Annotated in this window: 54 protein-coding genes, 1 riboswitch and 1 other annotated feature (1 of these 56 only partly in view); of the genes, 44 read left to right on the top strand and 10 right to left on the bottom strand. The window is 28.3% G+C overall.

The genetic code is table 11. The features are described 5' to 3' along the window. A protein-coding gene (locus B2W91_RS19485) for a DUF4269 domain-containing protein (RefSeq protein ID WP_291583953.1) crosses the window boundary here: on the top strand, positions 1-316 show its 3' portion. Its footprint begins 239 nt before the window's first position; 316 of the gene's 555 nt are visible here — the last part of the coding sequence; its start codon lies beyond the left edge, outside the window; its stop codon occupies positions 314-316. A 128-nt stretch (positions 317-444) separates the two neighbouring features. Here B2W91_RS19485 and B2W91_RS19480 read toward each other — a convergent pair whose 3' ends face one another. Further along, positions 445-1,335: a polysaccharide deacetylase family protein gene (locus B2W91_RS19480; RefSeq protein WP_291583951.1), complete on the bottom strand. Its 891-nt coding sequence runs from the start codon at positions 1,333-1,335 to the stop codon at positions 445-447. Positions 1,336-1,578: 243 nt separating this feature from the next. Continuing rightward, on the bottom strand, positions 1,579-2,052 hold the full coding sequence (locus B2W91_RS19475) for a hypothetical protein (RefSeq protein WP_291583949.1): 474 nt from the start codon (positions 2,050-2,052) through the stop codon (positions 1,579-1,581). Positions 2,053-2,793: 741 nt separating this feature from the next. On the opposite strand from B2W91_RS19475, the gene B2W91_RS19470 reads away from it, so the two are divergent. The 3 genes from B2W91_RS19470 (at position 2,794) to B2W91_RS19460 (ending at position 6,046) form a co-directional block, all read left to right on the top strand. After that, complete coding sequence (locus tag B2W91_RS19470) at positions 2,794-3,576, top strand: ABC transporter ATP-binding protein (RefSeq protein ID WP_291583948.1); 783 nt, start codon at positions 2,794-2,796, stop codon at positions 3,574-3,576. Between the two features lie 3 nt (positions 3,577-3,579). Then, positions 3,580-5,253, top strand: coding sequence for a hypothetical protein (locus B2W91_RS19465; RefSeq protein WP_291583946.1), 1,674 nt, complete (start codon positions 3,580-3,582; stop codon positions 5,251-5,253). Positions 5,254-5,503: 250 nt separating this feature from the next. After that, positions 5,504-6,046 (top strand): hypothetical protein, encoded by a 543-nt coding sequence (locus B2W91_RS19460; RefSeq protein WP_291583944.1) that lies wholly within the window; start codon positions 5,504-5,506, stop codon positions 6,044-6,046. A gap of 141 nt (positions 6,047-6,187) precedes the next feature. Here B2W91_RS19460 and B2W91_RS19455 read toward each other — a convergent pair whose 3' ends face one another. Both B2W91_RS19455 and B2W91_RS19450 read right to left on the bottom strand, forming a co-directional pair. Then, positions 6,188-6,802, bottom strand: a complete 615-nt coding sequence (locus B2W91_RS19455; protein WP_291583942.1) for a DedA family protein — start codon at positions 6,800-6,802, stop codon at positions 6,188-6,190. 29 nt (positions 6,803-6,831) lie between these two features. After that, the gene (locus B2W91_RS19450) at positions 6,832-9,483 is read right to left on the bottom strand and encodes a cation-translocating P-type ATPase (protein WP_291583940.1); all 2,652 of its coding nucleotides are present in this window, start codon (positions 9,481-9,483) and stop codon (positions 6,832-6,834) included. Positions 9,484-10,158: 675 nt separating this feature from the next. Between B2W91_RS19450 and B2W91_RS19445 the strand changes: the two genes are divergently transcribed. From B2W91_RS19445 to B2W91_RS19430, 4 genes are all read left to right on the top strand, one after another. After that, on the top strand, positions 10,159-12,423 hold the full coding sequence (locus B2W91_RS19445; protein ID WP_291583938.1) for an alpha/beta hydrolase family protein: 2,265 nt from the start codon (positions 10,159-10,161) through the stop codon (positions 12,421-12,423). A 399-nt stretch (positions 12,424-12,822) separates the two neighbouring features. Continuing rightward, a complete protein-coding gene (locus B2W91_RS19440; RefSeq protein ID WP_291583936.1) occupies positions 12,823-14,280 on the top strand; it encodes a methyl-accepting chemotaxis protein in 1,458 nt (485 codons plus the stop codon). Between the two features lie 274 nt (positions 14,281-14,554). Further along, complete coding sequence (locus tag B2W91_RS19435; RefSeq protein WP_291583933.1) at positions 14,555-15,883, top strand: MATE family efflux transporter; 1,329 nt, start codon at positions 14,555-14,557, stop codon at positions 15,881-15,883. Positions 15,884-15,916: 33 nt separating this feature from the next. Next, on the top strand, positions 15,917-16,204 hold the full coding sequence (locus B2W91_RS19430; protein ID WP_291583931.1) for a metal-sensing transcriptional repressor: 288 nt from the start codon (positions 15,917-15,919) through the stop codon (positions 16,202-16,204). Positions 16,205-16,927: 723 nt separating this feature from the next. Here the strand turns inward: B2W91_RS19430 and B2W91_RS19425 are convergent. Continuing rightward, the gene (locus B2W91_RS19425; RefSeq protein ID WP_291583929.1) at positions 16,928-17,800 is read right to left on the bottom strand and encodes a 50S ribosomal protein L11 methyltransferase; all 873 of its coding nucleotides are present in this window, start codon (positions 17,798-17,800) and stop codon (positions 16,928-16,930) included. A gap of 240 nt (positions 17,801-18,040) precedes the next feature. Beyond that, positions 18,041-18,323, top strand: a binding site (T-box leader). A gap of 95 nt (positions 18,324-18,418) precedes the next feature. Here B2W91_RS19425 and metG point away from each other — a divergent pair. The 4 genes from metG (at position 18,419) to B2W91_RS19405 (ending at position 22,965) form a co-directional block, all read left to right on the top strand. Next, positions 18,419-20,047 (top strand): methionine--tRNA ligase, encoded by a 1,629-nt coding sequence (metG, locus tag B2W91_RS19420; protein ID WP_291583927.1) that lies wholly within the window; start codon positions 18,419-18,421, stop codon positions 20,045-20,047. Positions 20,048-20,186: 139 nt separating this feature from the next. Further along, positions 20,187-21,434 (top strand): metal-dependent hydrolase family protein, encoded by a 1,248-nt coding sequence (locus B2W91_RS19415; protein WP_291583925.1) that lies wholly within the window; start codon positions 20,187-20,189, stop codon positions 21,432-21,434. A 169-nt stretch (positions 21,435-21,603) separates the two neighbouring features. Further along, positions 21,604-22,437, top strand: a complete 834-nt coding sequence (locus tag B2W91_RS19410; protein WP_291583923.1) for an Mrp/NBP35 family ATP-binding protein — start codon at positions 21,604-21,606, stop codon at positions 22,435-22,437. An 81-nt stretch (positions 22,438-22,518) separates the two neighbouring features. Then, the gene (locus B2W91_RS19405; protein ID WP_291583921.1) at positions 22,519-22,965 is read left to right on the top strand and encodes a DUF134 domain-containing protein; all 447 of its coding nucleotides are present in this window, start codon (positions 22,519-22,521) and stop codon (positions 22,963-22,965) included. A 185-nt stretch (positions 22,966-23,150) separates the two neighbouring features. Here the strand turns inward: B2W91_RS19405 and B2W91_RS19400 are convergent, their stop codons facing one another. Then, positions 23,151-24,278, bottom strand: coding sequence for a DUF3298 and DUF4163 domain-containing protein (locus B2W91_RS19400; RefSeq protein ID WP_291583919.1), 1,128 nt, complete (start codon positions 24,276-24,278; stop codon positions 23,151-23,153). A 270-nt stretch (positions 24,279-24,548) separates the two neighbouring features. Between B2W91_RS19400 and B2W91_RS19395 the strand changes: the two genes are divergently transcribed. The 3 genes from B2W91_RS19395 to B2W91_RS19385 all read left to right on the top strand — a co-directional run bounded on the left by B2W91_RS19395 (position 24,549) and on the right by B2W91_RS19385 (position 26,866). Next, positions 24,549-26,153, top strand: a complete 1,605-nt coding sequence (locus tag B2W91_RS19395) for a DUF4830 domain-containing protein (RefSeq protein WP_291583916.1) — start codon at positions 24,549-24,551, stop codon at positions 26,151-26,153. A gap of 101 nt (positions 26,154-26,254) precedes the next feature. Next, positions 26,255-26,392 carry a hypothetical protein gene (locus B2W91_RS19390; protein WP_291583913.1) on the top strand — a complete coding sequence of 46 codons (138 nt, stop codon included), beginning with the start codon at positions 26,255-26,257 and terminating at the stop codon, positions 26,390-26,392. A gap of 189 nt (positions 26,393-26,581) precedes the next feature. Beyond that, a complete protein-coding gene (locus tag B2W91_RS19385; RefSeq protein ID WP_291583911.1) occupies positions 26,582-26,866 on the top strand; it encodes a DUF4491 family protein in 285 nt (94 codons plus the stop codon). A 93-nt stretch (positions 26,867-26,959) separates the two neighbouring features. On the opposite strand, the gene B2W91_RS19380 is transcribed toward B2W91_RS19385, so the two are convergent. The 3 genes from B2W91_RS19380 to B2W91_RS19370 are packed head-to-tail and all read right to left on the bottom strand — an operon-like array spanning position 26,960 to position 29,821. Then, positions 26,960-27,748, bottom strand: a complete 789-nt coding sequence (locus B2W91_RS19380; protein WP_291583909.1) for an ABC transporter ATP-binding protein — start codon at positions 27,746-27,748, stop codon at positions 26,960-26,962. A gap of 1 nt (position 27,749) precedes the next feature. Then, entirely contained in the window at positions 27,750-28,796 is a 1,047-nt protein-coding gene (locus B2W91_RS19375) for a FecCD family ABC transporter permease (RefSeq protein ID WP_291583907.1), read from the bottom strand. A gap of 17 nt (positions 28,797-28,813) precedes the next feature. Beyond that, positions 28,814-29,821, bottom strand: a complete 1,008-nt coding sequence (locus B2W91_RS19370) for an ABC transporter substrate-binding protein (RefSeq protein ID WP_291583905.1) — start codon at positions 29,819-29,821, stop codon at positions 28,814-28,816. 278 nt (positions 29,822-30,099) lie between these two features. Beyond that, positions 30,100-30,282: riboswitch (cobalamin riboswitch) on the bottom strand. 303 nt (positions 30,283-30,585) lie between these two features. Between B2W91_RS19370 and B2W91_RS19365 the strand changes: the two genes are divergently transcribed. The 14 genes from B2W91_RS19365 (at position 30,586) to B2W91_RS19305 (ending at position 42,039) form a co-directional block, all read left to right on the top strand. Beyond that, complete coding sequence (locus tag B2W91_RS19365) at positions 30,586-31,140, top strand: histidine phosphatase family protein (RefSeq protein WP_291583903.1); 555 nt, start codon at positions 30,586-30,588, stop codon at positions 31,138-31,140. A 619-nt stretch (positions 31,141-31,759) separates the two neighbouring features. Continuing rightward, entirely contained in the window at positions 31,760-33,148 is a 1,389-nt protein-coding gene (locus tag B2W91_RS19360; RefSeq protein ID WP_422653281.1) for an ABC transporter ATP-binding protein, read from the top strand. 29 nt (positions 33,149-33,177) lie between these two features. Then, positions 33,178-33,426, top strand: coding sequence for a hypothetical protein (locus B2W91_RS20955; protein ID WP_349680820.1), 249 nt, complete (start codon positions 33,178-33,180; stop codon positions 33,424-33,426). Between the two features lies 1 nt (position 33,427). Then, positions 33,428-35,215 (top strand): ABC transporter ATP-binding protein, encoded by a 1,788-nt coding sequence (locus B2W91_RS19355; protein WP_291583901.1) that lies wholly within the window; start codon positions 33,428-33,430, stop codon positions 35,213-35,215. A gap of 235 nt (positions 35,216-35,450) precedes the next feature. Then, positions 35,451-35,882 carry a GNAT family N-acetyltransferase gene (locus B2W91_RS19350; protein WP_291583899.1) on the top strand — a complete coding sequence of 144 codons (432 nt, stop codon included), beginning with the start codon at positions 35,451-35,453 and terminating at the stop codon, positions 35,880-35,882. Positions 35,883-36,191: 309 nt separating this feature from the next. Then, positions 36,192-37,220: a serine hydrolase domain-containing protein gene (locus tag B2W91_RS19345; RefSeq protein WP_291583897.1), complete on the top strand. Its 1,029-nt coding sequence runs from the start codon at positions 36,192-36,194 to the stop codon at positions 37,218-37,220. Between the two features lie 304 nt (positions 37,221-37,524). Further along, complete coding sequence (locus B2W91_RS19340; RefSeq protein ID WP_291583895.1) at positions 37,525-38,079, top strand: GNAT family N-acetyltransferase; 555 nt, start codon at positions 37,525-37,527, stop codon at positions 38,077-38,079. A 71-nt stretch (positions 38,080-38,150) separates the two neighbouring features. Then, on the top strand, positions 38,151-38,930 hold the full coding sequence (locus B2W91_RS19335; protein ID WP_291583893.1) for a class I SAM-dependent methyltransferase: 780 nt from the start codon (positions 38,151-38,153) through the stop codon (positions 38,928-38,930). A 38-nt stretch (positions 38,931-38,968) separates the two neighbouring features. Continuing rightward, on the top strand, positions 38,969-39,487 hold the full coding sequence (locus B2W91_RS19330) for a hypothetical protein (protein ID WP_291583891.1): 519 nt from the start codon (positions 38,969-38,971) through the stop codon (positions 39,485-39,487). 322 nt (positions 39,488-39,809) lie between these two features. Then, positions 39,810-40,307, top strand: a complete 498-nt coding sequence (locus B2W91_RS19325; protein ID WP_291583889.1) for a GNAT family N-acetyltransferase — start codon at positions 39,810-39,812, stop codon at positions 40,305-40,307. Between the two features lie 45 nt (positions 40,308-40,352). Beyond that, entirely contained in the window at positions 40,353-40,757 is a 405-nt protein-coding gene (locus B2W91_RS19320; protein WP_291583888.1) for a GNAT family N-acetyltransferase, read from the top strand. 32 nt (positions 40,758-40,789) lie between these two features. Then, positions 40,790-41,119 (top strand): hypothetical protein, encoded by a 330-nt coding sequence (locus B2W91_RS19315; protein ID WP_291583887.1) that lies wholly within the window; start codon positions 40,790-40,792, stop codon positions 41,117-41,119. Between the two features lie 38 nt (positions 41,120-41,157). Continuing rightward, complete coding sequence (locus tag B2W91_RS19310) at positions 41,158-41,508, top strand: hypothetical protein (protein ID WP_291583885.1); 351 nt, start codon at positions 41,158-41,160, stop codon at positions 41,506-41,508. 15 nt (positions 41,509-41,523) lie between these two features. After that, entirely contained in the window at positions 41,524-42,039 is a 516-nt protein-coding gene (locus B2W91_RS19305; protein ID WP_291583884.1) for a DUF6886 family protein, read from the top strand. 86 nt (positions 42,040-42,125) lie between these two features. Here the strand turns inward: B2W91_RS19305 and B2W91_RS19300 are convergent, their stop codons facing one another. Further along, positions 42,126-43,307, bottom strand: a complete 1,182-nt coding sequence (locus B2W91_RS19300; protein WP_291583882.1) for a dicarboxylate/amino acid:cation symporter — start codon at positions 43,305-43,307, stop codon at positions 42,126-42,128. A gap of 611 nt (positions 43,308-43,918) precedes the next feature. On the opposite strand from B2W91_RS19300, the gene B2W91_RS19295 reads away from it, so the two are divergent. The 15 genes from B2W91_RS19295 to B2W91_RS19225 form a co-directional block, all read left to right on the top strand. Beyond that, the gene (locus B2W91_RS19295; protein ID WP_291583880.1) at positions 43,919-44,581 is read left to right on the top strand and encodes an AIM24 family protein; all 663 of its coding nucleotides are present in this window, start codon (positions 43,919-43,921) and stop codon (positions 44,579-44,581) included. 197 nt (positions 44,582-44,778) lie between these two features. After that, entirely contained in the window at positions 44,779-45,252 is a 474-nt protein-coding gene (locus B2W91_RS19290) for a GNAT family N-acetyltransferase (RefSeq protein ID WP_291583878.1), read from the top strand. Between the two features lie 50 nt (positions 45,253-45,302). Beyond that, positions 45,303-45,830 carry a GrpB family protein gene (locus tag B2W91_RS19285; protein ID WP_291583876.1) on the top strand — a complete coding sequence of 176 codons (528 nt, stop codon included), beginning with the start codon at positions 45,303-45,305 and terminating at the stop codon, positions 45,828-45,830. A gap of 183 nt (positions 45,831-46,013) precedes the next feature. Continuing rightward, positions 46,014-46,259 (top strand): (2Fe-2S) ferredoxin domain-containing protein, encoded by a 246-nt coding sequence (locus tag B2W91_RS19280; protein WP_291583874.1) that lies wholly within the window; start codon positions 46,014-46,016, stop codon positions 46,257-46,259. After that, positions 46,259-47,959, top strand: a complete 1,701-nt coding sequence (locus B2W91_RS19275) for a [Fe-Fe] hydrogenase large subunit C-terminal domain-containing protein (protein ID WP_291583872.1) — start codon at positions 46,259-46,261, stop codon at positions 47,957-47,959. Before B2W91_RS19280 ends, B2W91_RS19275 begins: the two co-directional genes overlap by 1 nt. Then, on the top strand, positions 47,956-49,131 hold the full coding sequence (locus B2W91_RS19270) for a SpoIIE family protein phosphatase (RefSeq protein WP_349680819.1): 1,176 nt from the start codon (positions 47,956-47,958) through the stop codon (positions 49,129-49,131). Before B2W91_RS19275 ends, B2W91_RS19270 begins: the two co-directional genes overlap by 4 nt. Positions 49,132-49,186: 55 nt before the next feature. Further along, the gene (locus B2W91_RS19265) at positions 49,187-49,561 is read left to right on the top strand and encodes a MazG nucleotide pyrophosphohydrolase domain-containing protein (RefSeq protein WP_291583870.1); all 375 of its coding nucleotides are present in this window, start codon (positions 49,187-49,189) and stop codon (positions 49,559-49,561) included. A 211-nt stretch (positions 49,562-49,772) separates the two neighbouring features. Beyond that, positions 49,773-50,771 (top strand): ABC transporter ATP-binding protein, encoded by a 999-nt coding sequence (locus B2W91_RS19260; protein ID WP_291583868.1) that lies wholly within the window; start codon positions 49,773-49,775, stop codon positions 50,769-50,771. 8 nt (positions 50,772-50,779) lie between these two features. After that, positions 50,780-51,604, top strand: a complete 825-nt coding sequence (locus B2W91_RS19255) for an ABC transporter permease (RefSeq protein ID WP_291583866.1) — start codon at positions 50,780-50,782, stop codon at positions 51,602-51,604. 15 nt (positions 51,605-51,619) lie between these two features. Continuing rightward, the gene (locus tag B2W91_RS19250) at positions 51,620-52,450 is read left to right on the top strand and encodes an ABC transporter permease (protein ID WP_291583864.1); all 831 of its coding nucleotides are present in this window, start codon (positions 51,620-51,622) and stop codon (positions 52,448-52,450) included. Positions 52,451-52,609: 159 nt separating this feature from the next. Then, positions 52,610-53,533: a transposase gene (locus tag B2W91_RS19245; RefSeq protein ID WP_291583862.1), complete on the top strand. Its 924-nt coding sequence runs from the start codon at positions 52,610-52,612 to the stop codon at positions 53,531-53,533. Positions 53,534-54,037: 504 nt separating this feature from the next. Next, positions 54,038-54,658 (top strand): HD domain-containing protein, encoded by a 621-nt coding sequence (locus tag B2W91_RS19240; RefSeq protein WP_291583860.1) that lies wholly within the window; start codon positions 54,038-54,040, stop codon positions 54,656-54,658. 371 nt (positions 54,659-55,029) lie between these two features. After that, the gene (gene galU / locus B2W91_RS19235; RefSeq protein ID WP_291583858.1) at positions 55,030-55,908 is read left to right on the top strand and encodes a UTP--glucose-1-phosphate uridylyltransferase GalU; all 879 of its coding nucleotides are present in this window, start codon (positions 55,030-55,032) and stop codon (positions 55,906-55,908) included. 24 nt (positions 55,909-55,932) lie between these two features. After that, on the top strand, positions 55,933-57,405 hold the full coding sequence (locus B2W91_RS19230; protein WP_291583856.1) for a UDP-N-acetylmuramoyl-L-alanyl-D-glutamate--2,6-diaminopimelate ligase: 1,473 nt from the start codon (positions 55,933-55,935) through the stop codon (positions 57,403-57,405). 74 nt (positions 57,406-57,479) lie between these two features. Further along, on the top strand, positions 57,480-57,671 hold a 192-nt coding region (locus tag B2W91_RS19225; RefSeq protein WP_291583854.1), incomplete at its 3' end, for a hypothetical protein.

Here is a 57,671-nt window from a genome sequence, read left to right as displayed (position 1 = left end):
GAATTTTAATATTAATAAGAACAACGAAAATCAAGCTATAGTAGCAAATTTTTTTATTAAAGAGTTTGAAATAGAGATATATGGACAAGCTATACCAACAAAAGAACAATATGGATATAGGCACATGATTATAGAAGATAAAATTTTAAAGCTTGGTGGAAATAAGTTAAAGAAAGAAATTATAAATTTAAAGAGAAATGGCATGAAGACAGAACCTGCCTTTGGTAAATATCTAAATTTAAATGGAAATCCATATGAAGAATTATTAAAACTAGAAAATATGAGTAATAGAGATATAGAGCTACTTTTACCATAGTAATATGTATTAATATATAAAAAACATAGTTTTAAATAAAATATACCCTATAGAATAGACAATTTAAAAAAGTCTACCCTATAGGGCTTTTATACTTTTGGATTATAATAAAAATTCAATTCTTAATATTAGTAATATTTTGGAGTTGTTACTCTTCTAATAAATTCATCCAAGTCATAGAAATCACTCAGATATACTCTAGGAATTGAAAACAAATCAGCATCTCCAGAGGCCCATCCACTATTAGTGGAAAATCCCATTTTGTAACCTATTTCTCTTGTAACATTTTTCGTATCATCATTATAAGAACCATATGGATAAGCTACGTAATCAACTTTTTTATTTAATAAATCCTCTAAATGGTTTTTAGATTGTTGTAACTCTTCTCTTTGTTTTTCTTTTGGCAGCTTAGCTAACTCTAAATGATTCACAGTATGGCTTTCTATAGTGATTTTATTTTTTTCCAACTCTTTTAATTGTGGCTCTGTTAAAAAATTTGGATTACCAATAAAATCTGAAACCATAAATATTGTTGCATCAAAGCCAAATTCATTAATTATTGGCATAGCATTTGTATAATTATCTATATACCCATCATCAAAAGTTATAACTACAGATTTTTCAGGGACTGGGGTATTATATTTTATATAATTATATAATTCTTCCATTGTTAAGGAGGTGTAACCATTATCTTTTAACCATTGTAAGTGACTTCTAAAAAGTTTTGGATCCATCATAAGTTCATTTTCGCCACTTTTTTGTATGGAATGGTAATAGAGGACAGGAACTCCTACTGAATTATCTTTAAGAGGCAATCCATCAAATTTATTGCTCTTGCTATCTTCTTTAATTTGAACTTCTATATTTTCATTTTCTGATTGTGTTATCTTCTCATCTTCATTACTTGAAATTATTTCACTTTTTTTAATAGCTTTTTCATTAAGATAAAATCCTGTTCCTGCTAAAAAAGCTATAATAGCAACAATTAATAAGGTGAAAAGTTTTCTTCTAGTATTCATTTATACCTCCATATTTATATTAAGTACCATGAACATCCCACGACTAAAGTCGCGAGGTTTTTATGTATATTAAGCTTCCCTTATACTCTCATTCATAGGTACTATATTTCTTCTATATCTTACATTTTAGTCCTATATTATTCCTCTTTGGAACTTATATAGTGTTAATTTAAAATTCTGATCAATACCCCTAAGATCATACATATAAGGAAGTGCATTATTTAGCTTCCTCCTAGCCATTAGCTAAATTCTACTCAAAATTTTTGCGTAATAGATATCTATAGGTGTTTTTTCTAAAAACTTATAGAATACATCGTCTAATTCAATATCTAGTTCCTCATTTAGCTCTTCACCATCTTCATCATATAGATTGAAGTTCGTATACTTCCACTCATTAAATTTTTCTTCAATTAAATCTTTATAATTTAGCCAATGCTTTCCGAAATTAGATTGATGAGTAGCTATCCATTGATTAATATGAACTTCGGATAATAACGATTCTAATTCCGAAGAGTAAAACATGGAAGCAGGTGAATTCTTAACAATTTCCTTTAAATCATTAGCAACCATTTTTTCTACTTTTCCACTATAGTCATAACTAATTTTACCATTATATTGATTTATGAAAGGTTCTTCTTCAGAAATCCAAATATATGGTACATTTTCTTCGATAATCCTAAATATAAAATTAGATATAATTAGATTTATTTCACTCAAAGAAATATTTTCATTTGATTTTAAGGTAAATATTATAACTTCTCACCCTCCTTTTAATATTAATATCAACATGTGAAGCTCATATGACTAAAGCCACGTGCTTCTAAGATTACTCTTAGATTTTCTAGCATCATCCACCTCGTAACCTACTATGTCTATGGGTGTCAGTTCGGATACACCCTACCCTACTTTATTTATACAATTCAAAAAATAATTAGTTAGTATGCTAGATTATTTTATATGATACTTTGAACATAGAACTTGCAAATATAATTTATATTAGGAATATCTATTTTGCATCTAGTAAAAAAAATTTTACTTATCTTTGACTAATTATCTTAATGTATATATTTTAGTATAGGTAAACAAATTGTAATTATTCTTAATTTCCTTAGTTTTTACACTTTTAGAAAAAAGTTTAAATATGATATGAATATTAATCTATATACTCATTAAATTTTGAAAAGCTATTCTAAATGATTTTCATAATATGATTATTTTATTTGGAACTTCAATAATAAAAATATTATAACATATTCTTTCGTAATATAGATTAATTATGTGTAGCATAAAATATGGAAAATTTTTATTATATGAAGGATTAAAATAAGTCATTAACGAATTCTAGTTAAGAATAGATATTAAGGTATTTTTGGGAAAAAGCAACAGGGTAGCGTGTTATTTTTTTCAAGTGCCTTACATAGTTATAAAATTAAAACTACAATTTTAGGGGGAAGGGCAATGTGTGTAGAACCTATAATATCCGTTAAGGATTTAAAAAAACATTATGGAAGTAAAGAGGTCTTAAAAGGAATTAGTTTAGACATTTACCCTGGACAACTCATTGGATACATTGGTCCTAATGGTGCAGGTAAAAGTACCACCATTAAAACTTTTCTTGGAATTATAGAAGATTATGAGGGTGAAGTAAAAATATTTGGTGAGAATATTTCATCTGATAATAAAGAATATAAAAGAAGAATAGGATATGTACCAGAAGTTGGAGAAATTTATGATAATCTCACTGCTAGAGAATATTTAACTTTTATTGGAGAGCTATATGGATTAGATTATGAAATAGCAGATAAAAGATCAAACAAGCTTATGAAGATTTTTGGTATAGGTGATAATTATGATAATAGAATTGCCTCTTTTTCAAAAGGAATGAGGCAAAAAGTTATGATAATAAGCAGTCTTTTACATGATCCAGATATTTTATTTTTAGATGAGCCATTAAGTGGACTTGATGCTAATAGCGTTATTGTGATGAAGGAAATATTAGCACAGTTAATAAGGGAAGGAAAAACCATATTTTATTCATCTCATATAATGGATGTAGTTGAAAAAATAAGTAATAGAATTATTGTGATTAATAATGGTGAGGTAGTAGCTGATGGCTCCTTTGAGGAATTAAAAAAACAAAGTGAAGAAGGATCTCTAGAAAAAATATTTAATGATTTAACTGGATTTGATTCTCAAGAACAATTAGCGAAAGACTTCATTGCTACACTTAAGGAGGTGTAGTAAATGAATGAACCTTTTCAATTAAAAATAATAGATAAGTTTGGTGGACTATTTGAAAAATTAGGATATGATTATAATGTTGTTAGAAAAATACTTAAAATAAAGCTTATTATGGATAAGAGAAATGTTCCAACTATAATGCAAAATCAAAATAAGAAAGAAAAAAAAGATGGTAATAATTTTAAATCACAAATGCTAATGTATTTATTATTTGGACTTTTTACAGGATTGATTTTAATTGCAGATATACCATTGTATATATCTATGAATATGATTTTAGGAATAACTATATTTATAATTGCATTAAGTATGATGAGTGACTTTTCATCAGTTCTATTAGATATAAAAGATAAGAACATACTTTTACCAAAGCCAATTAAAGGCAAAGATTTAAATTTAGCAAAAGTGCTGCATATAACTATTTATTTAATTACTTTAAGCATTTGTTTTACAGGAGTAACTATGGTTATAGGAACAATTAAGCATGGAATATTATTTTTATTAATTTTTCTTTTAATCATGCCACTTTTAGTTGGATTTATAATCTTTCTTACATCTTTGATGTATCTATTAATTCTACATTTTTATGATGGAGAAAAACTAAAGGACATAATTAATTATTGCCAAATAATATTAACCACTGTTATGGTTATTTTTTATCAATTATCTGGAAGAGTTTTCAGCTTTGTAGAAGTAATTAATTTAGATTATACTCCAAAACTTTGGCACTATATTCTACCATCAATGTGGTTCTCTGCTCCATTTGAACTTTTCCTGGGCAAAAATAGCAATTCAAGTTTTACTATTTTTACTATATTATTAATAGTTATATCTATTTTATCACTAATTTTGTATTTAAAAGTTATTTCCCCATATTTTGAGAAGAATCTTCAAAAACTAAATAATAACTCCTCAAAAAAAGCATCTTTAAGAAAAGGGAGAAGACAAAGAGCTTTAGTAAATATATTATGTAGAAATAAAATTGAAAGAGCATTTTTAAAATTTGATTTAAATATGCTAAATAGTGAGAGAAAAATAAAACTTACAGTTTATCCAAACATAGCTTTAGGGTTGATATTGCCAATTTCACTAGCAGCAGCTCAAATTTTAAATAAAAAATCATTTAATGAAGTTATGGTAGATGGAAGCAATAACAAAATGTATTTATATGTATATATTACTATTGCACTACTTAGCACTCTAATTTCATTAATGTATTTTAGTGAAAAGTATGAAGGAGCATGGATTTATAAGGTAGCTCCAATAGATTCACCAAAGCCAATAATTAAGGGAATATTTAAAGCTGTAATCTTAAAATATATATTGCCATTATTTATAGTTATTACAATAGTCTTTACAGCAATACTTGATGTTAAAGTTATACTGCATATGATTATAGCATTTATAAACTATATTTTAATCATGATTATAATATATAAAATCAACAAAAATCTTCAAATGCCATTCAGTAAAAAAAGTCAAACAGTTAATAACGGTGCAGGATTTTTAACTTCAATTACTATGATGGCAATTACAGGATTATTGGCATTTATTCATTATAAATCACTTTCAATAGATTATGGTCCAATCATATATGCCGTGATAGTTATTGTAATAACATATTTTGTTGGAAAAAGTACTGTCAATGTGAAATGGGATTATGAGAAAAATAATTAGAAAAATAGTTGATAGCATAATGAAAAGCATCAGATATATTCTGATGCTTAGGCTGTCGATATTCATATGCCGATAGCCTTTTTGTATGAATCGTATTGTAATGTAGATAACATTTGTCGGATAATATGCAAACTGATTAAATTAATATCATATTTAAACTGTAGAAAAGAAATGTTTGGTATGACATACGATGTAACGAACAAATTTTATATTATCTTGTGATGGATATTAAAGAGGAGGGTCTATGCAAATGAAAACTATGCTGAAAAGTATGCGAATGCATAAAAACGAAATTCCTGATGATATATTGCCTTTGTTTGAGCACATTGTTCAAACATATAAAGGAGACGAATGCGAAGAAAAATTTATGAAAGCGATGGAAGAACAGCTCACCAAGGAACAACGCTTCCGACTATACGAGCAAAACGGAAGCTGTAGAGGTACTGGGTACGATAAAGAACGCAAAGCCTTCGCACTTGAACACGCTGACAAGCCCCTTGCCGAAAGACTGGAACTATTTACAAATACCTTTGGCAGAACAGCCGTTTTGAATGATGATAATACAATCACAGTCACTTTTGCCTGTAACCATGGATATTACAAGCATGCGCCAAAAGGAATGTTTCGATTTCCGGCATCAATTGAAACATATTTTGAAAGATGCGCAGGTGGGCGTTTGCATGAATACCAAAAAGCATTGGGAATAAAACTGAAGATTAAGTCAGTTGATGTGTCTCCACTTAGCGAAAATATTGTAAACCCCGTCGTATTTACGTTTGGGATAGTGGATTAATAACACACTTACCGAATAAGCATAATACCGTTTAGAGCCACTAAAGGCTTTGCTTCTTGGTTATGTAGTTTTTCTACGTTTGCGTGTTATATCATAAATATTCAGCACATACATAAGAAAAAAGTATGTGCTGTTTTTTTATTAAGATTTTTTTAAATTAAATTTTTCCTTAAAGATTATTACTACAATTATAATTAATGCAATAACAGCACAGGTAGCACTATATTGTTTCATTAAAGATTCAATAATTGTCCAATTCTCACCGAGCAGATAGCCGAGTGTTATTAGTACTGTATTCCAAAGTGTTATTCCAACTAATGAATATAAAATGAAAATTGTAGAATTAAACTTTGCTGCTCCTGCAATAAAAGAAACATAGGTGCGAGTTAAAGGAAATAATCTTGCAAATAAAACAGCAAGTTTTCCATGTTTTTCAAACCATTTATTTAATGCAATTGTACTTTTTTTAGTTTTTGGGAATCTTTTTGTTAATGATAATATCAGTGGATTGCCACCATAATATCCTATCAAATAGCAAATAATTGATCCGAAAATTCCAGCTACAACACTAACTAATATCACTCCTAAATAGCTAAAGGAGTTTTGAGAAGCAAGTATTCCTATAAAAGGTAATATAACTTCACTAGGAATGGGAATACAGGCATATTCTAAAGTTACAGCTAGAGCTATTCCTAGATATCCCCATTGCTCTATTAAATCTATTAGTTTAGATACAAGAGTACTTAAGAACTCCACCTTTATTTATACCTCCTAAGTAAAAAATGCTACATTTTATCTGTTAGATTTTTATTGAAAGAATAAGAACTTGTTGTAGATTTTCCAGCAATAAATAACTTTGATAGTTGAACTAGTAAAAGAGGGATAAATGCAAGAATATAAACTAGTATATATTCATTAAATCCAAGTTTACTTACTTCAAAGATTCTTCTTAATGGTTCAAATGCTAGTATTATATTAAGTAAGATTAATCCAGATAAAAAGGCAAACCAACTATATTTATTGGTAAATACTCCAACTTTGAATATAGAGTTCTTAGATCTACAATTAAAGCCATGAAATAATCTTGCAATACATAAAGTTAAAAATGCCATAGTACTTGCTAGCTGTTGATTTCCACGACTTAATCCAATATGGAAAGCAATCATGGTACAGATTGCAATTATTAACCCTTCAGTTAAAACTTCTTTTAGAAAGGCTTTAGATAAAATTGGAGCATTTGCATCTCTAGGTTTTTCATTTAATACATTATTATTTTGTGGTTCAAGACCTAATGCTATAGCAGGTAAACTATCCGTTAAAAGATTTATAAATAATAGATGAACTGCAGCAAAAGGCATTGGCAGAGCAGCTAGTGAAGCATATAAAACTGAAAGAATTCCAGCTGTATTTCCTGAAATTAAAAATTTTATAGAATTTTTAATATTGGTATATATATTTCTACCATTTGAAATAGCTTTTACAATAGTAGAAAAATTATCGTCAGTTAATACCATAGATGCAGCATCTTTAGCTACTTCAGTCCCAGTAATACCCATTGCAACACCTATATCTGCCTGTTTTAAAGCAGGAGCATCATTAACTCCATCACCAGTCATAGCTACAACATTACCTTTTTCTTGCCAAGCTCTTACAATTCTAATCTTATGCTCTGGAGATACCCTAGCATAAACAGAAATTTTATCAACTTTTTCTTTCAGTTCTTCATCACTTAATTTATCTAATTCAACACCTTCAATAGCTTCACAATCTTTTTGCAAAATTCCTATCTTCTTAGCAATTGAAGATGCAGTTATTTTATGATCGCCTGTAATCATTACTGGTTTTATGCCAGCTAGAATACAGTCTTCTACAGCTTTTTTTGATTCCTCTCTAGGTGGGTCAATCATTGAAATTAATCCAAGGAAAGTAAGATTATTTTCATCATCTAAACTAATACTATTTGAGTTATCAATTTCCTTATAGCAAAATGCTAAAACTCTAAGACCCTCATTAGAGAAATCTTTATTTACTTTTTCTATTTTAAGTTTATCGTGAGTTGTTAATTTTTTAATGCCATCTTTTGTTTCTATATTTATTGTGCGGTTTAAAAGTACATCTAAAGCTCCCTTTGTAAGCATAAAGGCTTTACCATTAACTTTATGTACTGTACTCATCAATTTTCTTTCAGAGTCAAAAGGAATTTCAGAGAGTCTAGGATAATCAGTTCTAACATCTAATTCCTTTAGTGAGTAAGCTTTACCTAAATCTGTTAAAGCAATTTCTGTTGGATCACCTATACCATTTTCATCATTCGAAATTGCATCATTACACAACAAGCTTGATAATAATAACTTATTATGGAGTTTTTCTTTTAAGTCCATATTTTTAGATGATACTATTTCTTCATTTGTATAAATTTTGCTAACTGTCATCTTATTTTGTGTAAGGGTACCAGTTTTGTCAGAACAAATTATGGATACACACCCTAAGCTCTCTACTGCTTGAAGTTTTCTAATTATAGCATTTTCACTAGCCATTTTTTGAGTTCCAAGAGCAAGTACTATCGTTACTATAGAACTTAGTGCTTCAGGAATTGCTGCCACAGCTAAAGAAACTGCAAACATTAGAGAATCAACAATTTCATAACCTCTATACATATTTAATAAAAAAACAATAGCACAGATAACTAATATGCAACTTGCTAATTTTTTACCAAAATTATCGAGACTTATTTGAAGAGGTGTTCTTTTTTCTTTCGTATTATCTAAAAGTGTAGCAATTTTTCCAAGTTCAGTAGACATACCTATGGATGTTACTAATACCATTGCTCTACCATAGGTTACTAAGCTACCAGCAAAGACCATGTTTTTTTGATCACCAATTGGTATATTATCTTCAGTTATAATATCTATATTTTTAATAACACTCTCTGATTCACCAGTTAATGAACTTTCATTAATTTGAATACTGTAATTTTCAATAATACGCCCATCGGCACTTATATAATCTCCGGCTTCTAAGAATAAAATATCTCCAGGAACAACTTCACGAGAAGGAATCTCCATTTTTTTACCTTTTCTTAGCACTCTTGCCATTGGAGCAGATAATGCCTTTAAACTATTTAAAGATTGTTCAGCTTTTATATATTGAACTGTACCTAAAATTGCATTAATTGTTATTACAGCAAAAATAACAATTGTACTTTCAACATTTCCTATAGACATTGAGATCAGGGCAGCTGCAACTAATATTAGAACTAATAAATCTTTAAACTGTTCAAAAAATATTTGTAGAACTGATTTTTTCTTACCTTCAGTTAGTTCATTATAGCCATATTCAGACCGCTTTTTTTCTACTTCCTCCTTGATAAGTCCTTTGGAATTAGAATTAAACATATTGAATAATTCTTCTGGTACTTTTTTGTAATAATCTTTCATAAATTTTACTCCTCCTTATAAAAATAAAAAAAGACTTTTAATATAATTCTTAACAAAATAAGAATTATATTAAAAGTCTTGTAACCAAATTATTGGTATATAATACCAGAATAGGAAAGCCTAATCGGGTATGTTGGTATTATATTTACTACTACTCCCTCTTAATATAGAGAATTGTATATTCAATTTAAATTAATGATATAGCATGTACAAAAACATGTCAAGTAGGCCTTAAATATTTAACAAAAGAATATAAGATTGGAAAATTATATTTAGAGATTAATCTTTTATAAAATAAGAAATCTTTTTTATTCTTAGCATATTAAACTTAAGATTATCTTAAGGCTATCTTTAGTCATCCTAAAGATTATCGATATATTATTAGTAATAGGAATGAGGAAAGTCATATATTTTTAAGTATTATAATATCTATTTTATAGAATACATTTATTTTTACAATGTATACCTGAGAATATTAAAAATAGAATTTTTGATGCCTTTGCTAGAGGAGAAGAATGAAGAAAGGATGATGGAGGAACTGGTCTTGGACTAGCAATATTAAAAATGATAATTGAAAGACATGGAGGAGAATTGATACTTAAAAATCAGATTACAGAAGAAAAGAGTGTTTTTTCAATAATTTTAAATAAATAGAAATGTAAATTGGAGGTTATGATGAATAAAATAAAGAATAAATTTATAGGTTTATTTAAAAAGGTAAGGTATAAAATAAAGAATATTAAACCACTGAGTGATGGATGGAAAGGTGCATCCATTAGCTTAATTATTATAACCTTATTTTTGTATATAATGCAGAGCTATTATGTATTCGCATCACATGGTTTTTTTGATTTTATTAAAGGGGCATTTGTACTTCTATTAGTAATATTATTAATAGGAAGTATAATATCCATTTTAATCCACTATATGAGAAAGATTCCTAGTGGTTATATTCTAGTTTTTATTAGTTCATTCATTTTGATTTTAATAAGTTTTCTTGCACCTATACAGGCTACTATTGTAGCTACAATGTTCACAATAATAAGTTTTTCTTTATTAGGATCTTTAATATATAAATTTACAAAAGGGAGTTATAAAAACGTAAATAGTCTAAAAAAGATTACAACTATAACTTTATCAGTAGTTGTAATAGTATCTATAGGCTTAGGAGGATACTGGATAGTTAATGATGGGAATAACAGAGATTTAAATGCTATAAAGGAAAATATAAAAGAAAATAAAAGAGAAAGAAAATATAGTACAAGTATTCAAAATCCTTCATTAGAAGGACCTTATAAAGTAAAAAAGTTATCTTATGGTAGTGAAAAAAGTTATCGTAAAGAATTCAATGAAAAGAATTCTATAATCACTAATCCTGTTGATGGGTCAGCATTCTTTGAAAAGTCCTTATCAAAATGGTCGTCTTCAAGAAGAAAATTTTTAGGCTTTGGGCCAGAGAACATGCCTCTTAATGGATTAGTTTGGTACCCCGAGGGGGAAGGGCACTTTCCCCTAGTTGTAATTGCACACGGAAATCATATAATGACTGACTACTCAGACCCAGGATATGAATATTTAGGGCAACTTTTAGCAAGTCATGGATACATTGTAGCTTCAATAGATGCAAATTTTTTAAATTCTTCTCCATATGATGATAAATTTATTCTAAGTGCTTTAGAAGGTGAAAATCCCGCAAGAGGATTTTTAATGTTAGAACATATTAAGGTTTGGAAGCAATGGAATAAAGATGTAGGAAATGATTTTTATAATAAAGTGGATATGAATAATATTGCACTTATAGGTCATTCAAGAGGTGGAGAAGCAATAACTATTGCTACAGCTTTTAATAAATTGAAGTCTTATCCTGATAATGGTAATGTGAAGTTTGATTATAATTTTAATATACGTTCAATTATTGCTATTGCAGCAACTGATAAACAATATAAACCTTCAGGAAGTTCTCTTCCATTAGAAGATGTTAATTATCTAGCTTTACATGGAGCACATGATATGGATGTAAGTTCTTTCAGTAGTTCAGACCAATATAATAGAATAGATTTTACTGATGGCAGTGATTATTTTAAGTCTTCTATTTATATATATGGAGCAAATCATGGCCAGTTCAATAGTAGCTGGGGAAGAGAAGATAGTGCTGGTTTAGGGAACAGATTTTATAATACCAAGCAGCTTATAAGTGAAGAAGAGCAACAGAAAATATCAAAGGTATTGATAACATCATTTTTAGAAACCACCCTAAAGAATAATACGGAGTATAGACAAGTGTTTAAGGATATAGAATATGCTAGGGAATGGCTTCCAGACACTTTATATGTAAATAACTACTTTGATTCAAATACTAAAATAATTTGTTCTTATAATGATGATATAGATGTGAATAGCACCACCATTGATGGAGGGAAAATAACTGGAGAGAATCTAAGTCAATGGAAAGAAGAGAAAGTTAAATTGAAATACGCTGAAGGGGAGTATAGCGCAGTTCGCTTAGGATGGGACATAAATAAGAATCCTAATGTTGCTATGTATAATATAATATTACCTAATAAAGATTTAAATATTAAAGAAAATAGTAAAATAGTGTTTTCTTTAGCTGATAGTGATGAGGAAAAAAGTGATGATAATAAAAATTTATTAATAGATTTAACAATAAAAGTTGAAGATATGAATGGAAATAAATCGAGTCTTCCACTAAGTCATTTTTCTTATTTGCAACCAATGATCCAAAGCAAAATATTAAAGGCACCATTTAGCAATTTTTTACCAATAAAAGAACCTGTTTTTAAAAGCTTTGAGTTTAATTTAGAAGATTTTAAAAAGGCTAATACAAATTTTAATCCAGAGCAATTAGCTAAAATAAGTTTTCAATTTGATAAAACCGAAAGAGGTACTATATTATTAAATGATGTAGGAATTAGATATTAGTAACCACATAAATAATTTGTATTAAAAATAACTAGTAAGGATGATAATGTATTTTTAATCACAATCCGTCGTTAGAGCTATATGATAACTTATTATCATGAGATACTATTGACCGGTATGATATAAATACAGCACTCAGCTTTCACTAGTTATTTTTTACCTTAAAGTATATTATATAGCTTAAAAATAATCATAAAAAAATAGCATTGTAAGTACAAAAATATAGTTAATCAAATGGCAAGATAAATATTTACAATTTATCTAAAATTTATTTAAAAAAGTAATATATATACCATAATGTATTGTGGCTATTATACGATAATAATTAATGATATTATCTTAGTATGAATAAAAATAATGTTAAATATAAAATCAAAGAAAGTAAATGGAGGGGATGAAATGTTTTTTGATAAATCAAACAAATTAAAAGAAATAATAAACTGTATTGAAAATGGGGATTGTGAAAAAGTAGTCGATAAAAAATGTTCAATAAAGAAAGAATTAAAAGATAAAATAGACTATTTATGTGTAAGATTAAATAAAGGCAAAGACGTTTTTGGAGAAATAGTCAATAATACATTAAATGCAGTTATGCAAGTAAGTAACTTTGATTTAAGGTTAAAGTTTTATGGAGAAAAAGTAAATAGAGTAAGTGAAGAAATTAATGGTATGATTAAAGAGCTTCATGTAGCGTCACAAGCTACAGTAGCGTCAACAGAAGAAATAACTTCTGCTAATGCAGAATTAGTGAATTTAATGGAAGAGATCTCAAATAAGGCTGACTTCATGAGTGAAAATTTTAAAAACAGTGAAAATATGGCTAATCAAATTGAGTCATCAATGGAAAATGCCATTAATTTTTCAGAAAATATGAAGGGTGATATAAATAATTTGCTTGAAACATTAAATAGAATTAAAGAAATAGTTAGCTCAATCAATAGTATATCCGATCAAACAAATCTATTAGCACTTAATGCTTCTATTGAGGCTGCTAGAGCTGGAGAGATGGGAAAAGGGTTTTCAGTTGTAGCAGAAGAAATTAGAAAACTTTCAAGTAATACAAAAGGACTTATGGGAAATATGGAAAGCTTGCTACTTGAAATTGGAGAAGCATCTCAAAAAAGTAGTAATAGTGTAAATAACACAGTGAATTCTCTACATGAAATTGATTCAGCAGTAAAGGGTATTGTAGAATCTACAACTTCAAATAATGAGGCAATTCAAGAAATGGCTTTAAATTTATTTGATATAAAATCTACTACTGAAGAAATAAATGCTACTATGGAGGAAGAAGCTTCATCAGTAAGTATCATTGGGAATAAAATAGAAGATTTACATCACTATTCAGAAGAGCTAAAGGAATCTAGTAATGATATACAGGGATTGTCTGGGGGATTACAAATGGTAGAAGAGGTCTTAGACAAAACAGCTAAAATAGGTGGAGAGCTTACTTTAGATAACTTTTATACAATTCCCAACGAAATTTTTATAGAGTTAATGGATAATGCCATCGATAAACATAAAGCTTGGGTTAATAGCCTAAAATATATAGTAGAGAATATGGAAATATTACCTCTTCAAACTGATCACCACAAATGTGGGTTTGGACATTTTTATTACTCTTTAAAGCCTAAACATGAAAAAATTACTGGATTATGGAGCCAAGTTGAAGAATATCATGCTAGATTTCATAATATAGGAGATAATGTTTTTGAAAGAATAGATAATGGAGAAAAGAGAGAAGCAGAACTACTTTTAAGAGAAGCAGAAGAGCTTTCATCAACACTTATAGAAACATTTAGCAATATGATTTCTATAAGCAAAAACTTAAGTGAAAAAGGTGGGACTGTCTTTTAAAAATAAATACTAAATTTATTAATGAAATAAAAGGGTAGATTAAATCATAAATTTAAAAAATTATGATTTTTAGGAACTGTAGATAAATCTAAGTAGAAATAGATTTATTTACAGTTTTATTTTAAATATATAGATATGTTCTTTGAAAAGTGAATGCTAGATCATCAAATATTTGTTAGAATATTAATATTTTTAATAAATATCTTGAACATTAAAAGTATAGATGATATTCTTTTAATATCCCCATATGGGGGATATTAGAGGGGATGATATAGTGACTTATTTAAAAAAAAATAGAGAAAATATTATTGCTATTTTTACTTTAGCAGTACCTGTAATAATTGAAAATATTCTTCAAACATTTTTGGGAACTGTAGATACTTACTTTGCAGGAAAGATAAATGATAATGCAATTGCTGCAATTAGTGTTACTAACTTAATAATTAATTTATTCATTGCTTTTTTTGCTGCTATAAGTATAGGAACAAGTGCAATTGTTTCAAGAAATTTTGGAAAAGGTGATTTTAGCAAGACCAACTTAGCTATAAAACAATCTACTATATTGGGAATACTTGTAGGATTAATAGTTGGGATAATTAATCTAATATTATACAAACCAATATTAATGATTTCAGGAGCATCAGAGCAAATATTAAGCTATGCAGTACCATATTATATTGTTGTTGCAGTACCATCAATATTTCTTTGTATATCTCTTATCTTATCAAGTTGTTTAAGAGCAACCAGTAATACTAAAATTCCAATGATAGCAACTGGAGCTGCAAATATAATAAATATAATTTTAAATTTAGCATTTATAAATTTAGGATTAGGTATTATTGGATTAGGATTAGCAACAACAATTTCTCGTATAGTAAATGTTATAATACTTTTAGCAGCAATTAAAAGAAATGAAAGTGGTATTAGACTTGATTTGAGAAATTTACAAATTGAAAAAAATACACTTAATTCTATTATAAAAATTGGTGCGCCAGCAGGGATTGAAAAGCTAATTATGAGATTAGGTCAGTTAGTATATAATAGTATGATTATCTCTATTGGAGTATCAACATATGTAGCTCACAATGTTGCTGGAAATATTGAAAGTTATTCTTATATACCTGCTATGGGATTTGGTGTTGCTACTGCAACACTTGTGGGAATAAGCTTGGGCGAAAATAATACTAATAAAGCTAAGAATTTAGTCTTTTTATCTAATTTTATAACAACTATTTTTATGGTTAGTATAGGAATTATATTTTTTATATTTGCACCACAACTTGTAAGTATTTTCACAGACACAAAAGAAGTACAAGAAATGGTTGTAAAAGTATTAAGATTAATTGCTTTATTTCAGCCATTTGCAGCCATTACACAAATATTTAGCAGTGCGCTACAAGGATCTGGAGACACAAAATTTCCAATGTATACAACACTAATAGGAATTTGGTGTGTAAGAGTAGGGGGGGGATATTTACTTGGAGTAATATTAGGGTTAGGGTTATTTGGTGTATGGCTTGGATATGCTTTAGATATTACAATTAGAAGCATTTTTTTATTAAAACGTTTCTTGAATGGAAAATGGCAGGAAATCATTATATAATTAGTATAATAAAAAATAAAAGGAGATAATTATATGAGTGATAAGCATTTGCATAAACATACACATACAAATACTAAAGCTGTAGTTAATAGACTTTCAAGAGCAATTGGACATTTAGAATCTGTAAAAAGAATGGTTGAGGAAGGCAGAGATTGCAGTGAAGTTCTAATACAGGTGTCTGCTGTGAAATCCGCAATAAATAATATTGGTAAGATAATTTTACAAGATCATATTGAGAACTGTGTTGTTGATGCAGTGGAAACTGGTGATAAGAAAGTTCTTGAAGATTTAAAGGATGCAATAGATAAATTTATGAAGTAAATATAATGTATATAGAATAATAATATTAATAATCATTAGTAAAATGCCGTATTATTTAAGAATAAATGTAAGGTACTTTTATAATTATATTTATAAAATAATTTTAGGTTATATTGTTTATATGATTTGTGTATAAATCTTGATGTAGAGTATGATCCCAAAAAGTTAGCATGTGCATAATTATATCTAGGATTACTATGAGCTGATAAGAATATCTCTCCAATATTTAGCCTTAATAAGTAATAAAGTTAAAACAATGTATATAAAAGGAGGCGTTGGGAGTGTATATTTTTATTTTTATTTTAAAATTAATTGAGTTTTTGCTGTACAAAGAACTTGCAAGTGGGTATCCAGCAATAAATATTTCTATATTTAATTTTGATTGTATTCTTGCATCTTTATATTCAATACTAATTTTTATAATAATATACTTTTATCTTAAAAATGAACCACGAGATAAAAATAAATTAATGTACTTATTAATCATTTTAATAATATTCACTATTATTTTAATATGGTTACTTATATTTACTTTGACATATAGTTTTCCAGTAAATCTAAGAGTAAGTAGAGGTATAGGCTTACTATTATCAATAATTACATGTATATTTGTTGTTTATAAAGGTAATTTTTTAAAACATTGATTTAAAAAATTAGAATCAAAAAATCACCTAATTTTATTGGGTGATTTTTTAATTCTAACTTTTAATAACTATTATACATTTAAATGGAATTCTTAATCGATATTGAAGTACACCATTCATTTGTTTGCTTTTTATCAACAAGTGTATAACCATATTTATTTACTTCACTTATAACAAGGTCAAAGGTCCACTCTACAAGACCAGATATCAATAGTTTCCCACCTTTTTTCATATGACGATCTATAAATTCTATAAACATTTGGGTTTCTTCTCCACCAATATTGATAAATATGTAATCATAACTATCTATAAGAGTGATTTCACCATCTAAAGCATTACCCACTAAAACATCTATGTTTCCTAATGAGTTTAAGGAAGCATTTAGAGCTATTTCTTCTTTTACATCTCTTATATCTATGGCGGTTACTTTCTTAGCATTTTTAATAGCTGAAGCTATTGATAATATGCCAGAACCTGTACCAATATCTAAGACAGTCTTATTTGTAAAATCTTCTTCTAATATAAAACGAAGACAGTCTTGAGTTGTCTCATGAAGCCCTGTACCAAAAGCTCCTTGTGGAATAAAATTTATTTTATTTTTTCCTTCTACGGTATAATCTGGAGATGCAATTATCCATCCATTATTTAAATCTATTGGCTCAATATTTTCATTAAACTCCACATTTTTAATTTCAGTTATAGATACATTGGATAAATTAAGAGTACTTTCTACTATATTTTTTTGTTTTTTTGCCTCAACGTAATTTTCGCTTTCTACAACGATATTGAAATTTATTTTTTCATCGTTATTTTCATAATATCCATACCCGTAATCCGTAGTGGTTATAGTTATTGGAGTTTCATAAAATACATTGTATATATCTACAATATATAATTTTTCTGCTGCTTCTTCAGCTTTTGAAAGAGGGTAATCAAAAGTAAGTTTATACATAAAAGTGTTCCTCCTTATTTATTTATCTTTAGTATTGACATTATTTCTTAGTTTCTTAACTACAATTTAAGTTATACATTATAATTAAGTTATTTAATGTAATTAGATTAATCTACAAGATTAAAATTATATCATAAAATTAATTTCATATAAAGTTCAGAAGTTAGGATAAAACTTTAAATAACTGAAAATACTATTGACATTAAGTATAATAAATGCAATAATGTTTTAAAATTTATATTTAAAGTGTTGAAGAGAAGAGTAAGTTTATAATTTCTTTTACAGAGAACTTCTAATTGGTGAGAAGAAGTAGTGAATAGTAAACTGAACATGGCCTTGGAGCTTCTGTACCGAGATTCCTATGAATTTAGACTACAGCGGTAAAATCTGCACCCGTTATAGTGCTTAGAGTATAAACACGAATACCTACTAAGTTGGTTTTGTGTCGTACTTGAAGAGATTTATATGGTGACATATAAATAAACTAGGGTGGTAACACGAAGTATTTACTCTCGTCCCTAAGACTATAGTCTTAGGAACGGGAGTTTTTTTATATTATTTTTAAAAAAATAATAGTTGGAATTAAGAAATTTAAGTTAAATTAAGGGAGGAGATAATATGAGTATTTTTATTGGAGGAGCATGGCCTTATGCTAATGGATCACTACATTTAGGACATTTAGCAGCATTATTACCTGGAGATATTATAGCAAGATACTATAGAGCCAAAGGAGAAGAGGTTTTATATGTTTCTGGTAGCGATTGTCATGGAACCCCTATTTCTATTAGAGCAAAAAATGAAAAAGTTTCACCAAGGGAAATAACAAATAGATATCATGAAGAATTTAGATATTGCTTTGAAAAATTAGGATTCACCTATGATTTATATTCTAGAACAGATGATGAATTTCATAAAAGAGAGGTTCAAAATATATTTAAAGATTTATATGATAATGGATATATTTATATAAAACAAGAAGAACAGCTTTATTGTAATAAATGCCAGCAGCTTTTACCGGATAGATTTATAGAAGGAATTTGCCCACAATGTGGAAATATAGCAAGAGGAGATCAATGTGATAGTTGTTCTACATTACTTGATCCATTAGATTTAAGTGATAGACATTGTAAGAATTGTGGAAATGTACCGATAGTTAAAGAAACAGAACAATTATTTTTTGCTCTTTCAAGATTTCAAAATACTATTGAAACATATTTAAAAACTTCTAAAGGTTGGAGAACAAATGCAATAAATATGACAGAGAGGTATTTAAGAGAAGGACTTTTAGATAGAGCAGTTTCAAGGGATTTACCATGGGGAATTGATATTCCTATTAGTGGATTTGAGGATAAAAAAATATATGTATGGATAGATGCAGTTTTAGGATATTTAACTACAAGTAAAAAATGGGCAAGAGATAATAATGATGATTGGGAAAAGTTCTGGAGAGAAGATACAATTTCTTATTATATCCATGGAAAAGACAATATTCCATTTCATACAATTATACTTCCAGCTTTATTAAGTGGAGTAGGAATATATAAGCTACCTAGCAAAATTATTTCCAGTGAGTATTTGACCATAGAAGGGAAAAAGTTATCTACAAGTAATAATTGGGCAGTTTGGGTTCCATATCTAATAGAAAATTATAATGCTGATTCTATTAGATATTTTTTAACAGCGAATGGACCAGAAAAACGTGATACAGATTTTTCTTGGAGGGAGTTTATAAATAGTAATAATGGAGAGCTACTAGGTGCTTATGGCAATTTAGTAAATAGAACTTTAATATTTATACAAAAATATTTTGATAATATTATTCCAAAGGGAACTATAGATGAAACTATAAAAAATAATACATTCAAGTTATATAAGTCAGCAGGAAGTAAGATAGAGAATGGAGAGCTTAAAGAAGCATTAGAAGAAATATTTATATTTATTAGAAGTATAAACAAGTATTTTGATGAAGAAAGGCCATGGATAACTATAAAAGAAGATAGAGAAAAATGTATAAATACTATTTATAATTGTGTTCAAGTTATAGGAAATTTATCAAATTTGTTAGAACCATTTACACCTTTCTCTTCAAAGGAGATAAGAAATTGGTTATTTATTAAAGATGTAAAGTGGCATTATATAGAGGTAAAAGAAGGCATAGAATTAGGAGAGGTAAGGATATTGTTTGAAAGAATAGATAAAAGTAAAATTGAAGAAGAAGTAAGAAAGCTAGGTAAAAATATTATTTAGTTTTATTTACAACATTTAAAAATTATTATTAATAAACCATCTATATGTTAATTAAATAGGGGGATTACCATAAATTAAAAGGATTTAGCGAATCATTGTCGAAATTTTACAAAGGTTTAAAATTTTTAGGAGGGTTATTATGGCTTTAAAAAATATTGCCTTTGTAGGCGGACTTTTAATTGATGGTACTGGTAAGGAACCAATAGAAAAATCTTTGGTTTTAGTAAAAGAAGGAAAGGTTCAATATGCTGGAGAAAACAACGGAAAAATTTCTTCAGAGTATGAAACTATTGATATAAGTGGAAAGGTTATTATGCCTGGACTTATAGATACTCATGTGCATTTTGGAGGAGCATTAAGCCCATCAGACTTAGATTGGGTTTTAGAACCAGTTCTTCAAAAGGCTATAGTTGCAGTAGCACAGGGAGAGGCATGCTTAAATCATGGATTTACAACTACAGGAGATATATCTCGTAATGGAACTTATTTAAGAGATATGATAAATAAAGGAATTGTAAAAGGACCTAGAATAGTAACTTGTGGATTAGGATTTTCAAGAACTTGTGGACATGGTGATACTCACACATTACCATTAGATTATGTTAAGGAATCACATCCTTGGGCGGTATGTGCTGATGGAAAAGAAGAATTAAGAAAAGCAGTTCGTGAAGTTTTAAGAACTGGTCCAGATATGTTAAAGATATGGGCAACAGGTGGCGGAGTTTGGAGATTAGATAGTAAAACTCATCAACATTATAGTTTTGAAGAAATAGCTGTAGTAGTTGAAGAAGCAAATTATGTAGGATTACCTGTAAGAGCTCACTGTGAATCATTAGAAGGTGCAATAGATTGTATAAAAGCAGGAGTGCATAGTATAGAACATGGACAGGAGCTTAATGATGAGTGCTTAAAAATTATGAAAGAAAAAGATATAAGCTTAGTTCCTACTATGAAATTCTTCTATGAATGGTTTACGGAATATGAACCACCATACAGACCAATTTTAGATGAATTCCCTGGTGAGACTATGGCAGAGAAAGAATTAAATCGTACTATTGCAAACTTTAAGGCAGCTAAAGATGCAGGAATACGTATAGCTGTAGGTTCAGACTCTTTCTGTAGTAAGCTTACTCCTTACGGAGCGTATAGTTTAAAAGAAATATATGCAGTACATGATGCAGGTCTTTCACCAATGGAAACTATAGTTGCAGCAACAAAAGCTGGTGCTGAAGTATTAAAAATAGATAATATAACAGGTACTTTAGAAGAAGGAAAAGCAGCAGACATAGTTGTACTTAGCAAAAACCCATTAGAGAATGTCAGAAATATAGCCTTAGAAAACATGAGCATAATCATGAAAGAAGGGGAATTTGTAAAGGAAAAATAATATAGAAAACATAAAATAATAAATTAAGAGAAAGTGGATATTTTTAGTTTAATAAATACAACTAAAGATATCCACTTTCTAATTTAAAAAGCTAATAAATTTTTGACAACAAAAATAAATATAGTTACAATGTTATTAGCATATGCTAATAACTAACGAGGTGATTTAAATGTCAAAATGTGATAGCTGTTCTAGTAAATCTAGTTGTACTTCTCAATCAACTTGCACTATTGAAAACAATCCACATAATAAGATTAAAAATATAATTGCAGTTATGAGTGGAAAAGGTGGAGTTGGAAAATCTACTATGTCTACCATGATTGCTAAAACTTTAAATAAAAAAGGGTATAAAGTAGGAATACTAGATGCTGACATAACAGGTCCAAGTATTCCAAGGCTTTTAAAAATAAAACATGAAAAGCTTTTTGGAAATGAGGCTGGAATAATACCACCAAAATCTGAAGAAGGAATATCAGTTATGTCTGTTAACCTTCTAATGGATAATGAGGAGCAACCAGCTATATTAAGAGGCCCAGTTATATCTGCTACTGTTAAACAGTTTTGGACAGATGTTTATTGGGGAGAGTTAGATTTTCTTATAATAGATATGCCACCGGGAACAGGAGATGTGCCACTAACTGTTATGCAATCAGTTCCTATTAGTGGAGTTGTTATAGTATCTACACCACAGGATATGGTATCTATGATTGTCGCTAAATCTTTAAATATGGCTAGAAGTTTGAATATTCCTGTTATAGGCATTATTGAAAATATGAGCTATCTACTATGTCCAGACTGCGATACAAAGATTAGAATTTTTGAAAATGAGAATCTTGATGAATATATTAGCAGAATGAACACAACATTACTAGGAGAGCTTCCTATGTGCAGAGAGATAGCACAGCTATCAAGTGAGAAGGTAGAAAAATATAATGAAAATATTGAAGAGACTATGGTTTTAATATCTAATAAAATTACAGATTATGTAAACAATAAGATTTAATTATTATTAAATTAAAATTTAGCCTTTTAACAAGTTATTTTCTTTCATATGTCTTATAAAAATTAATTAAGGAGAACTTTAATGGCAAGACCAATAAAATTGAGAAAAGTTCAATTTGTGCCTAAAAATACCTATTTTATACCTTACTCTAAAAGAGATTATAAGATTAATGATAGAGTAGAGGAAGTTAAGCTAAAATTTGAAGAAGTTGAAGCTATGAGGTTAAAAGATATAGAAGGTCTTTCTCAGGAAGAATCTGCGAAAAAGATGGAAGTATCAAGACAAACTTTTCAAAATATAATTGATGAGGCGAGAAAAAAAGTTGCATTAGCACTTATTAATGGATATGCACTTTCCATAGAAGGTGGACACTATACAAAATGTATATGTAAATTTAAATGTATTTCTTGCCACAGCGAATATGAGCTGGCCTTTGAAAAAGTAAAAGGAAGTTGTGTAATTTGCAGTTCGGAAAGAATAGTATGTAGAAAGAGAAGTCTATGTGATATAAAATGTAGTAGGTTATAAACATATAAGATAATTTTATAACCTTAAAAAGCAAAATTTCTATTTATTTATAAATAGAAATTTTGTTGAAATTTCACAAATAAGAAAGTAAAAAATCATTTCTTGGGAAATAACTTATACCTATATTAATATAAAAGTTTTTTACTGTGTATTGAAAAAGCCGTGACTTATGTCACGGCTTTCTTTTATCTGGTCATTCTACTTATAGGATTTGCTTGAGAGAACAGATCTCTAATATCACTATAAGGTATTGAAATTTCAAACAGTCCATAAGAAGCAGGTGTAAATTCGCCAGGTTGATAAAATAACACTAATGCATCTGGTGTTAAATAGAATTGTTGATTATCAGTAATTCCCTTAAATTCCGCAGTGAATGGAATATTTTCTGCTCTAGCTCTTTGAATAGCAAGCTGGCTTAGCCTTTCTCTAAAGTTTGAGCTAGGATTAAATAAATCTTCAAAGTCATATTCTTGTCCGGTGTTAGCATCTATAACTAAGGAACTATAAATTGTATTTTCGCTTTCTTCCATAGTATTAGTATACAAATAGAAGAGAATGCTTATCAATCCACTTCTTTGAAGAGAAAGAATATAAGAACTAACAATTTCATTAAAATTAGTTTGCTGAGGAAGAAAAACAGCGCTATTAAACATAGAATTAAGTCTCTCAACAATTGATCCATTTATGTTGGATTGAACGTTTTCATTTTGCAATCCTTCAATAATTGGGTAATCTACTGTGAAAATTCTAGGTGCTATACTGACATTTTTAATGTTAGATGAAAGATCCATCGCTTCCCTATGGAGACTTGTTCCAAAACATTCGAACATCGCAATTCTTCTTAAGTCCATTCCAAAATAGACCCATCTTCGTCCATTCCATCTAAAGCCTGCTATACTTCTTCTATCTACGTGGATTAACCATGCCCAGAAAGGGCTGCCGAATGTAGGCCATATATATACAAATTGAAATCTACATGGACGTATAGAAGTTTCAGACACAAGAGGTTGTATACCAACGGCTTGTTGTGGTATGAAATTTGGAGGTGGACCAATAGGTGCACCCAATTGTCCTCCAGGTCTAGGTGGAGCCACTGGTGGTCTACCAGGTGGAGTCACTGGCGGTCTACCAGGTGGAGTCACTGGTGGTCTACCTGGTGGAGCCGTTGGTGGTCTGCCAGCTGGTGGAGCTGTTGGTGGCCTACCAGTTGGTGGAGGCGTCATTTGACGCTCTCTATTAGGAGTAAAGGGGATAAAATCGAAATCTTCCTTAGATGACCTAAAGTCATTGTCGTATGGATGATGAATAAACATACTATAATAACGCTCCCTATTAGTATTACCATAATATAATATGTGATTAACTTGAAAAAGTTACCAAATTATTAATTACTACTATAATAATAATCAATATAAGAAATTTTATATATTATGCTGAATTATGTAGACATAATGTTGAAAATAAAGGTTTTTATTATAAAATATAGAATAATTTATAAAGTATAACTTTATTATAATTTAGTTATAAGTTTTCAAAAACTATTAAGTGATTTAAGATTTATAATAAATCTATTAGGAGGAATTATGGAGAATTACGAAAAAAAGGATAAATTTAAGAACATTATATTATGTGTAGTATCTTCCATTATAGGTCTTATTGGAATTGGAAATAAGTTTATCTTTCAAAATAATGCGTCTAAATTTTTAGTTTCTGTTAAAATATTTCTTATTGTTTTTCTACTAATAATTTATCCAATAGTACTATATAGAATATATAGAGATGATATAAAAACTTATAATATTATTCCCATTATAATAATTGAAGCCATATTTTGTATTATTTTATGCTTTTCTTTCTATAAGGTAGTTATCTCATCTTCTTTAGAAGTAGGGATTTATCTTGATATATTTTATATATTAGGTATTGTATCATTAACTTTATTGGTTTATTTAGAAGAAAAAATTACTCATGAATCTATAAGGAAAAGTTCTATAATTTTTATTTTTATTTTACTTTTTGTTTTAGGATATTTTATTTATGCTAAATATGCACACTTTTTAAGCTATGAAAAGCAAGATATAAAAGTAAGTGAATTTAAAATTCCTAGGCATATAGCTGTTATTAATGAAGAAACTTATGATAGAACATTAATAATTGATAAAAAAATTATTGAAGATCTATTCAGTGAGATGAATCCATCTAATATTCAGTATATAGGAAATTATAAGGGAATAAGTGATTTAAAGATACTTGAGGAAAAAACCACAATAAATAGAGTGAACATGGATTATGGCGCTGATGAAAAACATAAAAGTTTAGAAGAAGGGTATATAGATTCTATTAGACTTTATGATGATAAGTTTTCTACTATAGTTGTTACATCTTCAAATAGAAATATCAAATATCAATATAAAGTTGATTTAAGTAAGGAAATTATAAATAAAATTTTAAATGCACCTAATGAAGTTTTACCTTTTGAAAATCATTATAAACTCGAAAAAATAGTAAAAGAACATATAGATAATTTAGGTTATAAAATTATAGATGATAATGATCAGGTTTATTATTTAAAGCTTCCAGAGAATTTTAATTATATTTATAATAACTATAATATAGGAAGCTTTCTAAAGGATAAAAATGAATTATCTAAGAAAAATGGGTATGATTTTTCTAAATATATGGGTGAAGATGTAAAGTTATTTACTTATAAAGTAAAAAACAATGAAAAAGACATTAAGTATATTTATTTTTTCTTATATGAGGATAATATTATTGGAATATGGCAAGAAGATAGAGAAAATGCTGATGATTTATCAATTCTAAAAGCTTATACTAAAGAGGTAAGAGAACATTATACATTTAAAGATTTAAACGTAGGGAATATGGAAGATTTAGATATTATAAGAATTTCAAAAAATAATAAAAAATATAAGACTATTGATGATAAAAATGAAGTTAATAAGTTTTTAAAAGAGCTTAATAAATGTTCTTTAAAATCAAATGAAGATATAGACAAAGATACTTTGGCTGTTTATTATCATGTAAAATTAATGAATAGCACAAGAAGTAATTTAATTGATATAAAAAGATGTGAGCAAAATATATTGATAATTAATAATGTACCTTATTCTATAATTAATGGAAGTATAAATTTCGAAGATATTTATTATAAAGGAAAAGATAATTAAAAAATAAAATTTCATGAATGCTATTAATTTCTTGAGTTTAAATTATAGATTTGGGCAAAATAATCCTGTAGCTAATTTATATTTTAGAGGAGGATTATTTTATGAAAAATGTACCTGAAGCAAAACGTGTAACATTAAATTCATCTACAAAAAAGGAATTAAATAAATTTAAGCAAGAGTTTTCAGAAGATATGTCTCAAATTTCTGAAAGACGCAATAAAGCAAGAAAAAATAAATAGTAATTTCTAGTTTGATACTAAACCCCTGAGAAAATCATATGCTCAGGGGTTTAGTATGTTATAAAAGAGAATTATGAGATATATAAGTTATATTTAAAACTATAGTTATATTTATAATCTATTGATATAAACTGTTATAATTAACTAAGGGAGCTAATTATAATAGTTTTTTTAAGGAGGGGGATATTTTTGGATTTTCAAGGAGTTATTATAGGAGTATTTTCATTTTTAATTATAGGTATTTTTCATCCGATAGTAATTAAAGGGGAATATTATTTTAGCAAGAAAATATGGCCAATATTTTTATTGTTAGGTATTATATTTATAATTTTATCCTTAAACATTAAAGGTCAATTATTATCAGCTTTACTAGGAGTTACAGGTTTTTCTTGTCTGTGGAGCATACATGAGCTAATAGAACAAGAGCAACGGGTAGAAAAAGGATGGTTTCCTAAAAACCCTAGACGTAAATAATTTTTATATAATATATAATTAAAAAAATAACTAGCGTACTGGCTAGTTATTTTTCAAATACCTAAGATAATATGTAAATAAAAAATAATTACATTAAATCGCAGGAGTTTTTAAATTATTATTAAAGGATTTTGGGATGTATATTATATTTAGTTTATTCGTTAGTTTATTTCTCTCAATTTGACAATTAAGACCGAAAAGCTCATATATAATATTCTCATTTAAAACATCTTCTGGTTTACCAAAATCTAGTATTGTCCCATTTTTCATTATAATCACTTTATCGCAATAATAACAAGCAATATTTAAATCGTGAATTGCTGAAAACACTGTTAAATTTTGGGATTTTACTATGTCCATTATTTGTAGTTGATACCCAATATCGAGGTGATTAGTTGGTTCATCGAGAATCATAAAATCACTTTCTTGAGCTAATGCCCTTGCAATTAAAACTCTCTGTTTTTCTCCACCAGATAAGTTTAAAAAATTTCTATCTTTAAACCCGAGCATTCCAACTTTTTTCAAACAATTCTCAGCAAGTTCTATGTCATTAGAGTTGCTATCCTCGAATAAACTTTTATGTGCAAAACGCCCTATTAACACCATGTCTATCACTTTAAAGTCAAATTCAGGTCTATTTTCTTGAGCTACTACTGACATATTTTTAGCAATTTCTTTATTAGATAATTTTTTTAAGTTTATATTGTTTAAGAAAACCTCACCTTTATCTGGAGCAAAAACTCTATATATATTTTTGAGTAAGGTTGATTTTCCACTACCATTTGGTCCTATAATTCCAACAAAATCACCTTTATTTATTTCTAAATTTATATTTTTTAATATATGCTTATATTGCAAATCTTTTACGCTTAATTTGATCATGTTAACCTCCAAAAGAATATTTACTCTTTTTTAATAGAAGTAAGAAAAATGGCGCACCAATAAAGGCTGTAACAACACCTATAGGAAGTTCTTCAGGAGAACCAATTATTCTTGCAAGTATGTCAGACCATATTAAGAATAAAGACCCTAAAAGAATAGTTAGTGGAATAAGCTTTTTATGCACAGAACCAGCAATAGTTCTTGAAATATGGGGAATTACAAGACCAACGAAGCCTATTATTCCACTTAGAGATACCATAATTCCAGTTAATAGTGTACTTGTTGCTATTATTATTTTTTTCAAAAGCTTAATGTTAACACCTAAAGTTATAGCCGCGTCTTCACCAAGTAAAATTGCATCTAATGTTTTATGAATTACTAACGCTATTATAGAAGAAACTACTAAAACTAAAAAAGCTAAAAGTAAGTCACCCCATTTAGCGCCAGCAAGTGAGCCAGTCATCCAAAACATTACAGAGTAAAGTTTTCTAACATCTTTGGCTTTAAACATAACAAAGTTCGTTATAGCTGAAAATACAGATGCTACTGCTACTCCTGTTAAGACCAATCCAGAAGAAGAAAACTTTCCCTGTCTACTTGAAATAACAAAGACAATTATTGAAGAAAGTAATGCTCCAATAAAAGCACCTAAATGTACAGATAGGATAGGGAATGATAGTGTGCCACCTAGTAAAATAGTTAGTACAGCTCCGGTTGAAGCACCAGAAGATATTCCAAGTATATAAGGGTCAGCTAGAACATTTTTTGTTAATGCTTGCATCAATACACCAGATAAAGATAGACCAGCACCAACAATTGCGGCAAGAAGTACTCTAGGAAGTCTTAATTGCCATACTATATTTTCTACAGAGTTGGACCAAGTTTTTGGAAAAAACTCTTTGTTTGATATGTTGTTAATTATTATTTTACATAATTCAGTACCACTTATATTTACAGATCCAACATTAATAGCAATCATTATAGAAACTATTAAAAATAGAATTAAGGATATGTATATAAAGGGAAATGTAAGTTTATTCTTTTTCATGTCGATAACTCCTCATTTTAATTCTTAAAAGCTTCCGAATGGAATTTTTCAGCCATAGTTTTTATTGCATTAGAATTTCTTACACCTGCAGTAACATCAGAAAGTCCTAAAACAAAAATATTATTATTTTTTATTGCGTCTACATCTTTTAGAGCTGCATTATTTTTTAAAAAGTTTATTTTTTCTTCTACATTATCAGCAGCATTGTATTGCATAACAATTATATATTCAGGATTTCTATTTACAACCTCTTCCCAAGTCACATTAGCCCAAGGTTTTTCACCATCTTTAAATATATTAACACCACCAGCAAGTCTAATTAAATCTGCTGGTAAACCATTACAAGCAGTAAATGGTGAATCTTCTCCAGAGTCATAAATAAAAGCTCTAACCGGTTCCTTATCTTTAGGAAGGTGAGAAGAGATATCTTCAATTTCTTTTTTCATTTTTGATATAACATTATTAGCATTTTCTTTTACATTAAATATATTTGCTAGATTAGTAAAATCTTCATAAACTGTTTCTATTGTCGCATTAGGACTTTCACATTTTGGAACATAAATTTTTATTTCATTTTCTTTGCAGAACTCAGCATTAAAGTTATTTTCCGTAAAAGTGGACATCCATCCAGTTATAAAATCTGGTTCTACGCCAAGTAAGGTTTCTTTTGAAGGCGTTAATTCAGCTAACTCATTTAATTTGGAATGGGCATCCTTATATTCTGGTAAGACTTCATTATCTTGAAAGGAATATCCAGCTATAGAGTTTTCTAAACCTAAAGCAAGAAGCATCTCTGTTGTAAAGCCACTTAAGCTTACAACTTTTTTAGGAGCTTCGGAGAAAACTTCATCTGCCTTTCCTGAAGGTAAGTCATTATTAATTGTAACTTGAGCATAAGATTTAGTATCAGAGGTTGACTCTACAGAACTTGAAGCATTATTTTCATTTGGATTACCACATCCCCCTAACATAGCTGCAGTTAAAGAAACTGCTAAAATCAATGAATAAATTTTTTGTTTTTTCATCTTGAAATTCCCCCATTATTTTTTAAAATTATAATTTATCATTTATATATTTAAACAAAATATTTTGTTTATTAACTTTATGAAACTAGTAATAGAAATTTAGTAAAATTAAATTTCTTATTAATTTTTAAAATAAAAAAAAGTATCTTAAAGAATTAAGATACTAAAAGATACAATGCTAAAAAATAAATCTATTTTTAATATTTAAACTATAAATAAAATAAGACAATACCATATAGTTAAATTAGCAAACTTAAAATACCTTATCCTAGTAAGTGATTTTAAAACCTATATTGGCAGGTCTCCTGACTTAGATTCAACATAAATTTTTACCTTCCCACAAAAAAATGCAGTGGCATAACAAAAATTTACTCCTCAATACAGTGGCTGGACCGTAAGGGATTTTCACCCTTTTCCCTTTTAAGAAATACTTATACTTCACCAAAATAGTTAATATATTTAATTTTAAATAAAAATTTACAATTACTTCATCAGGATTATAGCACAAAATTTTGCAAAAAGCATATTTCAGAAAATTTAAATTATTATAAAACATATGATTTATTTGCTGTAAGAAATAGACATAAGTTAAATATATTGTATTAAGAGAGTAACAGTAGTATAACAGTATAAAGAATAAATGTAAATATTTTGATACAATTACTTTAAGATGATATAAAAACAAGAAAGGAGAATCCACTAAATAAAATTGTATGTAAAAAGAAAATTATCCATAGAAATATATTTTTAGTGGCAAAATAATAATGAAAACAAATATTTATTTAGTTAGACATGCTCATTCTAATTATAGCGGTGATGAGTTAAATAGACCCTTATCCCATAAAGGAGTTATAGACAGAAATAAAATTACAGAAATCCTTGTAAAAGAAAATATAGATTTAGTAATTTCTAGTCCTTATAAAAGAGCAATAGAAACTGTAGAAGTTGTAGCAAATTTGATAAATAAAAGTATAATTATAGAGGAGGGCTTTAAAGAAAGAAAATTATGTGAATACCCTGTGGATAATTTTGAGGAAGCTATAGTAAAACTGTGGACAAATCCAAGTTTTTCTTTTGAAGGTGGAGAAAGTAATATAGAAGCACAAGCAAGAGGTGTTAATTCATTAAATAATATATTAGACAATTATAGTGGAAAAAATATAGCTATTGGAACTCATGGTAATATCATGGTACTTATTATGAATTATTATTGCAAAAATTATGATTTTGATTTTTGGAAGGAACTTAAGATGCCTGATGCTTATAAATTAATTTTTGAAGATAAAAAGCTCTTAGCTATAGAGGTAATTTGCAAATAAATGTATAAACAACCTATTTACAGATAAACTATCTTAAAATTAAATTTATCTGCAAAAATGATTAATGCTTAGCAATAATATGGAATTTTTGTTAATAAGTTAATTGAAAGTTAATAAGTATGAACATAATAACATATTGACATAAATATAAAATTTTAGATATAATTAGTTCATGGGTGTAAAACCTAAATATGATTAATTTATAAAAGGAGGTAGTAAGATGTTAAACAGATTAATAAGTATAGGATTTAAATTTAATATTGTATTAACTAATACCCTACCTCATGATATAGGTTTATCATAGCCTTTTTGTGTAAATTTTAGTCCTAGGGTATTCCTAGGACTTTTTTTATGCATTAATAGCTGTATTTTCCTGTTTATTGATGGGAAAGTACGGCTTTTTTTCATCTCTGGGGATTCTATATTAAGTAAAATTTGGATAATCATTCTAGAACAATTATCCAAAAAAATTTCTAAATAATAAACAATTTTAAATTTATCTTAATGTTTTAAACATTTTTTTAAATTGACTTGTAGCTGAAGGGGGCGATTTAAGTTGAAGAAAATTTTAAGCTACACGAAAAACCATAAACTAATAACACTAATTGGAACATTAGCTATGATTATTATAATTGGTGTTGACCTAGTAACTCCTTATATTACAAAACTATTTATTGATGATGTAATTGTAAATGGGAATTATGAAATATTAGGAATGTTGCTTAAAGGTATTGCAGCAATAGCATTTACCAAATTTATATTTGGATATGTAAAAGAATTTATGTTTGATTATCTTGGAAGAAAAGTTGCAGGAGATTTAAAACAAAATCTTTTTGATCATATTCAAAGTTTATCTTTTTCATATTTTGATAATATGAATACTGGTGAACTTATGTCTAGAGTAGGTGAAGATGTAGATAATATTTGGGGAGTTATGGGCTTTGGAATGAGATTATTTATAGAAAATATTGTTTACTTCGTTTTATCTACAGTTATCTTACTAAGAATGAATATGCTTTTAACAGTAATTGCACTAATTACTATGCCAGCTATAGCATTTATAACTGTAAAGCTTGAAAAGCAATTGGATTCAGTCTTTGAAGAAATAAGTGATCATACAGCAGTATTGAATACTACTGCTCAAGAAAATATTGCAGGGGTAAAATTAGTAAAAGCTTTTGCGAGAGAAAAGCATGAAATATTAAAATTTCTTAAGTTTAATAATAAAAATTATGATCTTTCTGTCCAAAAATCAAAAATTTGGGGGAAGTTTTATCCTATAGAAGAGTTTTTAGGAAATCTATCTGTACTCTTAGTTAATGGTGTAGGTGGAGTATTGGTTATTAAAGGTACTTTAACTGTAGGAGAACTTGTAGCTTTTAATGGTTATCTATGGCTTTTAATTTGGCCAATGAGAATGCTTGGATGGCTTACAAATATGTTATCTCAAACTAAGGCATCCCAAAAGAAGATAGATGCCATACTTGCTATAGAACCAGATGTAAAGAATATTGAAAATTCCATAGTACTTGAAGATATTAAAGGAGATATATCTTTTGAGAATGTTACTTTTAAATATAAAGAAAAACCAGTTCTTAAAAACATTAATTTAGATATTAAGGCTGGAAGTACGGTAGCAATTATGGGGGCTACTGGCTCAGGAAAATCATCATTAATAAGCCTTTTATTAAGAAATTATGATGTGATGGAAGGCGCAGTTAAGGTTGATGGTCATGATGTTAAAGATGTTGAGTTATATTCTCTAAGAAAAAGTATATCAATTGTACCACAGGACTCTTTCTTATTTTCAGATACAATAGAAAATAATATTAGATATGGAAAAGAAAATGCTACGAGAGAGGAAATAGAAAGGACACTAGAACTTGCTTGTGCAAAAGAATTTGTAGATGAGCTAGAAGAAGGAATTGAAACTTTAATAGGGGAAAGAGGACTTGGATTATCTGGAGGACAAAAACAAAGANNCTTATTAGAAAGTGCTCAATATTAATTCTTGACGATTCAACCTCAGCTTTAGATATGGAAACAGAACATGATCTTCTAAAAAACCTTTATCATAGCGAAAATAAAATTACCACTTTTATTGTAGCTCATAGAATTTCAGCAGTAAAAAATGCAGATTTAATTATCTACATGGATGAAGGTGAAATTGTAGAGTATGGAACCCATGAAAGCCTACTTGAAAAAGGTGGTAAATATTATGAAATTTATAGAACACAATTTAAAGATTTTATAAACTCAGAAAAGAGAAATGAGGAGGTGAGTTAATATGGCTAAGAACTCAATAAATCAAGATGAAAAGATAACTAGTAGATCAAATAGTGAAATATTTTTAAGATTAATAAAATATTTAAAGCCATTTAGAGCTAAAGTGTTTTTTATAATTTTCCTAATGATAATAATTATGATTAGCGGATTATTAACTCCATATCTACTAAAAATATCTATTGATAAATTTATAGGAGCAAAAAATGCTAAAGGTCTTATAATGGCAACTTCAGCAGTTATTATAATTAATTTTATTGGTATGATTTCATCTAGAATTTCAATTATAGAAATGTCTAAGATAACCAATGAAATATTGTTGAATATAAGACAAGAATTATATAATCATATTCAGAAATTATCTTTTGCTTTCTTCGACGAAAGACCAGTTGGAAAAATTCTTGCAAGAGTTATTGGTGATGTTAACTCACTAGCAGAGCTTTTCTCTAGTGGGGTAACTACAGTAATACCACAATTTTTAACAGTTGTATGCGTTGCTGGACTTATGTTTACTATGAATGTAAAACTTGCATTATTAGCTATTATTGTATTACCAATACTATGTTTTACTATGTTCTCTATAGAAACTATATCTAGAAAAAAGTGGCAGATTTATAGACAAAAGCGCTCTAATATGAATGGTTATACTCATGAAGCTTTCTCAGGTGTAAGAATTATTCAAGACTTCACTTATGAAAAAACTAGCTCAGATAAATTTAAATCTTCACTAAAAGAGATGTTGGATGGCTTTATGAAGGCAATTATATTTAATGACTTTTTCTGGCCAATAGTTGAAATATCTTGGGGTATTAGTACACTTATTATATTTTGGTATGGAACCAAGTTCTTCCAAAGTGGAGAGATTAGTATGGGTACAATTGTTGCTTTTATAGCTTATTCTGATATGTTTTGGAGACCAATTATAAACTTAGCTTCTTATTACAATACATTAATAACAAATTTTGCAGCAGCAGAGAGAATTTTTGACATAATGGATGTTGAACCAGATATTATAGATCTGGAAAGTGCTGAAATTATGCCCAAAATTAAAGGTAATGTAGAGTTTAAAAATGTAACCTTTGGGTATGAAGAAGGAACTCCTGTCCTTAAAGATGTAAGTTTTAAAATAAAACAAGGAGAGAACATAGCTTTAGTTGGTCCTACAGGAGCAGGAAAAACAACTATAACTAGTCTTGTGAGTAGATTTTATGACTGCAATCTTGGAGAGGTATTGATTGATGGTAAAAATGTTAAAGATGTTAACCTTTATTCTTTAAGAAGTCAAATGGGAATAATGCTGCAAGATACTTTCCTATTTTCTGACACTATAAAGGAAAATATACGATATGGAAAGTTAGATGCAACTGATGAGGAGATTATAGCAGCTGCAAAAGCGGTAAATGCTCATGAGTTCATTATGAAGCTTGAAAAGGGATATGATACAGAGGTAAATGAAAGAGGTTCAAGACTTTCAGTTGGCCAACGTCAGCTTATTTCCTTTGCTAGAGCTCTTCTTGCTAATCCAAGAATTTTAATTCTTGATGAAGCTACATCTAATATAGATACTGCTACAGAAATATTAGTACAAAAGGGTATTAATAAACTTCTAAAAGGAAGGACATCTTTTGTAATAGCTCATAGATTATCAACTATTAGAGACTGTAATAAAATTATGGTAATAGATGACGGAAAAATAATCGAAGCAGGAACCCATGATGAGCTTATGGCTAAAAAAGGCTTCTATTACGGCTTGTATATGGCACAGTATAGATTCCTTAATGAAGGAGCTTAATAATAGATAATTAAAAATAGATTTCAATAAATTGTTTTCACCTTAGGGGAATGGTATGGGGCCATTCCTCTAAGGTGTAATTATAACAAGCAATTAAGGTGAATTTGTTAAATCTATTATGTGAGATATAGAGATAAAATGATTAATAGAGAATCCTATAAGAGTGAGAGAGAAATTATGATTAAATAAATTGGGGGCTTTAAAATAGAGAAATAGCGGAGAGGAATTTCTAACGATGAATATTAGAAAATATAATGAGAATGAAATAAATTATATAGTTGAACTTTGGTGTGAGGTTTCTAAGAAATCTCACGATTTTATTAATCCGAAATATTGGGAAGAGAAAAAAGAAGATATGGCAATAGAATATATTCCTATGTCTGAGACTTATGTTATAGAAGATAATGGCAAAATATTAGGCTTTGTATCCATGGTGGATAACTATTTAGCAGCATTGTTTATTGATAGCAATTATCATAATAAGGGGTATGGTAATAAGTTATTAAATTTTGTAAAAGAGCGTAGAGATGAAATCCAATTAAACGTTTATGAGAAAAATAAAAAAGCCTATGGGTTTTATTTAAGAAATGGTTTCATTTTAAAAGATGAGTTAATTGATAACGATACAGGAGAAAAAGATTATTTGATGATATGGAAATCTAATTAAGAATTTATAGGGACGGTTCATCATTTTTTTCAAACTTATAAATTTAAAACTAGTGGGGACGGTTCATTACTTTTTATAAATTACAGAATCTATAAACTATGGACAAGGATATCTTGCGAAATCTTAAGTTCTAATGAACCGTCCCTTAAGTTTAGGAAATTACTAAATGGATTTTAAATTATTGGAGACAGTTCATTAACTTTTATAAGTTTCAAATTCAATATATTTTGGATAAGCTACATCTTGAAAATTATATGATTTTTGAACAGTCTCTTATTAATTATTATAAGTAGAAAGGTAATATAAAGTATGTTTGATAAAATAGAAAGTATTATTAATGAAGTAAACAATAAGGAAGAATTTTCTGGAGTTGTTTTAGTAAAAGAAAATGATAATATCATATTTGAAAAATCCTATGGATTAGCAAACAGAAATGAAGAAATTAAAAATAAAGTAGATACCAAATTTGGGATTGCATCAGGAGCTAAAGGATTTACTGCAGTTGCCATATGTCAGTTAGTACAACAGGGATTAATATCATTTGATACCTTATTAAAAGATTGCTTAGATATTGATTTCCCTAAGTTTGATCCGAATATAACCATTCATCATTTATTAACTCATTCTTCTGGAATACCTGATTATTTTGACGAAGAAGTCATGAGTGACTACAGTGTACTATGGAATTCTATGCCAATGTATAGCATATGTGAAGTAAAAGACTTTCTTCCCATGTTTAAAAATAGAGCGATGGAATTTAAACCTGGATACAAATTTAAATATAATAATGCAGGATTTATTGTATTAGGATTAATAATAGAAAAGTTAACAGGTGTAAAATTTACAGAATATATTGAAAACAATATATTTAAAATATGCGAAATGAATGATTCAGGATACTTTTTTATGAACAACCTTCCTAAAAATACAGCCTATGGATATATTGAAAATCATGAGGATAATTCTTGGAAGACAAATATTTATTCCATTCCAGTTGTAGGGGGACCGGATGGCGGTGTTTTTACTACAGCATCAGATATGGCAAAATTTTGGAGTGCATTGTTTAATAATAGACTATTAAATAAAGAATTAACCGAAAAGATATTATCAAGTCAAATACTTGTTGAAACAGATTTATATTATGGATACGGAATTTGGATTGTAAAAAATAAGGAAGACATATTTAAATATACTTTAATGGGTGCTGATCCAGGAGTAAGTTTTAGATCGTCAATATATCCAAAATATAATATTAACTTGACTGTTATGGCAAATAAAGAATATGGAGCAAGTATCATAACAAGGGAATTTGAAAGTAAAATCTTAAGTGAGTACTAAAGATTTTATTAAATTATTAGGGACGGTTCATTACTTTTTATAAATTATAAAACATATATATTGTGTACAAGGTATATCTTAGAAAATTTACAGTTTTAATGAACCGTCCCCTAAATTTAAAGGTGAGTATGTTAGATTGAGGTAGCAGAGTCTAATAAAAGAGCTATCAAACCATATGGAAAAGTAGGATTTGATATTTTTGCTACCTATAATGGTAAAATATTAAGATAAAAAATGAAGATTTTATGGAGGAGAAAAGCAGTTGAAAAATAAAAATTGATAAAAGATAAATGGAGTGATTTTTATGAAGCATTTAAGAAAAGTAGTTGGAGAAAATTGCTATTTATCTCCTGTAGATACTCAAGAAGCTGATAAGGTTGCTAAGTGGAGTAATGATATAGAAATTGCTATTAGAACTGGTGATGCTTCTGACATGATAAGTTATGAAGTGCAAAAGGGATATCTTCAAAATATGAATAATAATGGTTATGCATTTTATATTGTTAGAAAAGATAATGATGAAGTTGTAGGAATTGGAAGATTGATGAGAGTGGATTTAATAAATAGAAGAGCTACACTTGGAATGTTTATAGGAGAAAAAAGCTGCTGGGATATAGGAATAGGAACAGAAGCAACAAAATTGATATTAGATTTTGGCTTTAACATCATTAATTTAAATAATATAATGATTGAAACTTTTTCTTTTAATGAAAGAGCAATACAGGCATGTAAAAAGTGTGGATTTAAAGAAATAGGCAGACGCAGAAAAGCAATAATATATGGGAAAAAACAGTATGATGAAGTTTATATGGACATACTTTCTGAAGAATTTGAAGGAAACTTAATTAATAATATATAGAGGGATATTCTAGCAAAATAAATTAAAGAATAGATGACGATTTAGTTTAAGTGAGCAAGAGGGTGATTAATATGGATATTATAAAACATAATAGTAAAGCTTGGGATGGTGAAGTTAAAGCAGGAAATATATGGACTAAGCCAGTTTCAAGCGAAATTATAGAAGCTGCCAGAAAGGGACAATGGGGTATTTATCTTACTCCAACTAAGATAGTTCCAAGGGAGTGGCTTGGAGATTTAAAGGGAAAAAAAGTTTTATGTTTAGCTAGTGGAGGAGGACAGCAAGGCCCTATTTTATCAGCTGCCGGTGGAGAAGTCACTGTTTTTGATAATTCGATAGAGCAATTAAAAGGTGATGAATATGTAGCTGAAAGAGAAGGACTTAATCTTAAAACCATTCAAGGAGATATGAGAGATTTATCTTGTTTTGAAGATGAAAGTTTTGATTTAATTGTTCATCCTATATCTAATATTTTTGTAGACAATATTTTAGTAGTATGGAAAGAAGCTGCGAGAGTGCTAAAGAATAGTGGAACATTAATTTCAGGCATATCAAATCCTATAAATTATATATTTGACTATAAAAAGCTAGATAAAGGGATATTTGAAGTTAAATACTCAATTCCATATTCAGATTTAGAAAGCTTGAGTAAAGAAGACATAGATGAGTTTATTGAAAAAGATTATCCTTTTGAATTTGGACATACCTTAGAAGATCAAATTAAGGGACAAATTGATGCAGGATTCGTTATTACAGGATTTTATGAAGATACTTATGGTGGAAAGTCTATTTTAGATAAATATATAAATACCTATATTGCTACAAGAGCAGTAAAAACAAGCTGTAAATAAATATTATAGATGGAGGGTTAATTATAGATATAAATAATTTGAAGGAATTTGTCAATCCATATTATAAAAATAAGGATATAATGCATGATTTATCTCATATAGAAAGAGTATTAAAGTATGTAGAGAAACTATTAAAGGAAGGAAAGTATGAAGCTGATATTGATATTCTAATCTATTCAGCATATTTTCATGGATTTATATATAACAGTGAAGAAAGAATAATTCAGTGGCTACAAGAGCAAGGACTTTCAAGGGAAAAAATAAGTAAAATAATTAAAGTATCTTGGGAATCTCAAAAGGATAATATAGCAGAAACTTTAGAAGGTAAGATATTACATGATGCACATATGATTGAAGGTGGAAAAACATATCTAGTTGTAAAGTCTTTAATAACAGGCTCAGTAAGAGGTCAAACATTAGAAGAAACAATTAGGTATATTGAAGAAAATGTTTTAAATAAAGGTACTTGCTATCTACAAGAGGCAAAAACTATTTTCAAAAATCAACAAGAATTTGCAAAGCAATTTATAAAGGATTTAAAAGAAGGTTTACAATAAAATTAGGGGACGGTTCATTGTGTTTGGAATTATATGTAAATGCGGTAAAGATTAAATATTTTAATGAACCGTCCCTGATATTTATAAGATGAAATAAATACTATTCAATTAGGAGATGGGGTTATGATTAAGATTAGGCAATTAACGGAAGTAGATATGAAACAAGCAATGGAATTGAAGATTTTGTGCTGGACAGAAGAGTTAGCTGGTAAGGCTGAAAACACTCTTTCACTTTCAAAATAATGGCAATTAATCTTATATGATGAGTAAAATTAGTAAATGCACAGGAAAATATATAAGATATTTTTAGGAGGTTAATGAAATGAAAAATAAAATAAAATTACTTCCGATAGATGCAAAATCACAATCAATATTTAAGAACTTGATGACTTTGTATTTGCATGATTTATCAGAGTTTGCAGATGATTTAAAAATAAATTCTGAGGGATTATTTGAGTATAATGGAATTGAATATTATTTTAAAAGTGAAGATTTAAAGCCATTTTTTATTTATGTAGATGCAGATATAGCAGGCTTTGTTCTTTTAAACAGTGGCAAATATGTGCCGGAGAATATAGATTACTCTGTACATGAATTATTTTTGATGAAAGCTTATAGAAAAAAAGGCATAGCATCTGTGGTTATAGAAAAACTTTTTGAATTATATAAAGGGAATTATAAAGTAGTACAGTTATATCATAATACTCCAGCAATAAATTTTTGGAGAAATTTTTATAAGAAGAATTCTATTAATTATAAGGAGTTTGAAGAAGTAATAGATGATCAAAGGGGTATATTCCAAATTTTTTCAGTAACTTAGATGATAATTGATAGATAAGAGAGCAGTTTTGAGGAGGGGGTTAATATGGAGGATTTAGTAATTAGCGAGGAATGTCCAATAGTTGAAGAATATATTGAATTAAGAAAAGCTGTAAAATGGAGAGTAATTGACATAGAAAATATAGAAAAGGGATTAAAAAATTCTATATACTCTGTATGTATTAGAGATAAGAATCGTATGATAGGATTCGGAAGAATTGTAGGAGATGGCGGAACAGTTTTCTATATACAAGATATCATTGTTGATCCTCAGTATCAAAACAAAAAAATAGGTACTAAAATTATGGAGAAAATAATGAACTATATTGAAAATAATTGTTCAAAAGATGCAATTATAGGTCTTATTGCTATAAGTGAGCTTAATGATTTTTATTCCAAATTTAGGTTTGTTCATAATGAAAATAACTATTTTTACCGCTTAAATATGTAATATTATTAGTTTAAGATTTTGGAGGAATTAGTATGTGGATCACCATTGATTCAGAACATTACATTTTTAACTTTCATAAAGATTCTTTAGCAGAAAAGAATATACAGCATATTATTTGTTGTCAAGAAAATTGTTATGATGTTATTTGTAGAGTTCTTATAATAGTTCTTGATAAGAAAATTAATTATTATCTATGTAATACTAGAGAAGAAGTAGGAAAACTTTGTGGAGACAATGAACCGTGTAATGGATTCTGTAGATACCCAGATAAAGAAAAAGATGGTGTTTATGCTCTCTACAATGAAGATATTAAATGTTTAGGATATCATGAAGATGCCCATTATATTGCATTTATGCAATAGGAAAGGCAAGTAGAAATTTTATTAGAGAAGGACTTGCTATGTGCTTTGATAAACTATGGTGGGGAATACCAAATGAAGCATGGATAAAAGAATTTGTAAAGAAAGGTAACTATATATCAATTAGGAATTTAATGAATAATGAAGAATTTTTTAGGGGTAATGGAACATTTACTTATACTGTAGCTGGTGCATTTACTAACTTTTTAATAACAAACTATGGCAATGAGAAATATAATAAGTTTTATTCAACCTGCGATGATTATGCTGAAGAAAAGTTAGAACAAGTTTATGGAAAAACTATAGAAACTTTAGAAAAAGAGTTTTTACAAGATATAAATAATATTGAGTTCAATAATGTAATTAGAAAATACATTTTAGATAATATTTAATTGGAGGTTGTAAATTTGAGATTGTTTCATGTCAGTGAAGAAAGTGATATAAAGGTATTTAAACCGCGTATTCCAAGTAGAAATGATGTAGATAAATCCAAGGGTTTGGTATGGGCGATAAACGAAAAATGCTTACCAAATTTTTTAACGCCAAGGGATTGTCCGCGTGTAACCTATTATTCTACAGATAAGACAAATAAAGAAGACTTAAAATATTTCTCATCTAAAACTTCAAATCATGTGATTGCCATTGAAAATAGATGGTTTCAAATAATGAAAAATACAACACTCTATTTATATGAATTTAACTCTAGCAATTTTTATGTTCAAGATGAAATAGCAGGATATTATGTAAGTGAGCATATGGAGATTCCTTTTAACAAGATAATAATAGAAGATTTATTTTTAGAATTATTAAAACGTAATATAGAAATAAGAATTGTAGATAATTTATGGGATTTATGTAACGAAATAAAAGAAACAACCTTAAATTGGTCTATGTGTAGAATGGCATATGCATCAAAAGAATAAGAATAAATATAAGGGACGGTTCATTACATTTTATAAACTATTAAAGTTTATAAAGTGTAATGAACCGTCCCCTTGAAAATTAAAAATTAAGCGTTTGTTTTTCCAGGCATTAATTTATCTTTTATTGAATCTACCATTATAGCTATAGCGTTATCTCCTGATATATTACAAGCAGTTCCGAAACTATCTTGAGTTATATATAAGGCTATCATAAGTGCTAATTGAGCTTCGGTAAAATGTAAATTTGTTTGAAGAAGACCTAATGCAGCCATTACAGCACCACCAGGCACTCCAGGAGCAGCTACCATTGTTACACCTAACATAGCTATAAATCCAGCAATCTGTCCAAAGTGTATAGGCATTCCATTCATTAACATTATAGTTATACTACAAGCAGTTAAAGTTATAGTACTTCCAGAAAGATGAATAGTTGCACAAAGAGGAACTACAAACTCTCTTACTCCTCTTGAAACTCCATTGTTTTCTGCACATTTTAAATTTACAGGGATAGTTGCAGCAGAAGATTGAGTCCCGATAGCAGCTAAATATCCTGGAATTTGATTTTTTAAGCAAGCAAATAAATTCTTTTTACCTAATATAGAAGCAACTAAGAATTGTATTACTATTATAGTTAAATGCATTAAAAGTATTACTAGGAAAACCTTCCAAAATACTGAAAGGATTCTGCCAACTTCACCTGCAAATGTCATATTTGCAAAAATACCCATAATATAAAAAGGTAGAAGCGGAATAATGACATTAGATATTGTTTTTTCCATTACTTTTTGAAATTCTGAAGCTACATTATATAAAGCTTTAGTTTTAAGGGCTGCAATACCAAGTCCTAGTAAAAAAGCTAAAACTAGAGCTGTCATTACTGGCATCAATGGTGGAATAGCAATCTCAAATAGCGGTTCTAAAAGCTTTTCTTCTGGATTTCCTGCATTGGATAAATTTGCTGTTGTTTGCACAAATTTTGGGAATAGATTAGAAGCTACAAAGAAGGAAAAAAATCCAGCTACTAAAGTAGAACCATATGCTAGAAGTGTTGTTATTCCAAGCATTTTTCCAGCACCTTTTCCTAAATCAGCTATTCCAGAAACTACGAAACCTAAAATTATTAAAGGAATTGCAAAGTCTAAAAAGCTTGCGAATATGGAGCTAAAGGTTGCTAAGATCTCCACAATACCTTTTGGTAAGAAAGAACCAATAAGTATACCTAATATGATTGCGATAATTAATTTTGGTATAAGACCAATCTTTTTCATAAATATAGCACCTCCAATTATTTAAGTTATTTAAAAAAGATATAGTAGATATAGTATAGCAAAAAAAGTTTGATTTAGATTATTATTATGTAATAATTCATAAAAAATACACTAATCATGCATAACAACTATATATTATTTTGAATTAAAGTGTTTTAAAGTATTTTGGAGAACTATAATGTATAATTGATGAAAGTACAATTTATTGATTTTTACAAAGTTAAAGCAAATATTTATAACGATTTAATACATGTTCTTAATTTTTTATTAACTTATTAACATATTTTTTAATAAGCATACTAATTGGCATATATTAGAAGAACCATTTAATAAAAAATGGAAGTATATAAAAGATAGTGGAGAAAGATATATAAATTTACTACATTTACAGTTTATAAATATAGTAGAAGAATTCCAAATGTTGTGGCTTAAATATTAATGGTTCAAAATTGAATGGACGGAAATTTTAGGATGGTTATGAGATTGAGTGTAGGAGATATAGGGTACATTTAAATTATATTGAATTATTTAAGTATGATTTAATTGATAATTTAAGTTTATTTGAAAAGAGTAGACTTTAATATTTATACAGATAAGAAGGAGAAGAAATAATGTTTATATTTGAAACAACAAATGAGTTATGTTGCCTTGCTAAGGGTAGAGGTGAATTTTATGCAAAAAAAGGTGCAATGATAGGATATAAAGGAGATTTCAGATTTGAGAAATCATTACTAGGACCTAACAATAATCGAGGTGCATTAGGCGCTTTAATGGGATATGTAAAAAGAAATATAACAGGAGAAAATATTGAACTTATGACTGTAGAGGGAGATGGAGAAGTATATTTAGCAGAAAATGCTTATCACGTCACTGTAATAGACTTAGAACCAATGGATGGTGTGTGTGTTGAAAGTGAAAACATTCTTGCCTTTCCTAAAGAAATACATTATGATGTATCCTTTGTTGGAACAGGAGTAATTTCTCAAAGGGGATTATGTTCTACTCAATTTACAAATAAAACAAATCAAATATTATCTGTTGCAGTGTTGTCAGATGGAAATCCTTTAATACTAGAAGGTCCTTGTGCAGTAGATCCAGATGCAGTAGTTTGTTGGACAGGAAGAAATCCTTCCATTGGAACTCAAGTAGGATGGAAAACTTTAATTGGACAAACCTCCGGTGAAAGTTATTATCTTCAATTTAATGAACTAGGACAAAAGGTAATAATTCAGCCTTCAGAAAGATTGTCTGGACTTAAGCTATCTATTGATTAGTTATATACATATAATGTTATTTCTACTATAGATAATAATATTTTTAAGTTAGGGGACGGTTCATTACTTTTTATGCTTTATAAAAAGTAATGAACCGTCCCCATAATAATATGAAAAGTTTGAATTGTGAAGTAGATTTTATTTCAAATATTGGCTATAATCTTTCATAACACAAAAAAATAAGGAGTAGTAAAAATATGGTTATAAGGAAAATACAAAAAGAAGATAATAGAAGAATAGAAGAGGTTATAAGAACTTGTTTAATAGAATTTGGAGGAAATAGAGAAGGGCTTGCTTGGGCAGATCCAGAATTATCATATTTATCCGAAGTTTATAAAGATGATAATTGTGAATATTGGGTTGTAGAGGATAATGGTGAAATTATAGGAGGATGTGGAATAGCGCCTATGAAAAATCTTGAGGGTATTTGTGAACTTCAAAAAATGTATTTATTAAAAGAAGGTAGAGGAACAGGAGTAGCTAATAATCTTATGAAGATAGCTTTAGAGTTTGCATCGAAGTATTATGATAAATGTTACCTTGAAACTTTAACTAATATGGGAGCTGCAAATAAATTTTACAAAAAGCATGGTTTTAAAAGTCTTGATAAGCCTATTGTTGAAACGGAACATTTTTCCTGCGATGCATGGTATATAAAAGATTTAAAATAGATAGTAAATTTATTTAAATATCTTAAAATAAATATTTGGGGTGTTGAGAAATGATTGGATTAAAAAGAGGGATTGTGAAATTAGCTCCATATACCTATGAATGGAAAGAAGAATATAATAAGGAAGAAAAATTACTGCACTCAGTAATAGGAAAATATGTTTTAGATATTCAACATGTAGGCAGTACATCAATAGAAGGACTTGATGCTAAACCTATTATTGATATAGCAGTGGCTGTTGAATCACTAGATAAAGTAGAATGTTTTAAAGATTTATTAGAAGATATGGGTTATCAGTATGGAGGCAATGCAGGAGTAGAGGGTAGACTTATGTTTGCTAAGGGCAGTGAAGATTTAAGAACTCATTATTTACATATAGAGACTTTAAATGGACCTATATGGAAAAATCATATATATTTTAGAGATTATCTTAGATTGCATAAGGAATATATTCATCAGTATTTAGAGCTAAAAAGAGATTTAGCTGAAAAGTTTGAAGATGATAGATATTCATATACTAATGAAAAAGACAAGTTTATTAGTATGGTATTAGAAAAAGCTAAAGAAGAATTTTCATAAGTTGAATATTGCTTATTAAAGGAGGAAAGAAATTCCTCCTTTAGCTATATAATTTTAATATAACTATGATAAAAACTAAGAATAACATAGGGCTAAGTATAGGCTAGAATTTTTCTGAATTAAATTGACACAATATTAACAAAATTCTATACTTAATATATAAAATTTATAGGGGGCAATTGTATGGTTGTAAAGGTATGTGTGGGAAGTGCTTGTTATCTGAAAGGATCTCACAAAATTATAAAGGAACTACAAAGATTAATTGAAGAAAATAACTTAAAAGATAAGGTAGAATTAAAAGCAGCATTTTGTTTGGGACATTGTACTAAGGCAGTATCAGTAATGATTGATGATTCAGATATATATACGATAGAGCCTAATTTTGTTGAAGAGTTTTTTAACTTAGAGATTGTAAAGAAGGTGATGTAATGCAGGTGATGGATTTTTCTCCAGCTAACTGTAAGAATTGTTACAAATGTGTTAGAACTTGTTCTGTAAAAGCTATTGAGGTTAAAAATCATCAAGCTAAGATTATAGAAGAGCGTTGTATAGCTTGTGGTCATTGTTTTGTAGTTTGCCCACAAAATGCTCGAAATGTACTTTCCGATTTAGAGCATATGAAATCTGCAATTAAAAATGGTGATAAAGTTATTGCACAAATTGCACCTGCTTTTCGTGGATTTTTTGAAAATTCACCTAAAATTGTTACTGCATTAAAAAAGATGGGATTTCAAATTGTAGAGGAAGTTTCAATAGGCGCAGAGCTTGTCTCTCAAAGCTATGAAGAAATTATTAGAGAAAGTGACAAAAAAGAATTTTTAACAAGTTGTTGTCCATCAGTAATCATGTTAATAGAACAATATTATCCTGAGTTAATATCTAATATACTTCCTGTGGTTTCTCCTATGATTGCTCATGGGAAAGCCATAAAAGTAAGGCATCCCGATAGTTTTGTAGTGTTTGTAGGGCCTTGTATATCTAAAAAATATGAAGCATTGTTGGAAGAGAATAAAGGGATTGTTGATGCAGTATTAACCTTTGATGAATTGATTCAATGGATAAGTGAAGAAAACATTAATATTGATAATTTAGAAGAAAGTAATGTAGATAATTATGGTTCAAGAAGAGGAAATTCCTATCCACTATCAGGAGGAATATTAAGTGCTATAAAATCTACAGCTTTATCAAAGAATATAGATTTAATAAAAGTTGATGGTATAGAAAATTGTAAATCTTTGCTGGAAGCATTAAAAAACAATGATTTAAAGAATGTTTGCGTTGAACTAAGTATTTGTAATGAAAGCTGTTTAGGCGGTCCAGGGGGGACAGCTCAAGAAGGGACATCTTTTAAGAGAATACAAAATTTGCATAAATATATAAGAACAAGAGAANNGGAAATTGATTATAAAGATCCTTTAGTGGATTTAAGTCGTACTTTTAAAGATAGAAGTATAAAAAGTCATATGCCTACAGAAGAAGAAATAAAAGAGATTTTAAGTAAAATGGGTAAGTATGAAAAAGAAGATGAATTAAATTGTGGAGCTTGTGGTTATGATAGTTGTTATAAAAAAGCTATAGCAGTATCACAAAATATGTCCCAAATAGATATGTGCCTTCCTTATATGAGGTCTATTGCTGAAAGAATGAGCAATGAAATCTTTCAGAATTCACCTAATGCTATTTTATTACTAGATAAATCTTTAAATATTGTTGAAATAAATCCTATAGCAAAAAAAATTTTCAAAGTAGAAAATAAAGATTTAAGTGGGGTATCTATTTCTACTATTATGGATGATACTACCTTTAAAAAAGTAATCAAAGATAAAAAAAGTATTCCTAAACAAAAGGTAAGTTACTCAGAATACGATTACTATGCTTATAGAAGCATTATATATATGGAAAAACAGTCTGCGCTTTTAGTTATTTTTACAGATATTACAGAGGAAGAGAATAGAAAACTTGAACTTACTAAAATAAAAGAAAGCACTCTAGATGTTACTCAAACTATAATTGATAAGCAAATGAGGGTAGCTCAGGAGATAGCAAGTCTTTTAGGGGAAACTACAGCAGAAACAAAGGTTGCATTAATGAAGCTTAAAAAGGTATTGAAAGAGGAAAAAGAAGTATGATTAAATATTTTATTGATGTAGCTAATTTTAGCATGAATAAATATGGTGAAGAACTTTGTGGAGACAATGTAGAGATAGCTAAAACAGAAAATGGAATGATCATTGTTATGGCAGATGGGCTAGGTAGTGGGGTGAAAGCAAATATATTAGCAACTTTAACTTCTAAAATTGCTATAACAATGCTCAAAGAAGGCGCAAGTATTGAGGATACTATTGAGACTATTGTAAATACTCTTCCAGAATGTCAAGTTAGAAAATTAGCATATTCAACTTTTACAATAATACAAATTACTAATGATGGTGAAGTTTATATGGTTGAATATGATAATCCACCAATATTTTTCTTTCGCTATGGTAAGTCTTGTGAAGTTTATAAAGAAGAAAAAAATATTAATGGAAAGAGAATATATGAAAGTAGATTTTATATGGGAGAGCACGATGTATTGACATTAGTAAGTGATGGAGCAATTCATGCGGGAGTAGGACAACTATTAAATCTAGGATGGCAATGGGAAGATATAAATACTTTCTTAGAAAGTATCATAGTAAAAGAGAGATATGTTGAAAATATTGCAAGACATCTTATAGAAGTATGTAATAATCTTTATGATAATAAGCCAGGCGATGATACAACTGTAGTAACTATAAAATTAAAACCAGAAGAGTATATAGATATATTTACAGGGCCACCTAAAAATATAGAAGATGATAAGTATATGATTAAAAAACTTTTAGAAAGCAAAGGTAAAAAAGTTATTTGTGGTGGTACTACTGCTAATATAGTAGCTAGAGAATTAAAGAGAAAAATAGATATAGACTTAGAAAGTTTTGACAAAGAAATCCCTCCTATGGGATATATGAAAGGAATGGACTTAGTTACTGAAGGACTATTAACACTAAATAAAACTGCTGAAATAATAGGTGAATATATAAGTCAAAAGAAAAATAAAGCAATAACTTCACCTATTGAAGGCGAAGATGGAGCATCAAGGCTTTCTAAAATGCTTATAGAAGAAGGAACTCATATTCATATTTGGGTAGGTCAAGCTATAAATCCTGCTCATGTAAATCCACTATTTCCTTCAGATTTCAACCTAAAAATAAAGGTAGTTAAAGAGTTAGAAAAATACTTAAAGAAATTAGGAAAATATGTAGAGATAAGTTATATATAAAAGCTTAATTAGATTGTTTATAAGTAAAAATAAAATATAAGTAAGGAGATTTAAAATGGATAGAGAGGCAGAGGATTTAAGAATTTCCGAAATGCTTAAGTTTTCAAAAACTTTATGGGAAAAGAATAAGGATAATTGGTCTCCTATGGAACCTAAATATGGTAAGAGTTTTATATTATACATGATAGAAGAAATAGGAGAAGTTATATCCATAATAAAGAAAAAAGGTGAAGATGAAATTATGGATAACAATGAAGTTAGAGAAAGATTTATTGAAGAGATGGGTGATGTTTTAATGTATTATATGGATGTACTTAATAGGTTTAATATCACTAGTGAAGAATTCTCTAAAATATATTTTAATAAATATATTAGTAATATGGATAGAAATTATGAAAAGCAATATAAAGACTTTATTACGAATAAGTGATAATGAAATGATAGAAGAAGTTTTTTATATAAATAAGTATTAATTTGAACTAGGGATAAAGTAAAATAATTATTAAGTTTATCTATAAAGTTTAGTGAAGAAATTTCATATTATTCACTAAATTCTTTTTTTGTCATTTACAACGTAACAATGTTATGTTACAATTAAAATACTTTGATATTACATAAAAAGGGAATAATGGGGGCATTTTATGGAAGCAATTGTGAAAGTAGACAATGTTAGAAAATGTTTTTATAGCAAAAAGAAGAAATTTTTTAGGGTTGTTGAAAAGAAAGAGTTTAAAGCTGTTGATGGGGTCAGCTTTGAAATTAATAAGGGCGAAGTTTTTGGATTATTAGGACCTAATGGTGCAGGAAAAACCACTGTAATAAAAATGATAACAGGATTATTAAGACCTACTAGTGGACAAATAAAAATTAAAGGTTTAGATGTGGATAAAAACTCTATTGAAGCATTAAGAAATCTGGGAACAGTATTAGCAGGAGATAGAAGTATATACTGGAAACTCACTGCTAGGGAAAATTTAGAATACTTTGGAGCTCTTTATGGATTAAATAAAAAAGAAGCGGCTAAAAGAGCAGATGAAATATTAAAAAAGTTAGGATTAGTTGATAAAGCTGATGAACTAGTAGAAAAGTATTCTACAGGAATGAAGCAAAAAGTTGCTCTTGGAAAAGCATTAATGCCTAATGCTCCTATAGTCTTATTAGATGAACCTACTTTAGGATTAGATCCACAATCAGCGTTAAATTTAAGAGAAATTATTTTAGATATAAAAAATGAAGGGAGAACTGTACTTTTAACTACTCACTATATGGAGGAAGCTGATTTTTTAAGCGATAGAATTGCAATAATGGACGGGGGAAAAATTATTGCTTTAGATACTCCAGAGAATTTAAAGAGTAGACTAAACGATACTAAATCTATAAAAGTGGAGTTAAATAATTGCAGTGAAGAATTTTTAGAATGTGCAAGAAATATAGATGAAGTAGATAAAGTTATATCTAATTATGTAGAAGATAAAAGAATCTATGAAATTATTATTCAACATCATAGTAACAATGGAATAATGCAAAACCTTTTGGAATGTATATCTAATAATGGTCTTAAAGTTATTAATATTAATGTGCTGGAACCTTCCCTTGAAGATGTGTTTATTCATTTAACAGGGAAGAGTCTTAGGGAGTAGGTGATAGCATGAATAGATTAAGAGTTATTTTTGCCATATTTAAGAAAGATCTTCGACAAACTTTAAGATATTCTACTTGGTATATAAATCTAATAATATGGCCATTAATCATGCCAATGATGTATATATTATCGGCAGTAGGTATGGGAGGTAATGACAGTGAAAGTATGGCTATTTTTGAAAGTGTCACAGGTGCAGATAATGTAGTTAGTTATATAGTTATAGGTACTATGGTATGGATGGCAGTTAATATGATTATGTGGAGCTTTGGTAACTACTTAAGAAATGAACAGAATAAAGGAACTCTAGAATCTACATGGCTTTGCCCTATAAACCGATTTGACATTTTAATTGGTGGGGGACTAATTTCTATGTTAATGCTGATTTTCCAAGCAGTAATTTCCATACTAGAGTATAAATTGATTTATGGCATTACTTTTACTGGAAATGTTTTAGAGTGGGTAGTACTTTTTTTAATAATTATGCCAGCTACCTTTGGAATAGGAATGTTATTTGCAAGTTTAATATTGTGGCTTAAACAAGCCAATGCCACAATAAATGTGATAAGAGGAGCGGTGATGATACTTTGTGGAATAAGCTTTCCTATAACTGTAATGCCAAACTCTTTGCAGTTTTTATCTAAACTACTACCTTTTACTCATGGTATAGAAGCAGCCAGAACAGTTATGGTTACTGGAGGAAATTTATTTACTGCAAGTAAAAGTATTATGATTTGTTTAGTTCAAGGTGTAATAATATTGATATTAGGTAGAATAGCCTTTGGGTTTACTGAAAGAAAAGTAAGAGAAGTAGGCTCTTTAGAAAGGTTTTAGGGGGGAGAGGTCTATATGGAGAAAATAAAAAGAGGGCTAAATATTTTTAGAGCAGTATTTATAATGCAAATGAAGATATATTTTAGATACCCTATAAATTTTTTTATGACTTTAATTGATCCTATTATATGGCTTGCACCAATTTATTTTATGAGTAAGTGTTTTAGTTTAAATGGAAAGTTTCCTGGCTTTGAAAAATATGCAGGAAACTCTGATTATATGGGATTTGTAATTTTAGGATTTATGGTATCTACTTATGTTTGGACTGTATCATGGAGTATGGGTTTTGCGCTAAAAGAGGAAATGACACAGGGCGTTTTAGAATCAAATTGGAGTGCACCTGTAAGCAGAATAGGACTACTAATAAGTAAAAGTGCTTTTCAATTTTGTGTAGCAACTTTTGAAATTATATTAACAGGGATATCTTGTTACTTTGTATTTGGATTTACTGTGAATGCTAATATATTAAAAGCATTATTGTTTATAACGCCTGGAGTTATAGGATTACTTGGACTAGGATTAGCAATCTCTTCCGCAGTACTATTGTTAAAAGAAGCAAATACAATAATTGATATAGGAAATAATTTAGTTATAGGATTTTCAGGGGGATATTTTCCACTAAAAGTGCTTCCAAAATGGGCATTGTTTATATCTTCAATGATACCATTAACCTATATGTATGATAGCACAAGGGCAATACTTTTAGAGCAAAATTCAATAATGCCACTATCTAAAGAATTTTTACTATTAATATGTTCCATGGTTGGATTTTGCTTAATGGGAGCATTAGTATTTAATACTATAGAAAAAAGATGTAGAACTAAGGGTATACTAGGAACGCATTAATTATCCATAGAAGGGACGGTTCATTAGATTTATTAGATTAGTCAATGTATAATCTAATAAATTTAATGAACCGTCCCTTTGATTTAATTAAATTTAGCTTAGTACTTGATAGATTTGTCAATAATTATAATAAATCATAATTATTGGAGGAGTTTTTAAATGGCGAGAAAGGCAAGAGAATTATGTGACACAGGGATATATCATGTTATGACGAGGAGCTTTCCAGGTAAACTTTTATTTTATAACGATAATGATAAAGAAGTTATGCTAAGGATTTTAAGAAAACTACAAATAGAAGAAAATTTTAAAATATATGCCTATTGTTTAATGGATAATCATACACATTTTTTAATTGATATCAATGGTGGTGAATTAGGAAAAGTTATGAAAAAACTTAATTTAAGATATGGAGGATATCTTAGAAAAAGCAAAAAGCATGAAGGGCCTGTATTTAGAGATAGATATAAAAGTAAACCTATAAATAATGATACTTATTTAATAGAAGTTTCAAAATATATACATAGAAATGCAGTGGATATCACAGGGTATAAAGATAGGCCGGAAGATTATGAATTCTCTAGTTTATCGCTATACTTAGGATTAAAAAAAGATAAGTTTAAAATATGTGATGAAGCTTTAATTATGAGATTATTTGGAAAAACAAAGAAAAAAGCAAGAGAAAACTATTATAAAACTATGTTTAGGATAACAAATGAAAGAATTAAAGAGATAGAATTTGAAGTTGAGAAATCTGAATATAGAAGTGAAAAAGTAATTTTGTTTAGAAATTTAAATGATGAACAAATACGAAATTTTATATGTAAGAAAACAAATACAAAAGAAATAGAACTCAATCTAAAATATAGAAGAAAAAGTAGAGAAGTAAAGGCACTTTATGTAGTATTTTTAATACAATTTGCAGGTAAAAAAGCTAAAGATATATGTGGCCTAATAGGAAATGTAACACAATCTAATATATCTAAACTTTGCAGCGATGGTATTGAATTAATCTTAAAGGATAAATTTCATAAAAAGTTATTAGATGAATTTATAGAAATGAACAGCAAAGTGATAGCATGTTAAGAGAGTAATAAAAAATAAATTTTGATTTGAAAAATAATATTTTAATTCTTCTAATGGACAAGCTATTGAAATTACAGAAATTTGTGTTAAAGGTTTAGTGCTATATAATATAAAAACTGGATTTTGTAGAAAAAAAGTTCTGTAGCTAGGGACGGTTCATCATTCTTTTACATTAATCGTTAATAAATTATATATAATGAACCGTCCCTATATTATATATTATAAAATTTATATGAATAGTTGAACTATCATTTAGGTGAAACATATAAATGTAGAAGCTGTAATATTGATGTTAGAAATATATGGTATAATTTTCATATATTAACCTATGGTATTAGTTAAATATAATTACTACAATAGGCTATAATTTAAAATAAATGTAGAGATTCAATATAATTAAAGGTTAGTTAAGCTTTTACATAATGATACCAATATAATTAATTAGACAAACATATAGACGATTATTTATATGGAAGGATTGTATTAAAGAATAAGGGTGAAATTATGAAAAATAATATATTAAATGAAGTTCCGACTTTAGAGGAGGCAAAGTTAATTTTAAAAGAAGCAAAAAGCTTAAATCCAGGTCCATGGGTAGAACACTCTAAGTATACTGGACAAGCTGCTAAGTTAATAGCAGAGAATATAGAAGGTTTAAATTCAGAGGTTGCAGAGGTATTAGGAATGCTTCATGATATCGGAAGAAGAGTAGGAGTATATAAAATAAGACATAGTATAGACGGATATAATTACGCTATGGAAAAAGGATATAGTTTATTAGCAAGGATTTGTATTACACATTCTTTTCCTTATAACAATATAAATATAATTTTGGATGAATGGGATAGTACTGAGGAGAATTTTAGCTTTCTTAAAAGATATTTAGAAGAAGTAGAATTTAATGATTATGATAAATTAATACAGTTATGTGATGCATTGGCTTTGCCAAGTGGATTTTGCCTTTTAGAAAAAAGAATGGTTGATGTAGCTCTAAGATATGGAATGAATGAGCTTACAATACCAAAATGGAAAGCTACTTTTCAATTGAAAAATTATTTTGAAGAGAAAATGAACAAATCCATTTATAATGTATTGCCAAATATAGCTCAGAATATATTTAAATAATGTTAAAAAATATATAAATAGATTTTGAGGTTATTTTAATCTCTTAGGGACGGCTCATCAAAAAATATATAAATGGATAAAAGATAACATATTAAAAAAGAATGAACCGTCCCTCTACATATTAAGATTATTGTTAGAAAAATCATTAATTTAGTTAATATATAAGGGACAGTTCATGAAAATATATAAAATAATGTTGTGTAAGTTCAAAAAAGAATGAACCGTCCCTTTACATATTAAGATTACTGTTAGAAGAATCATTAATTTAGTTAATATATAATGGACAGTTCATGAAAATATGTAAAATAATATTGTGTAAGTTTAAAAAAAGAATGAACCGTCCCTTTATGTGGATTGAAGGAGGAGCATATATGAAGGTTAGAAAAGCTATAATACTTGCGGGAGGATTTGGGACAAGATTATTACCAGCTACTAAGACCATTCCTAAGGAAATGATTAATTTAGTTGATAAGCCAGCTATACAATATTTAGTAGAAGAGTGCGTGAACTCGGGAATAGAGGAAGTGTTAATAGTTACATCTAGAAATAAAGCCTCTATTGAAGATTGGTTTGATAATTCTCCTGAATTAGAGAGGTTTCTAATTGAAAAAAACAAAACTAATCAGTTAGAAGAAATTAAAAATATTAAAAGTAAGGCTAACATATATTTTATAAGGCAGAAAGAACCATTAGGAACTGGACATGCTGTGCTATGTGGTAAAAGTTTTATAGGAGATGAGCCTTTTGCAGTTATCTTAGGTGATGATATTATTTACTCAGAAAATCCATCTATTAATCAATTAATAAATGTTTACAAAAGAAATAATTTTTCTGTATTAAGTATTAGGGAAGTTGAAGAATCAGAAGTTGATAAATATGGAATAGTTGGGTTAAATAAAATAAATGAACAGGACTTTAAAGTATCAAGCATTATAGAAAAACCTAAAATTGAGGAAGCGCCATCAAATATGGCGGTCATAGGAAGGTATATTTTAACACCTAAAATATTTAAATGCTTAGAGAATGTAGAATTTAATATTAGTGGAGAAATTGAACTTACAGAAGCTATTAAAAAGTTAATGATAGAGGAAGAAGTCCATGCTTGTAAGATTGAAGGAAAAATATATGACTTAGGAGATAAGCTAGGATATCTAAAAGCTACTACTGAATATGCACTACGACATAGTATATTAAAAAATGACTATAAAGATTATTTAATAGGGCTAATTAAAGAAATAGATCTCCATTAATTAAAGAAGAATAGGAGAATTTTTATGAATATAAAAGAGTTATTATCCAAAATAGAATATGATGTTCTAAAAGGTAGTGATAATGCAGAGATATGCGAAATTGCATATGATTCAAGAAGAATTACAAAGAAAAATTCGCTATTTGTATGTATACAAGGATTTAAAGAGGATGGACATAGATTTATAGATGACGCTATTAAAAATGGCGCCACTTCTATATTGGTTGAAGAGGAAATGGAGATAGAATCTACAGATGTAAATGTAATTAAGGTGAAAAATACAAGGAAAGTATTATCTGAAATATCAAGTATATTTTATAATGAGCCGTCAAAAGAATTAAATTTAGTTGGAATAACTGGCACTAATGGGAAGACTTCAGTATCTATTATCATCTCCAATATATTAGAAAATCTAGGTCATAAAGTTGGTACAATTGGTACTATTGATAATAGAATAGGAAATAAAATTTTAGAAGTAGAAAAGAATACTCCTACGACACCAGAATCTTTAGAACTTCAAATGCTACTTAGAAAAATGGCAGAGGAGAAAGTTCAAGATGTAATTATGGAAGTATCCTCAATGGCATTAGAATTACATAGGGTAGATAATTGCATATTTGATATAGGGGTTTTTACAAATTTAAGCCAAGACCATTTAGATGATCATAAAACCATGGAAAATTATAAAAATGCAAAACTAAAGTTATTTACTAAATGTAAGTATGCTATAGTAAATATAGATGATAATGTATCGAAGGATATAATAAATACTGCTACAGCTGAAATATTTACCTATGGAATTAATAATAATGCAGATTTAATGGCAAAGGATATAAGGCTATCAGCTGATGGAGTAAGATTTAAAATAAGTTTTAATAAGGAAGAAAAAGATGTAGTTGTTAAAATTCCAGGACTATTTAGTGTTTATAATTCTTTAGCAGCTATTGCAGTTTGTCTTCATTTAGGATTAGCAGTTGACGATATAATTTTAGCCTTACAAGATATAAAAACTATAAGGGGGAGGGCAGAAGCAATAAATACAGAAGAGGGATATACTGTAATTGTTGATTATGCACATAGTCCAGATGCATTAGAGAATATTTTAACTACTGTTAAGGGATTTGTAAAAGGTAAAGTTATTACAGTGTTTGGCTGTGGTGGTGATAGAGACAAAACCAAACGTCCTATAATGGGGGAAATAGCAGGCAAAAATTCACAATTTTGTGTAATAACATCTGATAATCCTAGAACGGAAGAACCATTACAAATTCTCTATAATATTGAAGAGGGAATAAAAGAAACTCAATGCTTATATGAAAAAATTTTAGATAGAAAAGAAGCTATACATTTTGCAATGGATAGTGCAAAACCTGGAGATGTAATTGTCGTAGCTGGAAAAGGTCATGAAACTTATCAGATTTTAAAGGATAGAACTATCAAATTTGATGATATGGAAGTAGTAAAAGAATATTTAAAAAAGAAAGTTGATGTTAAATAAAAATTTAAAGCTAGGAAATTAGATTTTAAAAATATTTTATATAAATTAATATGATAAGATGGAGAATTCATGGTATGGGAGAGTTAAAACTATTTATTAATAATAATCCAAAATTTAAAACTACAATAGAAGGTATAATAAAAGGAGAGGTTTGGGATATAGACAATAGCCCATATATAAAAGTAAGTGGAGAGAGTTTTGAAGATGGACAAAAGAATATCGAAATATACTGTGATGATGAACTTTTAATAAAAAGTATTGTTTTA

This window comes from Clostridium sp. UBA6640 (assembly GCF_002455975.1).
Lineage (GTDB): Bacteria > Bacillota > Clostridia > Clostridiales > Clostridiaceae > Clostridium_J.
The sequence above is the reverse complement of the archived record's forward strand: the minus strand, read 5'-3'. Positions and strand labels throughout refer to the sequence as shown.

What these genes read in the sequence shown, in the direction of transcription:
- B2W91_RS19390 (WP_291583913.1), top strand. Translation starts at nt 26,255, where the DNA reads ATGAAAAATGTACCTGAAGCAAAACGTGTAACATTAAATTCATCTACA.
- B2W91_RS19315 (WP_291583887.1), top strand. Translation starts at nt 40,790, where the DNA reads ATGTGGATCACCATTGATTCAGAACATTACATTTTTAACTTTCATAAA.
- B2W91_RS19345 (WP_291583897.1), top strand. Translation starts at nt 36,192, where the DNA reads ATGTTTGATAAAATAGAAAGTATTATTAATGAAGTAAACAATAAGGAA.
- B2W91_RS19340 (WP_291583895.1), top strand. Translation starts at nt 37,525, where the DNA reads ATGAAGCATTTAAGAAAAGTAGTTGGAGAAAATTGCTATTTATCTCCT.
- B2W91_RS19295 (WP_291583880.1), top strand. Translation starts at nt 43,919, where the DNA reads ATGTTTATATTTGAAACAACAAATGAGTTATGTTGCCTTGCTAAGGGT.
- B2W91_RS19480 (WP_291583951.1), bottom strand. Translation starts at nt 1,335, where the DNA reads ATGAATACTAGAAGAAAACTTTTCACCTTATTAATTGTTGCTATTATA.
- B2W91_RS19260 (WP_291583868.1), top strand. Translation starts at nt 49,773, where the DNA reads ATGGAAGCAATTGTGAAAGTAGACAATGTTAGAAAATGTTTTTATAGC.
- B2W91_RS19465 (WP_291583946.1), top strand. Translation starts at nt 3,580, where the DNA reads ATGAATGAACCTTTTCAATTAAAAATAATAGATAAGTTTGGTGGACTA.
- B2W91_RS19245 (WP_291583862.1), top strand. Translation starts at nt 52,610, where the DNA reads ATGGCGAGAAAGGCAAGAGAATTATGTGACACAGGGATATATCATGTT.
- B2W91_RS19430 (WP_291583931.1), top strand. Translation starts at nt 15,917, where the DNA reads ATGAGTGATAAGCATTTGCATAAACATACACATACAAATACTAAAGCT.
- B2W91_RS19290 (WP_291583878.1), top strand. Translation starts at nt 44,779, where the DNA reads ATGGTTATAAGGAAAATACAAAAAGAAGATAATAGAAGAATAGAAGAG.
- B2W91_RS19440 (WP_291583936.1), top strand. Translation starts at nt 12,823, where the DNA reads ATGTTTTTTGATAAATCAAACAAATTAAAAGAAATAATAAACTGTATT.
- B2W91_RS19380 (WP_291583909.1), bottom strand. Translation starts at nt 27,748, where the DNA reads ATGATCAAATTAAGCGTAAAAGATTTGCAATATAAGCATATATTAAAA.
- B2W91_RS19270 (WP_349680819.1), top strand. Translation starts at nt 47,956, where the DNA reads ATGATTAAATATTTTATTGATGTAGCTAATTTTAGCATGAATAAATAT.
- B2W91_RS19450 (WP_291583940.1), bottom strand. Translation starts at nt 9,483, where the DNA reads ATGAAAGATTATTACAAAAAAGTACCAGAAGAATTATTCAATATGTTT.
- B2W91_RS20955 (WP_349680820.1), top strand. Translation starts at nt 33,178, where the DNA reads ATGGAAACAGAACATGATCTTCTAAAAAACCTTTATCATAGCGAAAAT.
- B2W91_RS19365 (WP_291583903.1), top strand. Translation starts at nt 30,586, where the DNA reads ATGAAAACAAATATTTATTTAGTTAGACATGCTCATTCTAATTATAGC.
- B2W91_RS19415 (WP_291583925.1), top strand. Translation starts at nt 20,187, where the DNA reads ATGGCTTTAAAAAATATTGCCTTTGTAGGCGGACTTTTAATTGATGGT.
- B2W91_RS19285 (WP_291583876.1), top strand. Translation starts at nt 45,303, where the DNA reads ATGATTGGATTAAAAAGAGGGATTGTGAAATTAGCTCCATATACCTAT.
- galU (WP_291583858.1), top strand. Translation starts at nt 55,030, where the DNA reads ATGAAGGTTAGAAAAGCTATAATACTTGCGGGAGGATTTGGGACAAGA.
- B2W91_RS19280 (WP_291583874.1), top strand. Translation starts at nt 46,014, where the DNA reads ATGGTTGTAAAGGTATGTGTGGGAAGTGCTTGTTATCTGAAAGGATCT.
- B2W91_RS19230 (WP_291583856.1), top strand. Translation starts at nt 55,933, where the DNA reads ATGAATATAAAAGAGTTATTATCCAAAATAGAATATGATGTTCTAAAA.
- B2W91_RS19445 (WP_291583938.1), top strand. Translation starts at nt 10,159, where the DNA reads ATGAATAAAATAAAGAATAAATTTATAGGTTTATTTAAAAAGGTAAGG.
- B2W91_RS19255 (WP_291583866.1), top strand. Translation starts at nt 50,780, where the DNA reads ATGAATAGATTAAGAGTTATTTTTGCCATATTTAAGAAAGATCTTCGA.
- B2W91_RS19410 (WP_291583923.1), top strand. Translation starts at nt 21,604, where the DNA reads ATGTCAAAATGTGATAGCTGTTCTAGTAAATCTAGTTGTACTTCTCAA.
- B2W91_RS19325 (WP_291583889.1), top strand. Translation starts at nt 39,810, where the DNA reads ATGAAAAATAAAATAAAATTACTTCCGATAGATGCAAAATCACAATCA.
- B2W91_RS19320 (WP_291583888.1), top strand. Translation starts at nt 40,353, where the DNA reads ATGGAGGATTTAGTAATTAGCGAGGAATGTCCAATAGTTGAAGAATAT.
- B2W91_RS19395 (WP_291583916.1), top strand. Translation starts at nt 24,549, where the DNA reads ATGGAGAATTACGAAAAAAAGGATAAATTTAAGAACATTATATTATGT.
- B2W91_RS19405 (WP_291583921.1), top strand. Translation starts at nt 22,519, where the DNA reads ATGGCAAGACCAATAAAATTGAGAAAAGTTCAATTTGTGCCTAAAAAT.
- B2W91_RS19350 (WP_291583899.1), top strand. Translation starts at nt 35,451, where the DNA reads ATGAATATTAGAAAATATAATGAGAATGAAATAAATTATATAGTTGAA.
- B2W91_RS19460 (WP_291583944.1), top strand. Translation starts at nt 5,504, where the DNA reads ATGAAAACTATGCTGAAAAGTATGCGAATGCATAAAAACGAAATTCCT.
- B2W91_RS19355 (WP_291583901.1), top strand. Translation starts at nt 33,428, where the DNA reads ATGGCTAAGAACTCAATAAATCAAGATGAAAAGATAACTAGTAGATCA.
- B2W91_RS19300 (WP_291583882.1), bottom strand. Translation starts at nt 43,307, where the DNA reads ATGAAAAAGATTGGTCTTATACCAAAATTAATTATCGCAATCATATTA.
- B2W91_RS19310 (WP_291583885.1), top strand. Translation starts at nt 41,158, where the DNA reads ATGTGCTTTGATAAACTATGGTGGGGAATACCAAATGAAGCATGGATA.
- B2W91_RS19425 (WP_291583929.1), bottom strand. Translation starts at nt 17,800, where the DNA reads ATGTATAAACTTACTTTTGATTACCCTCTTTCAAAAGCTGAAGAAGCA.
- B2W91_RS19240 (WP_291583860.1), top strand. Translation starts at nt 54,038, where the DNA reads ATGAAAAATAATATATTAAATGAAGTTCCGACTTTAGAGGAGGCAAAG.
- B2W91_RS19335 (WP_291583893.1), top strand. Translation starts at nt 38,151, where the DNA reads ATGGATATTATAAAACATAATAGTAAAGCTTGGGATGGTGAAGTTAAA.
- B2W91_RS19400 (WP_291583919.1), bottom strand. Translation starts at nt 24,278, where the DNA reads ATGTTTATTCATCATCCATACGACAATGACTTTAGGTCATCTAAGGAA.
- B2W91_RS19470 (WP_291583948.1), top strand. Translation starts at nt 2,794, where the DNA reads ATGTGTGTAGAACCTATAATATCCGTTAAGGATTTAAAAAAACATTAT.
- metG (WP_291583927.1), top strand. Translation starts at nt 18,419, where the DNA reads ATGAGTATTTTTATTGGAGGAGCATGGCCTTATGCTAATGGATCACTA.
- B2W91_RS19375 (WP_291583907.1), bottom strand. Translation starts at nt 28,796, where the DNA reads ATGAAAAAGAATAAACTTACATTTCCCTTTATATACATATCCTTAATT.
- B2W91_RS19265 (WP_291583870.1), top strand. Translation starts at nt 49,187, where the DNA reads ATGGATAGAGAGGCAGAGGATTTAAGAATTTCCGAAATGCTTAAGTTT.
- B2W91_RS19250 (WP_291583864.1), top strand. Translation starts at nt 51,620, where the DNA reads ATGGAGAAAATAAAAAGAGGGCTAAATATTTTTAGAGCAGTATTTATA.
- B2W91_RS19370 (WP_291583905.1), bottom strand. Translation starts at nt 29,821, where the DNA reads ATGAAAAAACAAAAAATTTATTCATTGATTTTAGCAGTTTCTTTAACT.